The organism is Tenacibaculum sp. AWR4_210 (genome assembly GCF_056160945.1).
In genome coordinates, this window is record NZ_JBSWYF010000001.1 from 173,014 (window position 1) to 230,684 (window position 57,671).

49 protein-coding genes and 3 tRNA genes (1 of these 52 running past the window's edge) are annotated in these 57,671 nt (G+C 37.2%); 29 read left to right on the plus strand and 23 right to left on the minus strand.

Features of this window, described 5'->3' with window-relative positions; genetic code table 11:
• Window positions 1–900 carry the 5' portion of a sensor histidine kinase gene (locus ACXAG7_RS00705; protein ID WP_476665595.1) on the minus strand. The gene continues 423 nt to the left of window position 1, outside the view, so 900 of the gene's 1,323 nt are visible here — the first part of the coding sequence; the start codon lies at window positions 898–900; its stop codon lies off the left edge, out of view.
• Window positions 900–2,270, minus strand: a complete 1,371-nt coding sequence (locus ACXAG7_RS00710) for a sigma-54-dependent transcriptional regulator (RefSeq protein ID WP_408043600.1) — start codon at window positions 2,268–2,270, stop codon at window positions 900–902. Before ACXAG7_RS00710 ends, ACXAG7_RS00705 begins: the two co-directional genes overlap by 1 nt.
• A 164-nt stretch (window positions 2,271–2,434) precedes the next feature.
• On the opposite strand from ACXAG7_RS00710, the gene ACXAG7_RS00715 reads away from it, so the two are divergent.
• The 7 genes from ACXAG7_RS00715 (at window position 2,435) to ACXAG7_RS00745 (ending at window position 13,415) form a co-directional block, all read left to right on the plus strand.
• Window positions 2,435–3,685 carry an efflux RND transporter periplasmic adaptor subunit gene (locus ACXAG7_RS00715; protein ID WP_476665596.1) on the plus strand — a complete coding sequence of 417 codons (1,251 nt, stop codon included), beginning with the start codon at window positions 2,435–2,437 and terminating at the stop codon, window positions 3,683–3,685.
• 8 nt (window positions 3,686–3,693) lie between these two features.
• Complete coding sequence (locus ACXAG7_RS00720; RefSeq protein ID WP_476665597.1) at window positions 3,694–4,107, plus strand: hypothetical protein; 414 nt, start codon at window positions 3,694–3,696, stop codon at window positions 4,105–4,107.
• A gap of 73 nt (window positions 4,108–4,180) precedes the next feature.
• Window positions 4,181–4,882 carry an ABC transporter ATP-binding protein gene (locus ACXAG7_RS00725; RefSeq protein WP_476665598.1) on the plus strand — a complete coding sequence of 234 codons (702 nt, stop codon included), beginning with the start codon at window positions 4,181–4,183 and terminating at the stop codon, window positions 4,880–4,882.
• 15 nt (window positions 4,883–4,897) lie between these two features.
• Complete coding sequence (locus tag ACXAG7_RS00730; RefSeq protein ID WP_408043604.1) at window positions 4,898–7,294, plus strand: ABC transporter permease; 2,397 nt, start codon at window positions 4,898–4,900, stop codon at window positions 7,292–7,294.
• Window position 7,295: 1 nt separating this feature from the next.
• On the plus strand, window positions 7,296–9,713 hold the full coding sequence (locus ACXAG7_RS00735) for an ABC transporter permease (protein ID WP_476665599.1): 2,418 nt from the start codon (window positions 7,296–7,298) through the stop codon (window positions 9,711–9,713).
• Window positions 9,714–9,766: 53 nt separating this feature from the next.
• Window positions 9,767–12,133 (plus strand): ABC transporter permease, encoded by a 2,367-nt coding sequence (locus tag ACXAG7_RS00740; protein WP_476665600.1) that lies wholly within the window; start codon window positions 9,767–9,769, stop codon window positions 12,131–12,133.
• Window positions 12,134–12,227: 94 nt separating this feature from the next.
• Window positions 12,228–13,415, plus strand: coding sequence for a hypothetical protein (locus tag ACXAG7_RS00745; RefSeq protein WP_476665601.1), 1,188 nt, complete (start codon window positions 12,228–12,230; stop codon window positions 13,413–13,415).
• 197 nt (window positions 13,416–13,612) lie between these two features.
• On the opposite strand, the gene purL is transcribed toward ACXAG7_RS00745, so the two are convergent.
• Window positions 13,613–17,287, minus strand: a complete 3,675-nt coding sequence (gene purL, locus ACXAG7_RS00750; protein ID WP_476665602.1) for a phosphoribosylformylglycinamidine synthase — start codon at window positions 17,285–17,287, stop codon at window positions 13,613–13,615.
• A gap of 83 nt (window positions 17,288–17,370) precedes the next feature.
• Entirely contained in the window at window positions 17,371–18,189 is an 819-nt protein-coding gene (locus tag ACXAG7_RS00755) for a carboxypeptidase-like regulatory domain-containing protein (protein ID WP_476665603.1), read from the minus strand.
• Window positions 18,190–18,484: 295 nt separating this feature from the next.
• Here ACXAG7_RS00755 and ACXAG7_RS00760 point away from each other — a divergent pair, with 295 nt between their 5' ends.
• Entirely contained in the window at window positions 18,485–20,206 is a 1,722-nt protein-coding gene (locus ACXAG7_RS00760) for a thiol-activated cytolysin family protein (RefSeq protein ID WP_408043610.1), read from the plus strand.
• Window positions 20,207–20,304: 98 nt separating this feature from the next.
• On the opposite strand, the gene ACXAG7_RS00765 is transcribed toward ACXAG7_RS00760, so the two are convergent.
• Complete coding sequence (locus tag ACXAG7_RS00765; RefSeq protein WP_408043611.1) at window positions 20,305–20,556, minus strand: hypothetical protein; 252 nt, start codon at window positions 20,554–20,556, stop codon at window positions 20,305–20,307.
• 1,110 nt (window positions 20,557–21,666) lie between these two features.
• Between ACXAG7_RS00765 and ACXAG7_RS00770 the strand changes: the two genes are divergently transcribed.
• Both ACXAG7_RS00770 and ACXAG7_RS00775 read left to right on the plus strand, forming a co-directional pair.
• The gene (locus tag ACXAG7_RS00770; protein WP_476665604.1) at window positions 21,667–22,758 is read left to right on the plus strand and encodes an endonuclease; all 1,092 of its coding nucleotides are present in this window, start codon (window positions 21,667–21,669) and stop codon (window positions 22,756–22,758) included.
• 346 nt (window positions 22,759–23,104) lie between these two features.
• Window positions 23,105–23,830 (plus strand): SOS response-associated peptidase, encoded by a 726-nt coding sequence (locus ACXAG7_RS00775; RefSeq protein ID WP_476665605.1) that lies wholly within the window; start codon window positions 23,105–23,107, stop codon window positions 23,828–23,830.
• 201 nt (window positions 23,831–24,031) lie between these two features.
• Here the strand turns inward: ACXAG7_RS00775 and ACXAG7_RS00780 are convergent, their stop codons facing one another.
• The 8 genes from ACXAG7_RS00780 to ACXAG7_RS00815 form a co-directional block, all read right to left on the minus strand.
• Window positions 24,032–24,745, minus strand: coding sequence for a GNAT family N-acetyltransferase (locus tag ACXAG7_RS00780; protein WP_476665606.1), 714 nt, complete (start codon window positions 24,743–24,745; stop codon window positions 24,032–24,034).
• A complete protein-coding gene (locus ACXAG7_RS00785; protein ID WP_476665607.1) occupies window positions 24,742–25,182 on the minus strand; it encodes a DMT family transporter in 441 nt (146 codons plus the stop codon). The genes ACXAG7_RS00780 and ACXAG7_RS00785 overlap by 4 nt, the downstream gene beginning before the upstream one ends.
• Before the next feature lie 52 nt (window positions 25,183–25,234).
• On the minus strand, window positions 25,235–25,831 hold the full coding sequence (locus ACXAG7_RS00790; RefSeq protein WP_476665608.1) for a Crp/Fnr family transcriptional regulator: 597 nt from the start codon (window positions 25,829–25,831) through the stop codon (window positions 25,235–25,237).
• A 114-nt stretch (window positions 25,832–25,945) separates the two neighbouring features.
• On the minus strand, window positions 25,946–26,620 hold the full coding sequence (locus ACXAG7_RS00795; protein WP_408043617.1) for an NAD(P)H-dependent oxidoreductase: 675 nt from the start codon (window positions 26,618–26,620) through the stop codon (window positions 25,946–25,948).
• Window positions 26,621–26,946: 326 nt separating this feature from the next.
• Entirely contained in the window at window positions 26,947–27,402 is a 456-nt protein-coding gene (locus tag ACXAG7_RS00800) for a RidA family protein (RefSeq protein ID WP_476665609.1), read from the minus strand.
• Window positions 27,403–27,636: 234 nt separating this feature from the next.
• Window positions 27,637–27,719, minus strand: a tRNA-Leu gene (locus tag ACXAG7_RS00805).
• Window positions 27,720–27,758: 39 nt separating this feature from the next.
• A tRNA-Lys gene (locus ACXAG7_RS00810) sits at window positions 27,759–27,831 on the minus strand.
• Window positions 27,832–27,997: 166 nt separating this feature from the next.
• Window positions 27,998–28,070 (minus strand) — tRNA-Lys (locus tag ACXAG7_RS00815).
• A gap of 118 nt (window positions 28,071–28,188) precedes the next feature.
• Between ACXAG7_RS00815 and ACXAG7_RS00820 the strand changes: the two genes are divergently transcribed.
• The gene (locus ACXAG7_RS00820) at window positions 28,189–28,710 is read left to right on the plus strand and encodes a shikimate kinase (protein ID WP_408043619.1); all 522 of its coding nucleotides are present in this window, start codon (window positions 28,189–28,191) and stop codon (window positions 28,708–28,710) included.
• Between the two features lie 48 nt (window positions 28,711–28,758).
• On the opposite strand, the gene ACXAG7_RS00825 is transcribed toward ACXAG7_RS00820, so the two are convergent.
• Together ACXAG7_RS00825 and ACXAG7_RS00830 are read right to left on the minus strand one after the other, a co-directional pair.
• Window positions 28,759–29,262 (minus strand): phosphoribosyltransferase family protein, encoded by a 504-nt coding sequence (locus ACXAG7_RS00825; RefSeq protein ID WP_408043620.1) that lies wholly within the window; start codon window positions 29,260–29,262, stop codon window positions 28,759–28,761.
• Between the two features lie 18 nt (window positions 29,263–29,280).
• Entirely contained in the window at window positions 29,281–29,661 is a 381-nt protein-coding gene (locus tag ACXAG7_RS00830) for an RNA-binding S4 domain-containing protein (protein ID WP_408043621.1), read from the minus strand.
• An 80-nt stretch (window positions 29,662–29,741) separates the two neighbouring features.
• Here ACXAG7_RS00830 and ACXAG7_RS00835 point away from each other — a divergent pair, with 80 nt between their 5' ends.
• Entirely contained in the window at window positions 29,742–30,605 is an 864-nt protein-coding gene (locus tag ACXAG7_RS00835) for an FKBP-type peptidyl-prolyl cis-trans isomerase (protein ID WP_408043622.1), read from the plus strand.
• Window positions 30,606–31,059: 454 nt separating this feature from the next.
• On the opposite strand, the gene ACXAG7_RS00840 is transcribed toward ACXAG7_RS00835, so the two are convergent.
• Complete coding sequence (locus tag ACXAG7_RS00840; protein ID WP_476665610.1) at window positions 31,060–31,758, minus strand: LytR/AlgR family response regulator transcription factor; 699 nt, start codon at window positions 31,756–31,758, stop codon at window positions 31,060–31,062.
• A complete protein-coding gene (locus ACXAG7_RS00845; RefSeq protein WP_476665611.1) occupies window positions 31,755–32,774 on the minus strand; it encodes a sensor histidine kinase in 1,020 nt (339 codons plus the stop codon). The genes ACXAG7_RS00840 and ACXAG7_RS00845 overlap by 4 nt, the downstream gene beginning before the upstream one ends.
• Window positions 32,775–32,927: 153 nt before the next feature.
• Between ACXAG7_RS00845 and ACXAG7_RS00850 the strand changes: the two genes are divergently transcribed.
• On the plus strand, window positions 32,928–34,763 hold the full coding sequence (locus tag ACXAG7_RS00850; RefSeq protein ID WP_476665612.1) for a S41 family peptidase: 1,836 nt from the start codon (window positions 32,928–32,930) through the stop codon (window positions 34,761–34,763).
• Between the two features lie 23 nt (window positions 34,764–34,786).
• Here ACXAG7_RS00850 and ACXAG7_RS00855 read toward each other — a convergent pair whose 3' ends face one another.
• Together ACXAG7_RS00855 and ACXAG7_RS00860 are read right to left on the minus strand one after the other, a co-directional pair.
• Window positions 34,787–36,772, minus strand: coding sequence for a GTP-binding protein (locus ACXAG7_RS00855; RefSeq protein ID WP_476665613.1), 1,986 nt, complete (start codon window positions 36,770–36,772; stop codon window positions 34,787–34,789).
• A 5-nt stretch (window positions 36,773–36,777) separates the two neighbouring features.
• Entirely contained in the window at window positions 36,778–37,677 is a 900-nt protein-coding gene (locus ACXAG7_RS00860; RefSeq protein WP_476665614.1) for an EamA family transporter, read from the minus strand.
• A gap of 294 nt (window positions 37,678–37,971) precedes the next feature.
• Between ACXAG7_RS00860 and ACXAG7_RS00865 the strand changes: the two genes are divergently transcribed.
• The 7 genes from ACXAG7_RS00865 (at window position 37,972) to ACXAG7_RS00895 (ending at window position 45,053) form a co-directional block, all read left to right on the plus strand.
• On the plus strand, window positions 37,972–39,432 hold the full coding sequence (locus tag ACXAG7_RS00865; protein WP_476665615.1) for a M28 family peptidase: 1,461 nt from the start codon (window positions 37,972–37,974) through the stop codon (window positions 39,430–39,432).
• 1 nt (window position 39,433) lies between these two features.
• Window positions 39,434–40,402, plus strand: coding sequence for a pyridoxal-phosphate dependent enzyme (locus ACXAG7_RS00870; protein WP_476665616.1), 969 nt, complete (start codon window positions 39,434–39,436; stop codon window positions 40,400–40,402).
• Complete coding sequence (locus tag ACXAG7_RS00875; RefSeq protein ID WP_476665617.1) at window positions 40,380–41,333, plus strand: Rossmann-fold NAD(P)-binding domain-containing protein; 954 nt, start codon at window positions 40,380–40,382, stop codon at window positions 41,331–41,333. Before ACXAG7_RS00870 ends, ACXAG7_RS00875 begins: the two co-directional genes overlap by 23 nt.
• Window positions 41,327–42,775, plus strand: coding sequence for a threonine synthase (gene thrC / locus ACXAG7_RS00880; protein WP_476665618.1), 1,449 nt, complete (start codon window positions 41,327–41,329; stop codon window positions 42,773–42,775). Before ACXAG7_RS00875 ends, thrC begins: the two co-directional genes overlap by 7 nt.
• 2 nt (window positions 42,776–42,777) lie before the next feature.
• Window positions 42,778–43,710, plus strand: a complete 933-nt coding sequence (locus tag ACXAG7_RS00885; RefSeq protein WP_408043632.1) for a phosphotransferase — start codon at window positions 42,778–42,780, stop codon at window positions 43,708–43,710.
• Window positions 43,711–43,828: 118 nt separating this feature from the next.
• Window positions 43,829–44,530, plus strand: a complete 702-nt coding sequence (locus tag ACXAG7_RS00890; RefSeq protein WP_476665619.1) for a hypothetical protein — start codon at window positions 43,829–43,831, stop codon at window positions 44,528–44,530.
• Between the two features lie 193 nt (window positions 44,531–44,723).
• Window positions 44,724–45,053 carry a hypothetical protein gene (locus ACXAG7_RS00895; RefSeq protein WP_476665620.1) on the plus strand — a complete coding sequence of 110 codons (330 nt, stop codon included), beginning with the start codon at window positions 44,724–44,726 and terminating at the stop codon, window positions 45,051–45,053.
• A 13-nt stretch (window positions 45,054–45,066) separates the two neighbouring features.
• On the opposite strand, the gene ACXAG7_RS00900 is transcribed toward ACXAG7_RS00895, so the two are convergent.
• Complete coding sequence (locus ACXAG7_RS00900) at window positions 45,067–45,999, minus strand: WD40 repeat domain-containing protein (RefSeq protein WP_476665621.1); 933 nt, start codon at window positions 45,997–45,999, stop codon at window positions 45,067–45,069.
• A 387-nt stretch (window positions 46,000–46,386) separates the two neighbouring features.
• Here ACXAG7_RS00900 and ACXAG7_RS00905 point away from each other — a divergent pair, with 387 nt between their 5' ends.
• From ACXAG7_RS00905 to ACXAG7_RS00940, 8 genes are all read left to right on the plus strand, one after another.
• On the plus strand, window positions 46,387–46,539 hold the full coding sequence (locus ACXAG7_RS00905; RefSeq protein WP_476665622.1) for a hypothetical protein: 153 nt from the start codon (window positions 46,387–46,389) through the stop codon (window positions 46,537–46,539).
• 250 nt (window positions 46,540–46,789) lie between these two features.
• Window positions 46,790–47,716 (plus strand): hypothetical protein, encoded by a 927-nt coding sequence (locus tag ACXAG7_RS00910; protein ID WP_476665623.1) that lies wholly within the window; start codon window positions 46,790–46,792, stop codon window positions 47,714–47,716.
• Between the two features lie 8 nt (window positions 47,717–47,724).
• Window positions 47,725–47,952: a hypothetical protein gene (locus ACXAG7_RS00915; RefSeq protein ID WP_476665624.1), complete on the plus strand. Its 228-nt coding sequence runs from the start codon at window positions 47,725–47,727 to the stop codon at window positions 47,950–47,952.
• 17 nt (window positions 47,953–47,969) lie between these two features.
• The gene (locus ACXAG7_RS00920; protein ID WP_476665625.1) at window positions 47,970–48,188 is read left to right on the plus strand and encodes a hypothetical protein; all 219 of its coding nucleotides are present in this window, start codon (window positions 47,970–47,972) and stop codon (window positions 48,186–48,188) included.
• A gap of 8 nt (window positions 48,189–48,196) precedes the next feature.
• The gene (gene gwsG / locus ACXAG7_RS00925) at window positions 48,197–49,186 is read left to right on the plus strand and encodes a grasp-with-spasm system ATP-grasp peptide maturase (protein WP_476665626.1); all 990 of its coding nucleotides are present in this window, start codon (window positions 48,197–48,199) and stop codon (window positions 49,184–49,186) included.
• Window positions 49,187–49,327: 141 nt separating this feature from the next.
• Entirely contained in the window at window positions 49,328–50,416 is a 1,089-nt protein-coding gene (gene gwsS / locus ACXAG7_RS00930; RefSeq protein WP_476665627.1) for a grasp-with-spasm system SPASM domain peptide maturase, read from the plus strand.
• The gene (locus ACXAG7_RS00935; RefSeq protein WP_476665964.1) at window positions 50,412–52,601 is read left to right on the plus strand and encodes a peptidase domain-containing ABC transporter; all 2,190 of its coding nucleotides are present in this window, start codon (window positions 50,412–50,414) and stop codon (window positions 52,599–52,601) included. Before gwsS ends, ACXAG7_RS00935 begins: the two co-directional genes overlap by 5 nt.
• A gap of 146 nt (window positions 52,602–52,747) precedes the next feature.
• Window positions 52,748–53,536: a HesA/MoeB/ThiF family protein gene (locus ACXAG7_RS00940; protein WP_408043638.1), complete on the plus strand. Its 789-nt coding sequence runs from the start codon at window positions 52,748–52,750 to the stop codon at window positions 53,534–53,536.
• Window positions 53,537–53,948: 412 nt separating this feature from the next.
• Here ACXAG7_RS00940 and ACXAG7_RS00945 read toward each other — a convergent pair whose 3' ends face one another.
• Window positions 53,949–54,956: a helix-turn-helix transcriptional regulator gene (locus ACXAG7_RS00945; RefSeq protein ID WP_476665628.1), complete on the minus strand. Its 1,008-nt coding sequence runs from the start codon at window positions 54,954–54,956 to the stop codon at window positions 53,949–53,951.
• Window positions 54,957–54,959: 3 nt separating this feature from the next.
• A complete protein-coding gene (locus ACXAG7_RS00950) occupies window positions 54,960–55,574 on the minus strand; it encodes an HD domain-containing protein (RefSeq protein ID WP_476665629.1) in 615 nt (204 codons plus the stop codon).
• Between the two features lie 139 nt (window positions 55,575–55,713).
• Here ACXAG7_RS00950 and ACXAG7_RS00955 point away from each other — a divergent pair, with 139 nt between their 5' ends.
• Window positions 55,714–57,096, plus strand: coding sequence for an RtcB family protein (locus ACXAG7_RS00955; RefSeq protein WP_476665630.1), 1,383 nt, complete (start codon window positions 55,714–55,716; stop codon window positions 57,094–57,096).
• A gap of 50 nt (window positions 57,097–57,146) precedes the next feature.
• Here ACXAG7_RS00955 and ACXAG7_RS00960 read toward each other — a convergent pair whose 3' ends face one another.
• Window positions 57,147–57,611, minus strand: a complete 465-nt coding sequence (locus tag ACXAG7_RS00960) for a hypothetical protein (protein WP_476665631.1) — start codon at window positions 57,609–57,611, stop codon at window positions 57,147–57,149.
• Window positions 57,612–57,671 lie beyond the last annotated feature (60 nt).

The following is a 57,671-nucleotide window of genomic DNA, read 5'->3' on the forward strand; positions in this document are numbered from 1 at the left end:
ATCAATTTGTTCCTTCGCTGGTAGTGGTAGTTCGGCTAATTTCCTATAAGTATCTACAAAACTGGTCAAATGGCTCGATCGTCTTTTTATTACTTGTAGGCCGTGGGCGAGTTCTTCAACAGTATCTTCATCCTCAGGATCATCTTGTAAAATACTGTATAAGTTTTCAGCCAAGCTACTAATAGGAGTAATGGTATTGATAATTTCATGCGACATTACGTTCATGAGTTTGTACCAAGCTTCTTTCTCTTTTTTATCAATCAACTGCTGTATCGTTTCCAAACTGATAACACAGTACTCGTATGAATTGGTCGTTGTAATTGACGATTTTATAAAAAATGTTTCTTCTTTTTTGTTAATTTTTAAGGTAATGGTATGTTTAAATTCGCGCCACTCTTCCAGAAATTCATTGAGTTTACCCAATCTTGTTTTTAGTAAAGACCATTTGTACATTTTGGGAATCTGAAGAAAATTAATAAAAGCATTATTTAACTGAAATACTTCAATCGTATGGTTACGATCTCTCCTTAAAATGAGTAAACCTATCGATAAACTCTCAATAATATTGACAAATATTAATTCTTCAGAACTTTTTCTAAGACTTTGTTTTCTATACTTTTCTTGTAAGAGTGCTGTTTTGTTGTAGAGAGGAACGTTTCTTTTGGCTGAAGAAATGGTATTTGAGTAATCGTTGTGAAGTAAACAGTCAATAGACTTTTCTACTTCAAGGAGTACATTTTTAACATAATCAATAATGAGATACGCTTGAAATAAAAGGACCAATACAAATACAATGCTGTTAATTAGGTAATTGTATCGTATGCTCATGTAGATAGCAACGGAGTTCACTGAAAACAGTAGTAGTCGGATTGTGAGTTGTATATAATGTTTAGTTCCCATTATAATTGATGTTTTTCTAATCGTCTATACAGAGCCGCGCGGGTTAAACCGAGTTCTTTAGCTGCACGAGAAATGTTGCCTTGGTGTTTTTCTAGCGCTTTTTGAATTAATAATTTTTCAGTTTCCTCGAGGTTAAGCGATTGCAGTTTGGCATCGGGTAGTTGTTGTGATGAAAAATGGAGATCTTCTGTTTGAATGATTTCTGTATCACTGATAATAACAGCACGCTCAATTATATGTTCTACTTCGCGGATATTTCCAGGCCAATGATATTTCAAAAGCGTTTGCATGGCTTCTTTACTAACTTTAGCAATAGGTTTGCGGTATTTTTTTGTTAGTTTTTCCAAAAAATGAGTGACGAGCAACGGAATGTCTTCCTGTCGATTTCGCAATGCTGGGAGGTTTAGTTCAATAGTGTTAATACGAAAAAGTAAATCTTGTCGGAACGTTTGGTTGTTAACCATTTCGTGGATAGGAGCATTGGTAGCACAGATGATCCTAACATCGATGGCCCGTTCTTTTCCTTCTCCTAGTCGAGTAACCTTTCTGTTTTGAATCACAGTCAACAGTTTTGATTGAAGGTGAAGCGGAAGATTTCCTATTTCATCGAGAAAGATGGTACCTCCTTCGGCCAACTCAAATCGTCCTATGGTATCTTTATGTGCATCTGTAAAGGCTCCTTTGGCATAGCCAAATAATTCACTTTCAAAGATGTTTTCATTGAGCGCTCCTAAATCAACATGTATAAAAGGTTTTGAACTCCGCTTTGATTTTAAGTGAATCTCTTTCGCAAATACGTATTTTCCAGTTCCATTTTCACCCAGAATTAAAATAGTCGCATCGGTGGGGGCGACCTTATGAACCAACTTAATAGCCGATTCCATGGCAGGAGCTCGTCCTATGATATGTTCCGTTTTATGATGGAAGTCTTTGTCTTTAACTTCTTGTATATGTTGTAGTTGATGTGTTTTTCGTTTAGACCTTGCCAATTCAACACCGGCATTAACCACAGCATATAGTTTTTCGGTATTCCAAGGTTTTAAAATAAAGTCAGTGGCTCCTTGCTTAATCGCTTCCACAGCCAAATGTACACTTCCGAAAGCAGTCATGAGTACCACAGTTGTTGACGGACTTAACTCTTTTATTTGCTTAAGCCAATACAATCCTTCTTTACCATCTTCAAATCCTATTCGATAATTCATGTCTAACAATACTACATCTACTGGATTGCTCAATAAGAATTCCCTAATTTTTTTAGGATTGTTGAGGGTGTTGATGGCCGTAAAGTATTTTTTTAAACTGATACGTGCTGAAAACAGGATGTCATCATCATCGTCTACTATTAATATGGTAGCTTCTTTTTTTCTCATACTACATAATTACATAATTGTATGATAGTGAACAAATTATTGTTCGAATACGAACACTTTTCAAAACTCGAAACAATCTAAACTATTGATTGTTAATGAATTAAATCGTTGTTTTTTTGTTGGCACATTTGTCGCATATAGCTAAGCAACACAAAAAAACTATTATGGACAAACAGTTGAAACCTAAAAATAAATCCTCAAAAAAGATGCTTATTTATGGAATTCCCGCGGTGGTACTTGTTGGAATCTTATTGATGAATTTGACGCGAAAAAAACAAGTAAATCTAGATCGCAATGAAGTGAGTATTCGAGCGGTAAGTCAGGGAGAATTTGAAGATGTCATACTTTTTAACAGTACCGTGGAGCCCAAAACATCGGTATTAGTAAATGTAATTCAGGGTGGTTCTGTGGCTGAAGTATTTGTTGAAAGCGGTCAAATGGTTAAGAAGGGAGCACCTATGTTAAAGGTATACAACCCATCGGCAGAACTCAATTACCTCACTCAAGAAACAGCAATAGTTGAACAGATAAATAATTTGAGAAATATTCGTGTAAATATTACCAATCAACAATTGAATCTCGATCAACAATTATTACAAATAGATAACGATTTTAAAAATGCCGAACGTCAGTTTCAATTAGATAGTAAGTTGTATAAAAAAGGCGTGGTAGCTAAAAATGACTATGAAAAATCCAACCAAGAATTCATCTACCAAAAAGAACGTAACGGTGTTATAAAACAATCTGTTTCAGAAGGTAAAAAAAGTAGAAATGTTCAATTACAACGCATAAATAGCTCGATAACTAACATGCAAAAAAGTCTTGATTTGTTGCGAAAGAACAAAGAAAATTTTACGGTTAAAGCTCCTGTTAGTGGTTTGTTGTCTTCATTTAATCCAGTATTAGGTCAAAACTACAATCAAGGAGAGTCGGTAGGGAAAATTGCTGTGATGGATGGCTATAAATTGGTAGCCAAAGTAGATGAATATTATATTGCTAAGCTAGAAGAAGGAATTAAAGGGAAAGTTGCTGTGGAAAACACCCCGCATGATATTGAATTGCATAAAATTTATCCCGAAGTTGTGAATGGGCGCTTTACAGTGGAGCTGCGTTTTAAAAACGATAGTATGCCTGCAAACTTAAAAAGAGGAATGAGCTTAAAAAGTAAGGTATTCTTGTCGAGTAATAGCAAAGCTTTACTGATTACCAAGGGGCCGTTTTATCAGTCTACCAATGGCAAATGGGTATTTGTTGTAAACGCTGACAACAAGGCTGTAAAAAGAACTATTAAAATTGGAAGAGAAAACCCATTTTACTATGAGGTGTTGAGCGGGTTAGAAGAAGGTGATCGGGTAATTACTTCTAGTTATGATGATTTTAAGGATATGGAACAACTCAATATTAACGAAAAATAATAGCGACAATGAGATTAGTGTTTATTTTAACTACTTGGTTTTTAGGGTGTATTGCAAGTGGTACCTTGGGCTCTTTAACTACAGAAGGACCCCGAAATGACAAACAGGAAATAACTTCTAAGTTCAGTAACTTTTCCGGGAATAAATCGCATTCATTGGCAAGTATACATACCGAACGGGTTTGTGTGGTTATCGATGCGAAACTCACACGAGGGGAGTTGGTATTTGAGATCGTGGATTCGAAAGGAAAAGCTTTGTGGAAGTCGGGTGTTGTAGACCGTCGTTGTGCAGCAATTCTGGTGCTTCCAGTGATTAGTAATGAGCAATATCGCCTGCAAATAAAAGGGAGTAATGCACAAGGAACCTATCAATGTTATTGGATGGAGCAGCAACCTAAAGAAAAGAAAGAGACAGTAGAATAAGTTAAAGCAAGTGGGAGCCTCAAATCTCACCACTATTGAATTAAAGATAATAAGAAATAAAAAATAACATACGATGATTACAATTGAGAATTTAGTAAAAACTTACAGAACAGAAGAAGTAGAAACAACGGCCTTAAATTCCCTGAGTTTGACGGTAAAAGAAGGAGAATTTGTATCTATCATGGGAGCCTCCGGTTGTGGTAAATCTACGTTACTAAACATCATAGGATTATTAGATGGACCAGATGAAGGAAGTTATTCCTTTGATGGATTGGAAGTGGCTGGCTATACCGAAAAAGAACGCGCTGGTGTACGTAAAGCTAATATAGGGTTTGTGTTTCAAAATTTTAATCTTATCGATGAGCTAACGGTTTTTGAAAATGTCGAGTTGCCTTTGATCTATAACAAGGTAAAAGCTTCGGAAAGAAAAGAGCGTGTACAGGCAATCCTAGAGCGTATCGGAATTGCCCATCGCGCAAAACACTTTCCACTGCAATTGTCAGGAGGACAGCAACAACGCGTTGCCGTGGCTAGAGCACTGGTAACGAATCCAAAATTAATTTTAGCGGATGAGCCAACGGGGAATCTCGATAGTAAGAGCGGAAATGATGTAATGGAACTACTTACAGAATTGCACAGCAGTGGAGCGACCATTATTATGGTTACTCACTCGTCATACGATGCAAAATTCTCTTCGCGTATCGTGACTTTAAAAGATGGTGAAATTGTATCGGAGACATCGAATAAGCAGGAAGTTGATGTTCTTGTGCAGTAATTAATACGCGCTCAAATGATAGGAATTTGGTTTAAATTATTTTATCGCAATAGTATCAAAAACTGGATGAGTACCCTTGTTAATATAGGTGGATTGTCTTTGGGATTGCTCTGTTTGCTGATCGGGTTGTCATATTATGACAGCGAAGTGGCGTACGATGCTTGGAATCCCCATAAAGATCACATCTATAAAGTGGGACATCGTTTTTCTGATGGTCAGGTTTTTGATGATAGTACGCAGCCAGAAGCGGCCAAGTGTAAGGAGCTCATCCCTGAAATAACGGATGCGCTTAGTATGCCGTCTTGGTATATGGAAGATTTGCTACAGGTAGGAGAGCGTAGCTTTTTCTCAAAAAAAATACTGTATGCACAACCTAATTTTTTTGAATTTTTCCCACATCCAATACGTAAGGGAAATAAAGACGAGTTATTCGCAACCAAGAATTCCATTGTTATTGCTGAGGAAGTAAGTGAACACCTGTTCCAGAAAAGCAATCCTATAGGCAAAGCACTGCGCATAGGAAAAGATACGTATGTGGTGAGTGGAGTTTTTAAGCAGCAAAAGGCCTCTACAACCTTACCACAGGTGGTGATATGGGACAGTGTGAATAAAAATCAAGCCAATAATTGGGGAGCCTACTCGCAGTATACCTATTACAAAATAGCCGATGATGCAGTGATTGCCAATGTCGAAGAGAAAATACTACAAGTATTTATAGATGAGTACTATCAAAAAGAAGCAACGCAAGAAGGAATCTCTTTGGATGCTTATTTAGAACGAAGCGGATCCGTTCCCTTTTTAGAAAAATTGGCTGACTATCGCCTTCATGGGAAAGGTGACTTAGGTCCCTTAGAAGGGAAGGGGAACTATTTATTTCTAATGCTTAGTATTTCCTTAGCATTACTCATACTGCTGATATCTACCATTAATTTTATCAACCTTTCTTTTGCCAATGGCGTAAAACGCTCGAAAGAAGTAGGCGTTAAGAAAGTATTGGGCTTGGCAAAAAAATGGTTTTACTTGCAGTACTCAGGTGAAATAGCCCTACAAATAGGCATTGCTGTAGTAGTGGCTTTTGGAACAGCTGAGTTTGTTTTACCCCTGTTCAACGATTATTTTGGTTTGAACGTCTCTGTTATTACAGGAATGCTATTTGTTAAAATTGTCGGAATTGCCTTGCTGATAAGTTTACTGGTAGGAATCCTGTTCAGTGGATTTTTGGGAAGAATGGAAACACTTACTGCCTTAAAAGGAAAATTAGGAAGCCCAAAGAGTATTATGGTTTTTCGAAATACCATGCTTGCAGTTCAATTATTCTTCGCAGGATTTTTCTTAATCGGCGCACTGATTGTAAAATCACAGGTCAACTTTATGAATACTAAAGAACTCGGATTTTCTGGTGAAGGAGTAGTAGTGGTACCCATGGCAAAGGGTGAAAACAGATGGCAACGCTATCAACTGGCTAAAGCGGAATTCGAGAAGAAACCTTATGTCATTAGTGTTTCTTCTAGTTTAGAAACCCCAGGAAAAGATGAAGACAACTCCAACAATGTGGAATATCGAGATGCTTTGGTGGACTGCAAAATGAATACTGTTGATTACGGTCATTTTAAGATGTTGGATATTCAGTTTGTAAAGGGGAATTCCTTTAGTTCTAATACTCCGGCGCTTACAGCCGAAAGTATAATTATGAATGAAACCGCCATTTCTAAATTAGGTATCCAAGCACCAATCGGTAAAACGGTAACCGTTTTTGGAAAACAGTTCACCATAAAGGGAGTGGTAAAAGACTATCATTTCGAAGGTTTTGAACGTGAAATTCGTCCCGTTTTTTACCTACATTATTCTGGCATAGATTGGTTAAAATACAATCTTAACGCCGTGCACTTTAAGCTTGATTTGACTAAAGTACCCTTAGCACTGGATGAGATTACCAAGTTTTGGCAAGAAGAGCTAGAGCCTGGGTATCCATTTGAATATCGCTTTGTAGACCAGCAGTTTAAAAAGACATTTGAAACCTATAAAAGACAACAATTGTTTTTTAGTGTTTTGACAATCATAATTATCAGTGTCTCTTTGCTGGGCTTGCTTGCACTTTCGTCTCTGGTAATTCAACAGCGTTTAAAAGAAGTGGCCATTAAAAAAACACTGGGAGCTTCTGTACGTGAATTGATGGCTGACTTATTGCTAAATTTTGTCAAGGTAGTACTCATTTCCACTGCTGTGTTGATACCCGTTTCCTATTGGGGACTCAATCAATGGTTAGACAATTTTGCCTACAGAATATCCATGCCCATCTGGCCCTATATGCTCAGTCCTTTGGTACTGCTATGCCTAGTTATTATGGTGGTTGGGTTTAAGGCCTACAGGGCGACAAAAGTAGATTTAATTTCACATTTAAAATTTGAATAAAATGTTTAAAGTTTGGCTCACCCTTTTTATGCGTAACAGCAGAAAAAATGGAATACATACCTTTATTAATATTCTGGGCTTGACCCTGGGATTGGCAGGGCTGCTATTAGTACTGTTGTATATGGCAGATGAAAAGCGATACAATCAGTGGAATCCCTATAAAGACGATATTTATAGAGTAGCGAACATCAAACCAGATAATGGGATTTGGTATACCAGTACTTCTGGTCAAATGATATACTATGAAAAAGATATTCCTGAAGTACTCGAAACCATTATGATTTCTCCTTTTTATAGAGGACGGGTACTCAGCAATAATACACAGCATTATTTTACGGAAAAGCTCACGTTTACCGAGCCGAATTTTTTTAACTTTTTTCCGCTAGACATCCTAGAGGGGAGCATCGATAACTTTTCGAAGACTCGAAAACACATCGCAATCTCCGAAAAGGTAGCGACCGCCTTGTTTGCTAATGAATCGGCAGTGGGTAGAATGCTGACCATGGACGAGAAACAATATACCGTCGCATGTGTCTACAAAACACCGACAAAAAATCATTATGAGTCAGAGGTTTTAGTGCCTTTTGCTACCCCTTTTGAAGAGCACTGGGGAAATTATCAAAACGAATTGTTTTGTAAAATCCAGTCAGGAACGGCTATTGATGAGCTGGAGAAAAAAATGGACCGAGTACTCCTAGAACGCAATATCAAACCAGAATTGGATAAGATGGGGTTGAGTATCGAAGAAGGGCGATCGCGCTATGGTTTTATGACCACGGGTCTGGAACGTCTTGCTGATATTCGCTTGCACCACATTGCCGATTATGCCGGACCTTCTGGAAAAGGAAACTACGAGTTGTTAATTACCTTATTAGGCTTGTCTGTACTGCTCATAGTTATTTCATGTGTAAACTTTATCAATCTCTCTACAGCTGCATCGAGTCAAAGAGCTAAGGAAGTAGGAGTGAAGAAAACATTGGGACTTTCCAAACTTCAATTGCAGTTCCAATACGTATGGGAAATCTTGGTGCAAGGGATGCTCGCTTTTTTAATCGCCTTAGTTTTGGTGGAATTGAGCTTGCCTTATGTGAACGATTTCTTACAAAAAGAACTCAGCTTGTTTGATGAAGCTATTGCCTTGACCGTTTGGGTAATTACCCTAGTGTTAAGTGTATTTATTGGAAGCATTCCAGCTATATATCTGTCGAACTTCAAAGCGGTGGAAGTACTTAAGGGAAATTACGCTCGAAGTAGACGAGGTAGAACCCTTCGCCATGCAATGCTAGGGTTACAGTTTGTAATTTCTGGGTTCTTCTTAATTGGAGTACTCGTTATTTATAAGCAAATGAGTTTTATCATTACTAAAGATTTGGGCTATCAAAAAGAGCAAATAATAGATGTGAGTGTTTTTAATATCAATGATGAGTATGAAAAATACCAACGTATCAAAGCCGCCTTAGCTTCACATCCTGGAGTTGCTGATATCTCGACCTGTATGTTAGTTCCCGGTGAAGGAAATATGAATGGTACTGCATTGCGATACAAAGAGGAAGGCTTTAATGCCGGAGCTAATAGTATTGACTTTAATTACGTACAATTTGCAGGCTTAAACATGGTTAAAGGGCGTGAATTGTCTGAAAAATTTGCTTCGGATACCATTCAAAATTTATTGATAAATGAGACTGCAGCAAAGCGTTTAGGAATTGCAGAGGATCCGATAGGAAAGCGAGTTAGTTTAGGGTGGATTGACGAAGGCGATGATCGTAAACTGACGGTTGTCGGTGTGGTTAAAGACTATCACTTTGACGGGCTCGATAAAAAAATTGATCCGATGTTCTTTGTGCATCCCAATACCTTTCCGTTCACTAAAAATTGGATTCATTCCATACAATTTAAACTGAAAACAACGCCAAATATGGAGGAAACTATTGCGGATATAGAGCGTTTTTGGAAGGAGAACATCGACAATAAATATCCATTTAGTTACGAATTTTTGGACAAGAAATTTGAAAAAACCTATGAGAAATACAAAAGACAACAAGTGATGTTTTTCGTATTGTCTTCAATCGTAATTCTGATGGCATTACTTGGGTTGTTTGCATTGGCCACCTTGAATATACAACAGCGTTTGAGAGAAGTGGCCATTCGAAAAACACTCGGAGCTTCTGTTAGAGAAATAATGACCCAATTACTAAAATCCTTTATCAAAGTTACTGTAATTGCCTCTTTCATTATGCTCCCCATTGCCTATTACTTTATGCAAAACTGGCTCGATAATTTTGTTTATCGCATTGACATGCCTTGGTGGCCTTATTTGGCTACACCCGTAATCCTTGTGATATTGGTGATCCTAGTAGTAGGAGGAAAGGCTTATAAAGCCACTAAAATTAATTTGATTAACTATTTAAAGTTTGAATAAACATGTTAAAAACTTGGTTTAAACTATTTTTTCGAAACCAAAAAAAGAATTGGTTGAACACTGCAGTGAATATTTCTGGATTGACCATTAGTTTGGGAGTGCTGCTGCTGGTATTGTTGTATTTAAAAGATGAAAAGAGTTACAATAGTACAAACCCTTATAAGGACAAAGTATACCGAGTTGTACATCAAATGTCGGACATGCAAATATGGACAACAAGTACGGCAATAGAAGGGAAAACCTATTTGGAAGAAGTGCCGGAGGTAGCGGATTTTTATTTGAGTAGGGGATGGTACGATGCCGATTTGGTAACGTATCGAAATAAAAAACACTATACTCGAAATATATTAATGGGAAATGCTCGCTTTTTTGACTTCTTTCCATTTGAGATCGTTCAAGGTTCTAAGTCTAAATTTAAAGAAGCGAAAAACCACATAGCCTTGAGTAAAAAGCTTGCGACGACCTATTTTGGGAAAACCAATCCTATAGGACAAAGCATAGAAATCGAAAACATTAGTTATATCGTGACTACTGTTTACGAAATAACAGGCAAGCACTATTTTGAACCCGATATGGTACGCCAATTCCAAGAGGAGCCCGAAGGCCATTGGGGGAGCTTTTCGTACAATCTATTATTGAAATGCAATGACGTTATTGATATTCCCGCCTTAGAACAAAAATTTAACGCGGTGTGGGTAAAAAAACAAGCTGAACCCCAGGCTAAAAAAGATGGTTTGAGTGTAGCAGAATGGGAACGTAAGTACGGAACAAAAGTATTGTTGGAACCCTTGAATACCATACGACTTGATAGCTATACCGAAGAAGGTGGACCTGAGGGTAAAGGAAATTATAAACTCATAGTAATCATGTTGTCACTGGCAGTTTTATTACTTATTATTTCCTGTGTCAATTTTATCAACCTCTCTTTGGCATCGGCGAGTCAACGAGCAAAAGAAGTTGGAGTTAAGAAGACTTTAGGGCTTACGAAATTCAATTTGATGAGTCAATACATGTTGGAGGTACTGGTCAAAGCAAGTATCGCCTTTGTATTTGCACTGCTGATAGTTGAACTAATTCTACCTTCTTTCAATCAATTTATAGGGAAGGAGCTGGTGCTTTGGAACGAGCTGACAGCAGTATTTCAGGTATTTTTAGTAAACGTGTTCATTGCCCTAATTATAGGTTATTTTCCCGCCTTGCACATGGCTAAGTTCAAATCTATTGAAGTATTAAAAGGAAGTATTTCAAGAAGTAGAAAAGGAATTTTTGCTCAAAATATCATGCTGGGTGTTCAATTTTTGATTTCTGGATTTTTCCTGACGGCATCTATAATAATTTACCAACAAGTAGCGTATATGATGGCAAAAGACTTGGGATTTGCGGGAGAACAAGTTGTCATGATAACTATGAATGCTAGAGAAGACCGTTATGACAAATATCAACTGGCAAAAAAGGAACTCATCAAACACTCGCATATCGAGGAAGTTTCTAGTAGTTTCTTTGTTCCGAATGGAGGGAGTTCCAATTCCACGAATACCTCGTATGGAGATAATTTGGCACAATCGAATTCCAATGCAATCGATTTTAATTACCTCGATATGGTAGCTATTGAAATGCATAAAGGACGTCAGCTAGACCCTAATTTGGCTTCGGATACAATTAGCAATGTGCTCATTAATGAAACGATGGCGAAACAACTGGGAATTTATCAGGATCCCTTGGGTAAAAAGATCAAAATCGGTTTCTCTTCAGATGATGAGATTGATAAGTACACCGTAGTAGGAGTAGTAAAAGATTACCACGTTTTTGGACTGGATCGTAAAATTCCACCGACCTTCTTTTGCCATTGGAATACCTTTGATTGGATTAAGGAATATAATTTTTACAATATTCAGCTTAAAGTAAATCCCGAGAATATTCAGGAAACCATGCAATTTGTCGAAAAATTTTGGCGTCAAAACATAGAGCAAGATTATCCTTTTAGCTATCGTTTTCTGGATAAGAATTTCCAACGTACTTTTAGGAAGTACACACGTCAAAAAACACTATTTTCAATACTCACTTATATTGTAATTGTCATCTCGTTATTAGGGCTTTTCGCACTGGCTACCTTAACCATACAACAGCGCTTAAAAGAGGTGGCGATTAGAAAGACCTTGGGGGCGAGTGTGCAAGAGCTCATGTTGCAATTAATGAAAGGATTTTTAAAAATTACACTGATTGCATCAGTCGTTTTAATTCCCATTGCTTATTTCTTTATGCAGGAGTGGTTAGACAATTTTGTGTATCGCATTGATATGCCGGTAATTCCGTTCGTGATCACCCCAATTATCTTGGCTGTACTCGTCTTTATAGTGGTGGGCCTAAAGGCCTTTAAAGCGACGAAAGTAAACCTGATAAAATATTTAAAATTTGAATAATTGCTTCCTAAAATAGTATAGTTTTGTAGTGGCAAATACTTTGGCATCTTAATTGCAAAGGTAGCCGCATACAAAACTATACTAGTAAGCATTTATGAAAAAAAAAATATTCTTTTTCCTCAGTTTGGGAATGTTCCTTGTGAGCTGTAGCAGTATTAAAACTACCCAAAAAGCTATCAGTAAAGGAAACTACGACGAGGCCATTAACTTAGCAGTTAAAAAATTAGGAGGTAACAAGCACAAAGAAAAATACCAGCCCTACGTGACCATGTTACAGGAGGCTTTTTACAAAGCGACAGCGAGGGATCAAGAAAGTATCTCCTTTTTAGAAAAAGAACGAAATCCGGAAAATCTTGAACGCATCTATCAGCTGTATCAAGGACTTCGTCAGCGTCAAGAAAAAATTAAGCCGATTTTACCATTAAAGATCATGGCAACTGGACAATATGCTGATTTTGACATGCAAAATTATACGGATTTGATTATCGAGTCTAAAAATGAATTGTCTGCGTATCTCTACGATCAGGCCAAAGCTGTGTTCCAATCGCGTAACAAAGGGGACTACCGCCGGGTGTATGACGATTTAGCAAGGCTTGAGCGCCTTAACCCAAATTACCGCGACGTTCGTGCGCTGATGCAGGAGGCACATGCCATCGGTACTGATTTTGTCTTTGTTTCAATGAAAAATGAGACCGATAAGGTCATTCCAAGACGTTTAGAAGATGATTTGTTAAATTTTGACACCTATGGACTCAATGATTTTTGGACGGTGTATCACAGCAAAAAAAGTCGTGGACAACAGTACGATTTTACTTTAGAATTACTATTTAGAGATATCAATATTTCTCCAGAGCAAATACACGAAAAAGAATTCGTTAGGGAAAAGCAAATTAAAGACGGTAAAACCTTTTTGCTTGACAGTAAAGGGAACCAGGTAAAAGACAGTTTAGGAAATAGTATAAAAGTGGACAAGTACATCAAAGCTACCTGTCATTTTTATAGGTTTACCCAGTCGAAATGGGTGAAAGTAGCCGGACAAGTTCGTTTTATTGATAATTACAGCCGACAAGTGGTGCAGCATTTTCCTCTGCAAAGTGAATTTGTTTTTGAACATCGCTATGGAACCTATAAGGGAGATAGAAGAGCATTGGCTACCGAATTTATTGACCTGGCGAAATTGAGAGCGGTTCAATTTCCTAGCAATGATCAAATGATTTACGATGTTGGACGAGATGTCAAGGAAAAATTGAAGTACATCATAACGAGAAATAAGTTTAGATAATATATAACAATAGAAAAAGACACTGATCAGTGTCTTTTTTTTGCTTTAAAAAGTACTCTAAAACAAAAAAGAAGGCACCATTGGTGCCTTCTCGGTTTAATAATATTATTAATCTAAAACCCTTCTAACAGACTAATATTATTAGTGTGCAAAATTAACACTAATAATTCAATTGTTCTGTAACAAATGTTACACTGTTAGTTGTCAAGGTTTTCGATCCATTTTCTAGCATTTACAAAAGCTTCTAACCAAGGAGAAACTTCATCTTTTCTATCATTCTGATAATGAGCCCAGTTCCATTGGAAAATAGATCTTTCAATGTGAGGCATGGTCACTAAATGGCGTCCGCTAGCATCGGTAAGCATGGCTGTGTTAAAATCAGATCCATTTGGGTTACTCGGATATCCTTCATAGCTGTACTTCGCCACAATTTGATAGTCCGATTCTTGTTGAGGTAAATTGAACTTACCTTCTCCATGAGAAATCCAAACTCCAAGTTCTGTTCCGGCAAGACTTCCTAACATCACAGAATTGTTTTCCTGAACTTTAACCGAGGTAAACGAACTTTCGTGTTTTTGTGAATTGTTGTGAACTAACTTACCGTGCACTTCATGCTCTGGGTTAATGAGTTCAAGTTCCATCCAAAGTTGTGCTCCGTTACAGATTCCTACTGAGAGTGTATCCTCGCGATCAAAGAAATTTTTAAGGGCTGTTTGTGCTTTTTCGTTATACATAAAGGCACCTGCCCATCCCTTTGCTGAACCGAGGACGTCTGAATTAGAGAATCCACCTACTGCACCGATAAACTGAATATCTTCTAGCGTTTCTCTTCCAGAAATTAAATCGGTCATATGAACGTCTTTAACATCAAACCCAGCTAAATACATGGCATTAGCCATTTCGCGTTCAGAGTTAGAACCTTTTTCACGAATGATAGCCGCTTTTGGACGTTTATTAACAGTTCCGACTATAGCATCCACCTTTCCGGTAAACTGAGTAGGGAAGGTGAACTGTAAAGGTTGGTTTTTATAATTGTTATAGCGCTCTTCCGCTAAATTGTTAGCTGTTTGCTTACGATCAAAAAGGAATGAGGTCTTATACCAAACATCGCGAAGCTCGTGGATAGACAAAGCTTGTACATCCGATCCGTTTTTGATGTTGAGGCGATCAGACTCGATAACGCTACCTATTTTGGCAAAAGCTACGCCTTGTGCGTTTAAATACGCTTCCACCTGAGCGTCATTAGTAGCTTGGAACACGACACCTGCGTTTTCTGAAAACAATACTTTGATACTGTCTTCTTCACCTAAAACACTGAGGTCGATATTGGCACCTACATGGTTCGATGCGAAACACAATTCCAACAAACTCGTAATCAAACCACCAGACGCAACGTCATGACCTGCTGCAATGCTTCCTTCTTTGATAAGGGTTTGTAAAGCGTTAAAGGCCGTTTTAAATGCGGCTGCATCCTTAATATTCGGAGCATCTGTACCTACCTTATTCAAAACTTGAGCAAAAGAACTTCCTCCTAACTTAAAGGCATCATTCGAGAAGTTGATGTAGTAAACGCTTCCTTGGTTTAATTGAAACACAGGTTCAACCACAGCTGTGATATCATTACAATTTGCAGCAGCTGAGATTACAACGGTACCCGGAGAGATTACTTCTTCTGTTGGGTACTTTTGCTTCATCGATAATGAATCTTTACCAGTAGGAACATTAATACCTAATTCGATGGCAAATTCCGATACGGCTTTGACAGCTTTGTACAAACGGGCATCTTCACCTTCATTTTTACAAGGCCACATCCAGTTTGCTGAAAGCGAAACAGATTGTAATCCGTCTTTTAATGGAGCCCAAACGATGTTTGTCAATGCTTCAGCAATAGAGTTTTTACTACCAGCTTCCGGATTGAGGAGTCCTGAAATAGGAGAGTGTCCTATAGTCGTTGCAATACCTTCTTTTCCTTGATAATCTAAGGCCATTACCCCCACATTGTTCAACGGTAATTGCAAAGGACCGGCACATTGTTGTTTGGCTACTTTTCCACCAACACAACGGTCAACTTTATTGGTAAGCCAATCTTTACAAGCAACAGCTTCTAATTGTAATACCTGTTGTAAATAGTTGACAAATTCGCTACTAGTATAGTCTAGTGCTTGGTAGTTTCGGTTCACCGTAGTATCGGTCATAATGGTTTTAGGTGAACTTCCGAACATGTCATTCAAGTCAAAATCCATCGGTTTTTCTCCAGTCGACTTTGATTCAAAGGTAAAGCGATGATCCGAAGTAACGTCTCCAACCGTATACATTGGTGAGCGCTCACGATCGGCAATTGCTTTTAGTGTATCTATGTGTTTTTCGGCAATCACAAGTCCCATGCGTTCCTGTGATTCATTTCCGATAATTTCTTTTGCTGAAAGGGTAGGATCCCCTACGGGTAACTGATCCAAATCGATATGTCCTCCGGTATCTTCTACGAGCTCTGATAAACAATTAAGGTGTCCGCCGGCTCCGTGATCGTGAATAGATACGATTAAGTTTTCATCGCTTTCCACCATACCACGTACAGCATTGGCTGCTCTCTTTTGCATTTCAGGGTTCGAACGCTGTACAGCATTCAGTTCTATTCCCGAAGAAAATTCACCGGTATCCGCTGAAGATACTGCTGCACCTCCCATTCCAATACGGTAGTTTTCTCCACCTAAAATGACCACTTTATCACCTTCTGTAGGAGTTCCTTTAATAGCTTGCTCTTGTTTTCCATAACCAATACCACCGGCTTGCATGATTACCTTGTCAAACCCTAGTTTTCTTGCGTCTTCTTCGTGCTCAAAGGTCAATACAGAACCACAGATCAAGGGTTGTCCAAATTTGTTTCCAAAATCAGAGGCACCATTAGAGGCTTTGATCAAGATATCCATAGGAGTTTGATACAACCAGGCTCTTTCTTCCATGCCTTGTTCCCAAGGTCTGTTTTCTTCTAAACGTGAGTACGAAGTCATATAAACAGCAGTTCCGGCTAACGGAAGGGAACCTTTTCCTCCTGCCAATCGGTCTCTAATTTCTCCACCTGATCCAGTAGCGGCTCCATTAAACGGTTCCACGGTTGTAGGGAAGTTGTGAGTTTCTGCTTTCAATGAAATAACAGATTCGAAGTCCGATACCGCGTAGTAGTCTGGTTTATCAGCGCTTTTAGGCGCAAATTGCTGTACTACGGGTCCTTTTATAAACGCGACATTGTCTTTGTAAGCCGAGACGATATCGTTTGGGTGTTGCTTCGAAGTTTCTTTAATCAATTTAAATAGGGAAGTAGGTTGCTCTTCTCCGTCAATGACAAAAGTACCGTTGAATATTTTATGACGACAGTGTTCCGAATTCACCTGAGAAAATCCAAAAACTTCAGAATCGGTTAGTTTTCTTCCAATTTTTGCAGCGACGTCGTTCAAATATTGAATTTCTTCATCACTTAAAGCGAGACCTTCTTGCTCGTTGTACGCTGCGATATCATCAATCGCTATTACGGGTTCAGGAGTAATTGCAATGGTAAAACTCTCCTGATTCAGTCCGTGATACTTTTGAGAAATCATTGGATCAAAATCAGAAAAATCTTCCGAAACGGCTTGGAATTCTTCAATTCGCACTAATGAGTTAATCCCCATATTCTGCGTAATTTCCACGGCATTAGTACTCCATGGAGTAATCATTGCTGCTCTTGGCCCAACAAAAAAGGCGTCGAGAGACGCCGCATTTATTTTAGGTTGGTTACCAAATAACCAAGTAAGTTTCGAAATAGTTTCGTTGCTTAATTCTTCTGTTGTTTGAACAGCAAAAACTTTGCCGTTTGTGTTTCCAAAGAAATGAATCATTTTAGTTGTGTTTGTGTGTGTTTTTAAAAGCTGTAAATTTAGTTTTTTTATCGAAAAAGGCGCATAAAAAAAGCAGTAAAATTTTACTGCTTTAAATCTGTTTTTTCTGGTATTCTGTTTCTTTCGATCTTTCCTTTTTTAATCGCCTTGTAATTCTCGTAACAGTTCAATACTGCTTCAATAATTTGTAGATCGCTGGCTTTCTTGATAAAATATTCAGAGTAGTCGCAGTCGGAGAGGAGTTTGTTCAATTCCGTTCGGTCCATTTCCAAATACTCCATCATTACTTCTCTGTCAAATTTTCCGGCTAACATTTTCCTCAAATCGTCCTCTTTCTTTAACTTTTGAAGTTTTTTGAGTTGTGTAGGTTTCTTTCCAAACAAATTGTATACCAGGTCAACTGGATTTAACAGCTTTGACAAGGTACTGTTTAACTTTTGTGGACGTCCTACTTCATAGGTCTGAGGCAATCCATTGATGTGGATTCGCGTAAATTTATCTTTAGGGACTTGTTTGACATCTACTTCTAAAACTCCGATTAATTTGGTAGATTTTATTACGATTTCTTTGATTTCTTCTGGTTTTTCACTCAGTGATATTTCAACTTCATTTCCTTTTAAAAGATCGTTGGTTACCTTTAACTTAATTGAAGAATATCCTAAAAATGACACCAATACAGTATCGTTTGCTTGCGCTGTTAAATTAAACAATCCCTTTTCATTTGTAATGGTACCCACTACGGTATTCAAGTTTAAAATATGAGCTGCACTGAGCGGTTGTTTCGATTTACTATCCACAATTTGCCCTTTAAGCTGGTTGGTTGACGGGGTTTGTGTTTCTTGTGCATAACTGAACACACAAGCAAATAAAGCGATAAGCAGACTGTAATATGATTTTTGCATACTGCGAAAATACTAATATTTCGTTGTCGAATCGTTAATTATCTGTGAATATTAAATTGAAAAAAAAGATTTTTTTAGAGTATAAAGTCAAATACTTGTTCTTTATGCAAACAAGTATCTCCATTCGAATGAACGCGTTATTGCAATAAATCAAGAGAAACTATCGGTTATATTAAAGGTAGCGGTTCCCTAGCCGCAGGTATTTGCTAAGTACAATGTGTTGATCAACATTGTCCTTAACAAATGCAGTCAAAACGCTCGTATTGAGCACTACAATCAATTTTTATTTATTACCATGAAATACCCTTCAATTATTCTAGGAAGTATGGTTGCACTTTGTTTTGCATCATGTCAAAATGACGATGTAACACAAGCGTCTCCGCAACCCAAAGCTAGCCATAAGCAAATGGCGCAATTTTTAAATGAGGACCTTCCTGACGGAATCTCTGGATTAACTGTGGAAGAGCTTTCGAATCCAGCTGGACGTGGCGTTCCTGTTGAGGAAAATTGTGTGACTAAAAAGGTTTCGTTTAATCAAACGGATTCCGATTTCTTTATTCTCGATCCTAACAGTTCCCTGTTATGGCCAGGGAACTTGGTAGCATCTCGTTCTATTCAAGAAGGAGCTCCTACCTCAGTGCCGATTACCGGAAAAGCGAGAAACCCAATTGAAGTACGCGTAAATGTATTATCGGGTACCTCTGCTTCAACAACGAGAACCATAGAGGCTCCAACTCCCGGAAAAGTTCAGGATAACCTCAATGCAATTTTGAACGCATACTACAATAGCAAGGCTAATTTTCCTGCGAGCTTTGATATCAGTATTCAACGTGTTCACGATGAAAAACAATTTCAATTATCGTTAAACGCAGGATACTCAGGGCCAAGTGTGAACGTGGCTGGAAGTTTTGGACTGGATTTTTCAAAAAAGAAAACGCGCTATGCCGTAACGCTAAAGCAACGCTTTTTTACGGCTTCTGTAGCTCCTAAGGAAGGAATTATTGGACCAAACGGTTGGTTAGATCGCGATGTGAACCCCGAGCGTTTAGCACCGTATGTTACAGATTACTTACAAGTGGCTCCAGAAAAGCAAAACCCATCTGCATATGTTGAATCGGTTACTTATGGAAAATTGTATACCCTTATCTACGAATCGTCTAGTAGTGCACTAGAAGTAGAGGCGGCTTTAAACTTTGCCTATAAGTCGATAGGAACTCAAGTAAATGCCGATGTAAAAGCACGTTATAAATCTATTTTTAATGAGTCGTCAGTAAAAGTAAAACAATTGGGAGGAAGTGCTTCATCAGGAATTGCCTCTTCTTTAGCTGCCATGGCGAACAATTTAGAAAAAGTAGTAGAATTCTTAAAAGAAGGAGCGGAGGTATCTGTAAACAACCCTGGATACCCTATTTCTTATAAGGTAAATTACACCTATGATAACAGGCCATTTAAAGTGATTTCAAACTTAGAATATACCCAACGTGATTGTGATTTAGTATACTACGATAACGTTCGTGTCGATCCTGTAACCATTAAAATTTACGGAAGTGATCACGGTACCAGTGGAGCAGAGCTCTTTGGACGTTTCTATGTTGAAAAGTACGACAAACAATTGAAGCGCTGGTACGGTGTTGGAAGCAAACTATACTGGGGATACGGTATTGATAGCCATGTAGGTCGTGATTATTACCCATTAAATGGAGGGAAACGAAGTGTGGCTGATGGAAAAGTTATTGACTTTAAAATCAAGGCTGAAACAGGAGCTCGTTTTAGAGTAGTTTCTGTAGTTGGTGAATGTGATTCTGGTTGCTATGTGTACCGCGACGGAGTGATGAGTGCTAACGAATACGAGTACAACCCGACATTGAAAAAATGGGTTGATTATACGCGACATAACCAATGGGTGAGTGATTATACTGTTGGAGCGGGCATTCATACCAAAACTTGGAATGGGGTGAAAACCATAGTACAAGGTGATACCTGTTACTTAGATTATGAAACTTACCTATTACAATAGGTATAAATCAAAAACACCAATAGTGAGCTATTGGTGTTTTTTCAAGTTAGGTTAGTTATAATAGTAGCTAATAATTCTACGGAATTAATACCTCAAAATTATTCAGATTTGAATTCGTCTTTAATAAATCCTCTTACAATCGATTTTACGTCATCCGGACAGTGTTCATTCGGAAATATCATGCGCACTACCTGTTGGTTTTTAATAGTATGGCTCCACTGAACGAGTTCTCTCAACTTGCGATTGTCTAACTCGTAGTTCTTTTCACTCAAATAGCTTTTTATGTTTTTTTCCAGTTCTGCAATTTTTAAATCTAGCTCCTTAATTTTTAAAATACTATTGTAAGTCATTGGTTAGAAAAGATTTTTGATGGTTATCGAAAAATAAAGGGGAAGTGTACTGTTGTTCTAAAGATACACTTTTTTATTTCAAACTTGATTTACTTAAAGAAAAAATACTGTTAACTAACTAGTAGTTAGTTGTTTTGAACGTGTTTCTGATACAAATGTAAGCGCAAAGAAACAGTTGTACAATACCCAATTTTACTATTTAGGACCTAGGGAAAACCCTTATTTTGAGGTCGGTGATTGTTTGAAATCTACTGAGAGTCAAAAACAGCGAAACGCAACAGCCTACAGGGAAAGAACTAAAAAAGAGCCTCAATTGAAAATTGAGACTCCATGTAATTATATCAAGGGAAATATGTCAAGGGAAAAATCTAATGTATTGTGTATTTGATAGACTAAAACTACGAATAACCTGTGTTTACTGGGATTATTATCGATAAGAAGGGGGTTACTGTCGTTGAATTACCTAAATTTTAAGATAAAAAAACCCGCTCAAAATTGAGCGGGAAAATTGCTATGAAAAAGAAAAGATTCTAAGACGTCTCTTAGAACTGTTGCAAAGATACATGAGTACTTTTGATAAAAATGTTAAAATCCTCGGAAAATGAATGCGTAAAACTACTGAAAGCAAGCTAAGGGTTAACCCTGATAGTCTTAGGGTTTTTGTCTATTGAGTTTGTTGTAAGTTGTTGGTATATTAGAGGTTAGGGCAGTAGAGAGCGTTGAAAAAGTGAGACCTCTTTAGCTGTTTAAAGAGATCTCCTTTCAGACTAGCACGATGTTCATGATAATCTCCCTCCCAAATGTATATATAACAGCTAACTAGGTACATACCCTACTTTAAAATCAAAAAAAAAGCTTCTACTCTTTACAAAATCTAGAGTAGAAACTTTTATCCCCTTGAACAAACATAAATTATGTTATGCTCAAATATACAGAAATTTATTCATTTAGGCAACAGTTTTCTGATTTTTATGTCAGTTTATAGTATTGATTGTCAGTATTTTTTTGCTTAATTAAATAAATTTTAAATAAGAAATAGAAAATAATCTCTTGTAACTTTGATGGATTTTTTTCCGATTTTTGCATTTATTAAGAAATTTACCATCATAAATGAGATATTTATTTAGTTTATCTATTCTTTTTAGTCTTGGAATATTAAATATCCAGGCTCAAGAATCAGAAAAGATTCAAAAGAACATTCCAGCCTACTACAGTCAAATCGATTTCGGAGCGAGCAGTGCAGACTTATTTACCAAATTAGGAGACTTGGTGAAAACCACACATACAGACCTGCTTAGTTATACTCCGGAAGTTTGGAATGCTTTAAAAGTTAGTGATTTAGATCCTTCTGATTCATCTAAGAGGAATATTTTATTAATCTATGGCTATAACGACACGGATGCAGATTTGCAAAACGATCGAACGCGAAGCAAGGATAGCAATTGTACCAGTTCAACAGGCTGTCAAGGAAAGTGGAATCGTGAGCACGTTTACCCCAAGTCATTGGCCACACCGCGATTGACGACCAGTTATCCCAGTGCCGGAACAGATGCCCATTCTTTACGACCCGCAGATACGGAAATGAATTCTTCTAGGTCTAACAGAAAATTTACCAATGGTTCTGGAAACTCTGGAATTGTATCAGGAGGACACTGGTATCCGGGAGATGAATGGAAAGGGGATGTTGCACGTATGATGATGTACATGTACCTGCGCTATCCGACACAAACTCCAGCCAAAGGAGTTGCAATTAGCACGTATACCAATCATCAAAGCATGCCTGATATATTTTTACAGTGGAATGTGGAAGATCCTGTGAGCGATTTTGAAAAACAACGCAATGACCACATTGCAAGTTTACAGGGAAATAGAAACCCTTTTATCGACAATCCTTATATAGCAACCTTGTTATGGGGAGGGGCCAAGGCTGAGGACACCTTTGATTTGAGCTCTGTATTAGGAGTAGAAGAGCAAAGCACAGCTTTGTTTTTTGTGCCAAATCCAGTTAAAGAGGCCATCAACTACGATGTGACCCAGTTTGAATTTGAGCGCATTTATATTACGGATTTAAAAGGAGCCCTTGTCACGGAAGATGAAGATGTTCATGATGGCCGCGTGTCAGTCCCTGAAAAATCGGGTGTTTATATAGCAGTGTTCATTGCAAAGAACAGTGTTCATACCAAAAAAATTATTGTAAATTAATAGTAAAAGGGCTCTAAGAGCCCTTTTTTTTTGTTCATAACTAAACCTACTAAAATTGAGCTATGACATATTTTTTGACAAAAGTACGTAATTGTTTGCAGTGAGTTTCGAGGAAAAATCCCGTTTTTAAAAGTAAAGAGAAGCATGAATTCCATGCTTCTCTTTGTTAAACCAACTAAAAATCTAATAATGAAAAATAACTATTTCACTTCGAAGATACATGACTAAGGAGTTCTTTTCGTCGGTGTTTCGTCAAGTGGCATATAACTGTAGTTCAACGGCGTTTTCTAGTTGGTTTTGTGAAGTTTACTACAGATTTGTTATCTTTAGTACTAAAGTATACGGTATGTGCTATCATATTTCAGTGACCAAAAAACACAGAAAATCTTTAGAGGAGCGTTTTGATGCAATGTTTGAAACTCCAGAGTCCTATGAACCCTATTTTCATTTTAATGGATGGGAATCAAAAAACTTATACATTGTAAAACAAGAAGATCCAGAAACCATTGTCACTGCCAAGTGGGGGGTATTGCCCGCTGCACATGACATAAGCAAAAGAAGTGATTTTTTAAAAAAACGAAATACCCTGAATGCAACCCGTGAACGCCTATTTGAAAGTCCATTATTCAGTCAGTTAATTGGGTGGCAACGCTGTTTGGTGATTGCCGATGGTTTGTTTGAACCGCATAAAAACCAAGACATAAAGGGATCGATACCTTATTACTTTTCGTTGCAAGAAAGAGCGTTGTTCGCCTTTGCAGGCCTGTTTAGTGAGCATAGGAGTGAGGCAGGACTCCAAACGGCTGCAAGTATTATTACTACTGAAGCGAACGACCTTTTTAAGCGCATACACAATACTCCAAATACACTGGGAAGTTATCGAATGCCCTTGGTGTTGAATAAAGAAGATGAATACGAATGGTTGGCCTGCAGAAATAATGGCAGTACCATAGCTAAAATTTTAGATACAGCCCCTCAGCAACAGTTTCACGCTTATCCTGTTTCGCAGGATATATTTAAAAGAAAGGACAGTAATCACGACGGGATTTTGGCTCCTGTAAGCTATCCGTAAAAAATTACAACCGACCATGGGGGCACGATCGATTGTAATTGTTGATGAAAAATAGATTAGTGGGGTATTCCAAAGGTACGGTCAATTGTAGTATTGAGAAATACCTACTTATCCCCAATTTGAACTAGGGATATTGTGGTGTTTGACAGGGTAAACCCTAATTACATATGTTAATATATTAACATTTAATGTACGTATGATTTATTTAATTCGGTAATTATACATCATAAAATCTTCCTGAAACCCTAAGTCTTGATATAGCGGTTTGGCCATTTTAGAGGCTTGTAAACAAATGAGTTGCTGCTGGTTTTGAACAGCCTGTCGAATAAGTGATTTCATAATTTTTCGAGCATATCCCTTGCGTCTGTGCTGAGGGGGGATGCCCAAAGAGTGTATCCCTAGCACCGTACCGGTGGTAAAAGTGAAGACCGTTCCTACTAAAGTGTTTTGCTTGTAAATATTATAAAAGGCAATGGTTTCCGAAGTTTTAAAAACGGTACTTGCTGGAATCTGATAGCCAAAGGCACTGGCAAAGGTGGCTGACCAAAGTTGAGCATGTTGTTCGGTAGTTACCTTTCTAAAGGTGAGTTCATCATGGCCTTCTGTATCCAGAGCTGTAGGTTGTAAGTGCATACCAAATTGTTGAGAAACAAGATCGAGTTCCTTCGCTAAGGCTGAGGCAGGACTGATAGGAGCACCAAACATTGATAATCTAGTATTTCTGTAATCAGTGTTCTTAGCGGTTAAGATGGACAACGGAATGTTATCGGTAGATGACCAGATTCTATTGGGCCATTCCGAATCGTTTATAAAGGCGGTTTTAACTCCCTCAATGCATTGATAGTCTCCCGAGGCTTGGGCAACAAGTGTCCATAGGGCTGCCAGGTTTTCTATATTTAACGTAGTATAATTCATTTTTGATAATTTAATAAGATTACTGCTAAAAGCAAACTCAATATTCCAACTATTTTTCGGGTGTTGATTGGTGTTTCTGGTAAGTTAAACCAACCGAAATGACTAGCAATTACAGAAAAGAGCAATTGTCCCATCAATCCAAAGGCTATCATTTTTGAAATGCCAATTTTCGGAATCGTGTAAAAATATGCCGAGAGTCCTAACAAACTAAAAATTCCGCCAAGTGGCCACAAATACCAAGGAAAAGATACCTTTATATTGCAATGACTTCCCTGGATCCGAAGCAGTATTATTCCTAGTACACCACTAGTAATGGCTGTTGCTACGACCGCAATCAAAGGTTGTTTGGTACTTCGCGTGATTTGAGCGTTAAATCCAGCCTGTACGGCTAGAAACACGCCTCCCATAAAGGCTAAAATGTAAAATATGAGTTTCATATTTCAAAAGTACCTTTATGGATAAACAAACTACTTTACCTATGTTGAGTACCTATGAAATAGTTAATTTTTTTCGAATTCTACTGAGCTGGGTAGGGGTGATACCTAAATGTGAGGCAATTAATTGTAGGGGAATACGTGATTCGATATTAGGGTGCGCTTCTAAAAAACTTTTGTATCGATGTGTCGCTTCTTGAATGACTATCGCAACTTCTCGTTCCTCCTTGTCTCGTATCCAGTTTTTTTCCAAATATTGAATATAAAAATCCTTAAAATACCCATCCGTATTGATAAGCGTTCTGAAAGTTGTGTAATCGATTTCAAACATACTTGAAGCTTCGATACAGGTCAACGAGAATTGTGAGGGCGTACGATCCATGGCAGAAACTGTTGAACCGACAAATGCGCCTTCCAAAAAGATGTTTTTATGGTATTGTTTTCCCGATTCATCCATAAAACAAGAAACCACAGAGCCGCGGTAGAGCAGATAGAGTTTTTTAGCAATAGTACCATAGGGAAGTACACAGCTGTCAGCAGGGAGCTCAATGAGCTTTAAATGTTTTGCTATTTGTTCAAGCGAATCTCGGTCAATGGCTAAATAACGATCAAAAATTTGTTGAATATATCTTAGGTGTTCTTCGTTTTGCATGCCTCGTTTTTCGGCAAAATTACTACAAATACTTTATATTTTACTACTTCGTATAATGGCTTAGCGCACCGCGTTTATAAAAAGGAAAAAAGAGCTCTTAGAGCTCTTTTCACATTACTTCCAAGTAATAATGTCTTCCAAAGGTCGCCTTGTTTTAGAATGAGCAGGTTCACTTTTTCTATGACCAAAGGCCACCATATAAGAGAGGCCGTATTTAGTTGTATCGATACCGAACTCTTCTTCTAGTAATGCCGTTACTTTTTCTTCGTGAAACCCCTCAATAGGACAGCTGTCAACCCCTATAAGAGCTGCTGAAGTCATCATGTTCCCTAAGGCGATATAGGTTTGTTTCGAAGCCCAATCAAAAAGTTTCTTATCGCTGTCTAAATTAAAATCACGCTCTTGAAATTCTCGGTAAAACTTTAGGTATACCTCTTGTACATCTTCTGGGAGTTGCTTAATTTCCTTCATCATGTACTGTATATAATCAGAGTCCCACTTGGTCATTGGAGCTTTCATACTCAATCCTAGCACGAAATGACTGGCAGTATCTAACTTCAAAGGGGCTCCCCAAGCAACAGGTTTTAATAATTCGCGTAATTGACTGTTTTGAACAATGACAAAATGCCAAGGTTCAAAACCAAAAGAGCTGGGTGATAAGTTTGCTGTTTTTAAAATAAACTCCATCGTTTCTTTAGAGAGTTTTTTTTCCGGATCGAACTCTTTGGTAGCATGTCTTGATTGAAAGGCCGCTAAAATATCTTCTTGTGTAATTGTTATGGTACTCATATTGTATTTAATTTTATACTATACTTATTATAGTAGCAAAAATAACTATAGCTTTTATATCCTGCAATAACGGTCAAAAAGGATAGTATCAATTTAGTAAACGCTCTCATTACGGATTCTAAAAATTATCGGATTATAGGTTTCACCGTTACGGTCGGAAAAAATATTGGACATACTAGTAGAAATATAGTCTAGGCCTATTATTCATTATACTGGTATTTTTTCGCAACATTTCCCATGAATTACTACTGGTTAATTTCATTAACTTCGAAAGGAGGGGGCTCTTAGTGCAGTGATACAGCTGCAGGTAGCTATAGTTTGTGCAGTTATTTCTTTTTAAAGGCGATGGCATCTATTTCTATTTGCATGCCTGGCAGTGCTAATGTAGGTACGGGGATTAAGGTACTGGCGGGATATCGTTGCTGATTCCAGAGCACTTTCATTTCTTCGGTCCAAATACGCAATTTTTCTTCGTTGTGATCTACTATTAAAATGGTAATTTTCACGATGTTTTCGGGCTTTAGCTTATGGCTATCAAGGATGTGTTGGATATTTTTCAAAGCTTGTTGTACTTGTTTTCTAAAATCACCGGAAAGCGTATGCTTAAGGTCTTGACTACCACTTTGTCCTGATATAAAAATATACGTACCCTGGTTGAGTACTTTCGCTGAATGGCTGAATCCAAAAGGACTAGGGTCAAACAAGAGCGAAGGGTTGTGGTATTCCTGAGCTAGGAGGGAAGTGCTTAGTAATAGGAGTTTCAGTAAGATTACTTTCATCATATATAGTTTTTAAATTCACTTACAAAATTAGCTGTACAGCACTCCACAGTACTTTACATAAGTTGATTTGCCAAGAATAAGTGTTCTTTTGGCGTAGTGACTACTACTGGTGGTCTCCTTTAAAAACTATAGAGAAAACTGCGTAACGGAGAAGAAAATAATTAGTGAGTAGGTACGGATGAAACAGTATTAAATAAAAAAACCTTGTAAACATCTTGTTTACAAGGTTTTCTGTGCACGTAACAGGAGTCGAACCTGCACTCACTTGGTGAACAAGCCCCTCAAGCCTGCGCGTCTACCAATTCCGCCATACGTGCGTAAATAAAAAAAGTTAAGCGCTAACACTTAACTTGTAGTGACCGGGCTGGGGCTCGAACCCAGGACCCTCTCCTTAAAAGGGAGATGCTCTACCAACTGAGCTACCCGGTCATTAATTTGCTTAAGCATCTTTGTGATTGAGGATGCAAATATACATTCTTTTTTTTAATCTCAAAATAGTTTTTTGTAAAAATTATTTAGAAAAAATTTAGTTCAAAATTTAAAAGAACGCTCACAGTTTTGCTGTGCTATTTTTAAGTTTTTCAACTTAAAAAAGTGACCGGGCTGGGGCTCGAACCCAGGACCCTCTCCTTAAAAGGGAGATGCTCTACCAACTGAGCTACCCGGTCTTGTTTGCTATTGCATATCTGCGATTGCGGGTGCAAATATACAACGGTTTTTTGATTCTCAAAAGCTTTTTTTAGGTTTTTTTTAATGATATTTGTAACATCTTAAAAGTCAATAAGAATGAAATTAATTTTTTTAGGGTACATGGCAAGCGGAAAGTCTACAATAGGAAAAATTGTAGCAGAAAAGCTTTCATTACCGAGTTTAGATTTGGATCATTATATAGAAGAAAAAGAACAAATGTCTATTTCTGACATTTTTCAGAATAAAGGAGAAATTTATTTTAGGCAAGCTGAGCATCGATATTTGAAAGCATTGCTTGCGTCAGAGGAAGATTTTGTACTTTCTTTAGGTGGAGGAACTCCCTGCTATGCCGGAAATATGAATTTGATGGGGAATTCAGATGCGAAAACCGTTTATTTGAGAGCTGGAGTAGGTACTTTAGTAGGGCGTCTTGAACAGGAAAGAGAAAACCGCCCTTTGGTGGCGAGTCTGAAGCCAGACGATTTAGCAGAGTATGTGGCGAAACATCTATTTGAAAGAAATCCTTACTATATGGAGGCCGATTATCAAATAGGGATCGACGGTAAGCCTATAGATACTATTATAACGGAAGTGATGCAGCTATTTTCACAAGAGTAAAACAAGCACAAAAAAAAGCACTGTAAAGGATACAGTGCTTTTTTTTTGTTATGATAAATAAGCGATGGTTTCGTGCTCTTTAAATTCAACCACCACGTGTTCTTTAATAGATGTAGAAAGGGACAAGCCTTTAAAATCTGCTTTCACTGGGTACTTTTTGTGATTCCTATTTACAAGTACAGCTGTTTTAAAGCGCTTTAATGGTACCTCTAAAAAGTGTTTGACTCCGTATACTAAGGTCGTTCCTGAGTGCAGCACATCATCAATCAAAACTAGTGATTTGTCGGTGTACTCTTCAGGTGTTAGTGAGGTTTGTACCGAATTGATTGGGCTTTTCTTATTCATAGTCACCTTACATAAGATGAGTTGTAAGGGTGATATCTCTTCCAAGACAGCAGCTAGTTTTTGAGTTAACAAATAGCCGTTTTCTGCAATACCTGCTAAGACAACTTCTGTTTCTTCGCTGTTGGCCTCATAAATCTGGTAAGCAATACGTCGAATTTTCTGATTGACTTCTGTATCGTTTAATATAATAGAGTTGGTTGTATTCATATATAGGTGTTTTAAGGCTTAGACTTCTCCTTCTTGATCGTCGTAATAATCTTCTATATCTCTTCGATCTTTCTTGGTTGGACGTCCTGTTCCTTTTTTGCGATAATGGTCTTTGGCAAATTTAAGTAATTCCGTCTTTTCGAACTCTTCCTTAGGAGTCAAATCTTTTCGGTACAAGTCCACGAGTTTTGCTCCCACGCGATTTTGGGGGATATCGAGTACTCGTATCTTGTAGTTAATTTGGTTTTTACGAATGGTAATCTCTTCGGTACCAAAAACTTCACGAGAGGGCTTTAAATTAGTTCCTCCCATTTTAACGTGGCCTTTTTTACAAGCATCTGTGGCTATACTACGCGTTTTAAACAGCCGAATACACCACAAATATTTGTCAATTCTCATATAAAAAGTTAAAAATTAGTTATTCATTTTTTACAAAAATATAAAAATGCTAACTTGCGCGTCAAAATTCTTTATATTAAATGATAAAAACTAAGCATTTTTTATTCGCCCTTTTAGGAGCTGTTTTGCTTACTTCATGTGGAAGCAATGAAACAACACCTTTTGATCATGCTGCACAAGCATTAATTGATAACGATACTTTGGTAAAGTTTTTCAAGAACAATTACTACAATCCGACAACTAAATTAGTAGAACCTTTAAAGGCTGGTGAAACTGCTTTGGCTGATGATGCTAAGTTGATTACAAAGGAAGTTACTGAGAATGATATCAAGTATAAATTGTATTATTATCAGGTTGAAGTGGGGACAGATCCGAAAGCGAAAGGCTTCCCAACGGTGATGGATTCTGTATTGACCAAATACGACGGTCGTATTATTAGTAATTCAAAAACGGTTGCGAATTCTTTTGAGAAGAATACGGCTTGGTTAACGCTTGCGAATGTAATTCCAGGATGGACACATGCCTTTGTTCATTTTAAAGGAGGACAAAACACGACCGTAACAAACGGACCTTTAAGTTATACTGGTGAAGGTGATGGAATTATCTTTATTCCTTCCGGATTGGCCTACAGAAATGTCGGGTCAGGATCAGTACCTGCAAATGGAATTTTATTGTTTTATATAAAGCTGTGGGACATCGTTCCGAACACAGACCACGATAGAGACAATGTACCGAGTATCTTCGAAGATCCTGATGGTGATGGAAATCCAAAGAATGACAACACCGATGGAGATTCGTTCCCAAATTATTTGGATACCGATGACGACGGTGACCGCGTATTGACCAAAGACGAGGATAAAAATAAGGACGGTGATCCAAGAAACGATTTTAACGATCCAAACAATCCAACCTTACCGGATTATTTAAATAGAAACGCGCGCTAATCGAGTTCGCAGTTTATCTAAAAGAAAAGTCTACCATTACCGGTAGACTTTTTTTTTGAACCATTCATCGACACAAACCCTACCACTTAACGATAGATAACGGACATCTGTCTTTATAAATTCATTGCTAATTAACTCTGTTGTATCTTTAATATAGTAGTAGTAAGTTAATTTTTTGATTAGCGATTTAAGGTTTTCTCTAGGAGCTCTTTTTCTAGTGAAAACCTTTCTTTTTGTACCTTAGTTTACAGGGGAACTAGGTAGGCTAATTAGGGAAAACCCTGAAGTAGGTTTAGGGCTGTTGGGCATTGTCAATCCTGGCATTTTGTCGTAGTATTGTATAGTAAACGCAACCGTAATAGGTTGTTCTATTTTGGGAGAAATTCTAACTAGAAAGAAGAAGAATTACTTAATTTTAAAAATCCTTGTGTCAATAGATCCAAGGATTTTTTAGTTAAAATCGCAAGCTGTCTAAATAGTGTTTAAGTCGCTGACGATAACTAGCGCCCACAGGAATCACTTGATCGTTTACAATGACATCTTTTCCGTTGTAGTGATTAATTTTTCGCAATGGTATAATGTACGATTTATGAATGCGAACAAATCCCTTAGGCTCGAGTTCTTCCTCAATAGCTTTAAGCGTTTTTAAGGCCAGTTGATGTTGCTTTCCAACGACGATTTTTACATAGTCTTTCATCCCTTGGAAATAATCAATATCACCTAGGTATATCTTTATAAAATCTTCTCCGTCTTTTACGAATACGGCTTCGGATACATCTGGTTTTCCAGTTGGTTGCTGCTGGGCTTCAAATCGTTGTAGGGTTTTACTAAACCGTTCAAAAGGAATGGGTTTTAGCAGGTAGTCTACAACGTTGAGTTCAAAACATTCTATAGCGTACTGTGAATAGGAGGTCACCATGACGAAAGAAAGCTCTTTTCCAAGAGCCTTAATAAGCTCTGTTCCGGAAAGTTCTGGCATGGCGATGTCGCAAAACACCAAATCGACACGGTTGGTTTGCAGGTATTTAAAGGCGGCTAAAGCATCGGTAAAGCTCTGGGCGATTTCAAAGCGGTCAAAACTGCTGAGATAATGCTTTAAAACGTCTAAAGCTAAAGGTTCATCGTCGATGAGTACTACTTGATAGGGATTCATAATTTACTTGGAGTTAGCGTGAGTTGAACCAAATATTCTTCTTCTGTTTCTTTTATGTGCAAGGCATTTTTTGGAAAGCCTGATAATTGAAGTCGTTCTCGGAGTATATCTAGGCCTTTTCCTTGCCTCGATTCTTGAAAATGCTGTTTGCTTTGTTTCTTATTTACGATGCTAAAAATAACATTGTTTTGAAGTTGGCTGATGTTTATACGGATATAGCTATCTGCTTGGTTTGTATATAGCCCGTGTTTAAAGGCATTTTCAACAAGAGGAATTAAGAGTAGTGGAGGTACAAGAAAATCCATTGCTACCTCGTGGTGATGAAACTGAATTCTATCATCTGTACCAAACCGAATTTGTTCGATGGTAATGTAGTCCTGAATAAAAGCAACTTCTCTGGCTAACGGAACCACTGATAATGCACTTTCATCTGTTAAATAGCGCATCATGTTGGAGAGTTTTAGGATGTAAGTGCTCGTTTGTTGCTTGTTTTGTAAAGACAGGCTGTATAGGGAGTTAAAGGCGTTGAATAAGAAGTGCGGATGAAGCTTGTTTTTTAGTAACTGTTCTTTGGTTTTGTTTAACTCTAACTGCATTTGTCGATAGCGGTTGAGATAGGGGAGATTATGGATAAAGTTGAAGGTGAAATAGAGGAGAAGTATGATGCCGAGATAACTCGTAAAAATATCGAACGAAGTTCCAATTTTTAATTGCCCATGTCGGTCGTAATCTTTTAATCCAGCCATCGCAGTAATGCAGCTTAAACTCGTTACAATGAAAATGATTTTGTAGAAACTAGTCCAAGATCGAAATTTAAAAAAGGCTGCGTATGCGATGATGGCAAAGACAAAATGTTCAAAGGCATCACAGGTCAGAAAAAAATGGAGTGAGTGCGGAGTAGCTATAAAAATCCGATCGAAAAGGGGGATCAGTATTCCTAGTGCTACTGCAGTATACAGTGCAGGCTGCAGCCATGGTGCTTGTTGCAACTGTGAAATTTTTTTGGATAGGTTCATGTAGGCATGTTTACAAATATAAAGATACGCAATAGTTAATTCAATAAGTCGATCGGGCGCCTTGGTTTATCGATACACAGCCTAGGCTTGTCTATTTCATTTGTACTCATAGTAGTGAACGTATAGTTTTGAGTTGCTTAAAATACTAGAGAAATGAATATACTAAGAAGTTTTTTATTGTGGGTGATAGGAAGTTTATCCCTGTGGTCTCAGTCTGACGATTTAAATAAAACTGCCCCCTTCCAAGCTGTGAAGTGGCAGGCGAGACAACCGGTAGTTTTAGTTCAAAACCAATGGTTGCCATTGGTCGCAATAGACGGAACAAAGACGGAAGAAATTGTTCAATTTTGTCGAACGCAGTTTCCGTTTAAATGGAAAAAGCGATTCTCAGAAGATCTGGTTCCCGTTTTGGGGGCCATGGGAAAAGCTGTTACAGAGGAAGTAACCTTGTCGGTTCTAAAAGAGAAACGACTAAAGGAGATTCGATCGACATATACGAGGAACAACCGTCAGCAGGTATTGTCATTTAATAGGAAGCACAAACCCGATACGAAGGTGGTTTCCGAAATAACGTTGGATCAGGCGCTTTCAGATATCGCTGAATTTGAGCAGATCATCAAAGAACGTTCGTCGTATTACCGTTATCGTACTACAGCCTTTTCGTCTGCTATCAAAACCCTGAAATCATCAGTTGCAAAATGGAAACAACCGATACAAGTTGCGGAGCTTTCATTCGAACTGGCAAAGATTATGGCATTGCTGGGTGATCGTCATTCAAGCGTTCGTTGGAAAGGGTTTCGCTCCAGTGAATATCCAGCGTATACCAAGCGCTTACCCTTTGCTATTGTACCGTATGATACCAAGGTGCTGGCTTTGAAGAAAAGCGAAAATGGTTGGGAATATTACAAGGCCGATTTTCCATTTCTGGAAGCAATTAATGGGGTTCAGATTAGTGATTTTATAGACGCTATGGCGTATCGATCTCGATTGGCTCCAAAAGAGGCTAAGCTGAAAAGAGGCAGTACTTCCCTTCAGCGAATAGGTCAATTATATGTCAAGAATAACCTTCCTTTACCAGAGCACTTTAAATTTACATTTTCTAATGGTAATGAAATACAAACGGAAACCTTAGCCCTTACTGAAGAACGCATCGGATATTATTCTCAGGTAGAAATGGAGAACTACCAATTGGTAAATGCTATGCGTCAGGGAAATCACCAAGGAATCTATAAGCAACTAGGCACAGGAATCGATTATCTTCGTTTTCCGTCCATGATACATTTGGATGAGCAACCTGACTTGGCGCGTTTAATCCAATCAAAATTGGACGCTAGCAATGCGAGTTCTTTAATCATCGATCTTCGGTTTAATCCCGGTGGAGTACGTGATCTCATTCAGTTACTGAGTCCGTATATCGTACCACCTTCTGAATCGCCGTGGGTGGCCAATGTTGCCTACTTGCGAACTGATGAGCCAAGTAAGCGCTTTGGATCGATGTCTAGTAGATATCTCTATCCAAAAAATGCTGAAGAATTTAATGAAGAGGACAGAGAAGCAATAGAAAAGTTTTCGAAACATTTTACTACTGCTAAAGGATTTGAGAAAACACTTTTTAGTATACCTCATTATATGCTTTTACGCAATGATACTGGTAAACGAGTACCTAAGGTGTATATCTTGGTCAATGAAGAGAGTTTTAGCGCAGCAACAGTGTTTACCAGTGCTTTTAAAGGATTACCAAACGTACAAATTGTAGGTGTTCGAACCGATGGTTCTAGTGGAAACTCTAAAAAAATATACCTAAGTGCTTCAAAAATTCGCGTAAAAGTATCAACCATGTTGTCCTTTCAGCGCAACGGTCAAACACTTGACGGTGTTGGAACCCAACCTGATATTGAAATCTCGGCATCAAAAAATCAACTGCTGACAGGTGAGGATGACCAATTGAAGCAGTTATTAGAGATCATTAAGGCTCCGACGAAGAGGTAATCAAGTGATCAAAAAAGGGATCGCTACCAATTTTTTCGTTCATCAGCCTTAAAGGCACCGCGTTTATGCAATATCCATTGTGCTTCATCAAGGGGGCAAACCCCTTGATAAGGGCGCGTTTTATCTTCTGAAAATTCTGTTTTATCATAGCCGTCAAGGGTAAACTTTAAGCGTCCTTTACCTGAGGTTGTACCTGCAAAACGAATAGGGTATTCTAAGGCTTGGGCAACGGCAACACGCCCAGATAGCCGAAAGGAATCTTCAATAAATTCAGGAGTCTCGAGTTGAGCTCCCATCTGTGATAAATCACCAGTAATAGCACCGATACTTTCGGATGGAGCTTTGATTTGGAATCGATACATAGGTTCCAATAAATCAGTTCCGGCTTGTTCTAGGCCTCTTAATATTCCCATGGGAGTAGCTAATAAAAAGTCGCCTGGATTTGAGTGCACATTATGATCAGATCCTTCTTGTAGGGTGATGGAAAGGTCGGTAACTTCCCACCCCTTAATTCCTTGACGCAATGACCACGGTATGGCGCGTTCAACTTCGTTCTGATACTTCGTAGCAATGTCAGAAGTCCTCACTGCTGAACGGTATTGAACTCCTGAACCCGGTGCTCCTGGTTCGATTAAAAAGGTCATAATGGCCCAGCTTGGTTTTGGCATCCAATAACGAACATACCCTTCCGCAGTAGTTTTAGGAGTTTCCTTATAAATTACCTTTGGAGGGAAAAACTCAGTAGCAATGCCATAGCGTTCTAACAGGCTATCTTTTAATATTTCTGTTTGCATCGGTCCGAGTATTTTTAAAGAAAAAGTTCGTTCCTCTTTGTTCCACGAAAAGTCCAATAAAGGATCTTCTATATTGAGATATTCCAGTGCTTGTCCTAAATTTTGATATTCTTTCTCGTCTACTGCCTTTACTTCAGTACTCAATACTGGTGTGTTCATAGGTGTAAAGGTGTTCAAGGTCGTTTGCGTGCCTAAAACGTCTCCTGCCGGAATAGCTTCTGAAGTCGCAATAACGCCGATATCCCCAGCGTGCAATTCAGCAACGGGTTCATAGCTGTTGAGCTTGCGTTTTAAAAGCTGATTTATCTTACAGTCTTTAGCTGCTGTTTGGGACCAAATACTCGCTTTGGCTCTCAAGGTTCCACCGAGTACTTTAACATGAGCCAATCGACCATAGCGTTCATCGAAGTATACTTTAAACACTTTAGCACTCAGGGTTTGATCACTGTAGTTAGGGTAAGGAAATAGTGCCTGTATAAATACGAGTAATTCGGAAATTCCCAGACTCATTTTTGCACTTCCAACCACAACTGGGACGACTTTGGCGTCTTTGATAAGTATTTTCGCTGTATCGTAAACATCATGATAATTGAGAAGATCTTCGGCGAGTAGTGATTCTAAAATGGCATCGTCGTAATCGGCAATATTTTCGAGGGTTTTTTCTATAGGATATTCGCCAGCAAGTTTGCCATAGTCATGAAACTCCGTTAGCGTAAATGCATCTTCATTATGAGTATTGAGATAATTAAGCATACATGCTCGCAGTTGTAAATCACGCTCAATATCTTTAAAAACACGTTCTAGGTCTGCTCCTAAACGATCTATTTTATTGACAAAGACAATAACTGGAATCCCACGTTCTTTAAGGGCTTCCCATAAATTAAGGGTATTAGCTTGAACTCCCTCAACAGCAGAAACCACCAAAATAACAACGTCTAGGATGTCTAAGGCCCGATCTACTTCCGCAGAGAAATCTATATGGCCAGGAGTATCTACTAGTTGTATGCAGTGACCGTTCCATTCCAATTCAACGCTAGCGGTTTTAATAGAAATACCTCTAGCTTTCTCCATAGCAAGCCCATCCGTTACAGCCGAACCTTTATCGACACTACCTTTGGTTCGGGTTGTACCCGCTAAGTGCAATAACTCTTCAGTTAAAGAGGTTTTACCTGCATCTACATGCGCTACTATTCCCAGTGTTTTTGTCTGTCTCATAATTGCTATGAATATAAAATTAAAAATACCCCTAAGGTAATTCCTGCTAATGGCAGTAGTTTTTTACGCTTGTTTTGCTCTTTAAATAGCAAACCACCAATGACCACGGCAATGAGTATTTGACTTCTTTTAATGGCTGAGAGTAACATAATTAAGGCTTCAGGGTCTTGTAGTGCTTTAAAGTAAAAATAATCTGCAGTTTGCAATAATATTCCCACGGCAGGAATGGTCCATCGAAACGTAAAAGCTGCTCGCTTCTCTTGATAAGGAAACCAGGTAAAGGCCAATACAATTAAAAGAAATAGGGTAGTATACGTGCAAAACCAAAATTGTAGGGTAGGAGGATTTAACTGTAATTGTTGTATCAAAAACTTGTCGTACAATCCACTACTAGCACCTAAAAACGTGGCCCCGATGATGGCAAAAATCCATTTATTTCTGGTAAAATTGATGCCTTCTTTTTTTCCTATTTGTGAATAGCCAATAACCGAACCAATAATCATAAAAAATCCTAGCCACTGCAGTGCAGTAGGCTGTTCGTTATAGATGAGTATCGCTCCTATAAAGGTAAAAAATGGCCCCGCTGATCGTATGGGGGTAACAATCGTAATTGGCAGGTGTTTTAAGGCTTGATAGGCTAAAATCCATGATGACATCATGATAAGTGATTTAATGGCTATCAAACCATGCGTTTTCAAAGGTAATTCGCTTATCTGTAATCCGTATGGCTCTAAAATTTCTGGAGCAATTTTGCTAGTTACAAAAAGCGGACTTACCCAAAGTAGTCCAGCTAGGGTAGTACCAAATAGCACTGGAAACACCTCATTTCCTTTAACCGCGTGTTTTTTACATAAATTGTGTAGGCCTAAAAATAGAGCGGCCAAAAGTCCTAAATACATCCACATGGCCGCGAAGATACACTTTCAGGTGAACATGTGCTCAAAAAAACACGGATTATAACACTACTTAAAATTTAGTTAAAAGGGTTTGCTAGGCAGCAAAAAAGTGTATATTTGTGACGGACGCAATTTTTAGCAGTTTCGACTGCTCAGTGTATTTTAACATTAAGGAAGAAATTGGAAATACATTGAATTGCCTACGGAAAACTCCGTATACCTTAATTACCTCGTGGTAATTGGTGTACGGAGTTTTTTTATGCCTTTACCCGAGATTTTTAGTGTTTAATTAAAATGTATAAAATGAAAAAAATTTTGGTAAGATTAGGTATTGCGTTGGTCGTTTTAGTAGGAATTTTGGTATATGTATTTCCTCAAGTGCTCTTTTTGTTTCCGTTTACACAAAAATGGGCTTTACAACGCGAAGGCTCACAGGTAGCGACGTTCTATTTCAAAAATGAAGCAAAAGATAGCCTGTGGATGAAGGGTGTTATTTACAGCAATACTCTGGAAGATTTAAAAGCAGTACTCAACAAACATCCGGAAGTTACGACCTTAGTGATGGAAGAAGTGCCCGGTTCAATTGACGATGAAATCAATTTACTGGCCTCAAGAGTATTGAGGAATAGAGATGTAAACACCTATATCCCAAAAGATGGCTGGGTGGCTTCAGGTGGGACCGACATGTTTTTAGCTGGTACTGAGAGAGCAATACATCCTACAGCGCGCTTGGGAGTCCATTCGTGGGCAGGAATGGAAAAGGTTGCTACCGATTATCCTAAAGACGCTGAAGAGCACAAAAAGTACTTAGCTTATTACAAAGAAATGCAAATTCCCAGTCGCTTTTATTGGTATACTTTAGAAGCAGCTCCCGCCGACAGTATTCATTGGATGACTCCTGTTGAAATTCACGAATACAAGGTCGTGACTCCTGAGTTATCATGGAATAGCCTATTGGACTTGCAAAAAGTATTGGCCTCAGATGCCTATGCGGGTAGAGGTACAGGAGCGAATAAATTAGCACAAGATCTCATTGAAAATCACTTTAGAGGTTTAGGTTTACAGGTAGCGACCCAGGAGTTTTCTTTTGAAGACGAACGAACAGGGAAAAAACAGTCGGGAAAGAATATATTAGGGACTATACAAGGCACCAAGTATCCCTCATCGTACATCGTTGTTGGAGCGCATTACGATCATATGGGAATTGTAGGTGACACCATCTACAACGGGGCGGATGACAATGCTTCAGGAACCGCTGCAGTATTGGAATTGGCAAGCTTTTTTAGTAAAAATCCACCAGAACACAGCATCATATTCGCTGCTTTTGACGCCGAAGAACTGGGTTTGTGGGGCTCTAAACACTTTGTTAAACACCCTCCAGTAGCTGAAAATCAACTGAATTTGATGCTTAATTTTGACATGATAAGTAGAAATGATCAGAATGAAATTTATGTAGTAGGAACTCATCAGTATCCAAAATATCGACCTATTCTAGAAGAAATCTCTAAGAATTTTACCGAATTAAAGGTTTCATTTGGGCACGATGATCCAAACGACCAAACGAAAGATTATTGGATGCAATCATCAGACAATGGACCTTTTTTCGCTGTGGGAATCCCCAGTTTAACTTTTAGTGAAGAAGATCATGCAGACTATCATCAACCAACAGATGATATTCAAAATACACATCCAGTGTATTACAAAAATGTAGTAGCTTTAATAGCCCGTACCTTAGTTGCTATTGATCAGTTAAATCCTTTGTAAAATGAATGTGAGAGAAGAAATACAACAAAAGCACCTTGATTTACAAGGAAGTATTTATACCACACCATTGCTATATTCACAGGTGTTAAGTGATATTTCTGGGGCTGAAGTGTATTTAAAATTAGAATTGCAACAGCGAACAGGGTCGTTTAAAATTAGAGGCATGTTTTCAAAACTCCGAAGTTTGACTCCGAGTGAGTTGGCGAAAACCTTGGTGGCATCTTCTACAGGGAATCATGCAGCTGCCTTTATCTATGCCGCTGAGATACTTCAATTTAGAGGAGTGTTATTTTTACCAGAGACCATTACAAAGGCGAAACTCAAGGCATTAAAGAGTAGTCGCGTTCGCATAGAACTCTTTGGTAAGAATAGTGTAGAAGCGGAAGAACAAGCCTTTCAATATGCAAAAGAGCACCAAGGAATACTGATACATCCTTACAACGATATTAATATTATTAAGGGACAAGCAACCTTAGGTTGTGAAATCGAAGCTCAGCTGGGAGCTGTAGATACGGTTTACACACCTATAGGAGGTGGTGGATTAGCAGCGGGGTTATGCTTGTACTTTAAAGACACGACCACTGCGGTTGTCGGTTGTCAACCTCAAAATGCATCTGAGATGTACGATTCTATTAACGCCAATAAAATTGTAGCTCCTTCTGCAGCTTTAACCATCGCGGATGCTGCTGCGGGAGGAATAATTAAAGATGCCATTACCTATGATATCTGCAGTGCTCATTTAGCGAGGATCCAGTTATTAAGTGAACGAGAAATTAGTTGTGCCGTTCGCTTGCTCATTGAGGAACATCAACTTATTACGGAGCCAACAGCGGCACTTACCGTAGCAGCATTGCTTAAAGACACTGAAGTGTCGGGAAAAAAAGTAGTGTTAGTACTCACAGGGAAGAAAATAGATTCAAATTTATTACTTAAAATATTACAGACTAATGACAAGTGTTATCAATCTTGAAAAGATAAAGGAAATCACAGAGAACCTCGATTTGGTTCAGGCCATGGAAGAAGGTTTTATTGCCTATAGTAATGAACAAACAGTTGTTCCACCGGTAGGGGAGTTACTATTCGACGAGCCCAAAGGGGATGCGCATATCAAATATGGATATATCAAAAATGACGATTACTACGTGGTGAAAATTGCCTCAGGATTTTACGATAATCCCTCACTAGGTTTGGCTTCAAGCCAGGGATTAATGTTGTTATTTGATCAAAAAACAGGAGTACCGAAAGCAGTTTTATTAGATGAAGGCTACTTAACAGACCTGAGAACAGCAGCAGCAGGAGCACTTGCTGCGAAATATTTTGCGCCTGAGCAGGTACAAGCCATAGGGATTGTAGGAACTGGAATTCAGGCAAAATGGCAACTGGAAATGTTAAAATCTGTTAGCTCCTGTCGCAATGTATATCTGTGGGGCCGAAATCAGGAAAAAACAGCTGCATTCGCTGCCTCTTTAGGTACGGAATGGACTCCTATTATCGCGAAATCACCTGATGAATTGGCGAAAAAATCAAATTTGATTGTAACCTGTACACCAGCTGAAGTTCCTTTAATACCGGCAGCTGCCATTCAGCCAGGGACACATATTACAGCTGTAGGTTCTGATACTCCTCACAAACAGGAATTAGAAGCAGGAGTATTTATCAAAGCTTCTCTTGTCATTGCTGACAGCCTGAACCAAAGCAAAAGCCGTGGTGAAATTTTTAAAGCAACACAAGCGGGCACCCTAGAGGTTTCTAGGGTTGTAGAGTTAGGAAAGGCAATTCAGACAGGAATAACAAGAAAAGAGTCTGATATCACGGTGGTCGATTTAACCGGAGTCGCTGTTCAGGATATTATGATAGCAAAAGCAGTATATCATCACTATAAAACCTCAACAAAATGCTAAATTATGTAAGTACCACAGGAGGTGGAGAAGCTGTAGATTTTGAAACCGCTATATTAAATGGGTATGCCAGTGATGGAGGCCTGTATGTTCCAGAACAATTACCAAAAATTGACAGCGCTCAATTAGCATCGTGGAAGGGACTTTCTTATAAGGAGCTGGCCTTCGAAATATTATCATTGTTTATTCCAAGAACTGCCGTTCCCGCTGAAGATTTAAAAGGTTTACTGGCTCAAGCCTATGCCGATTTTTACGTCGAAGAGATAATCCCCATTACAAAATTAGCATCACGAAAAGATACTTATATCATGGAGTTGTTTCACGGACCCACCATTTCCTTTAAAGATATAGGGATGGCATTTTTGGTGAATCTTGTCGATTATTTTCTGGCTAAGCGCAATGAACATTTATCGCTTGTCGTTGCTACCACCGGTGATACTGGACCTGCGGCAGCTTTCTATACGGCAGGTAAAAAGCATTTAGATGTTTGGGTGTTGTATCCAGAAGGGAAAATCACTCCCGAGCAGGAACGACAAATTACCACCTTAGTGGCGTCTAATGTTTATCCGGTAAGCGTAGCCAATTGTACCCAAGGAGGGGATGATTTAGATGCGATTATTGCGAAAATGTACGCAGACCCAGCATTTAAAGCTAAGCTCAACATTTCAAGTGTCAATTCCATTAACTGGGGACGTGTTATGATGCAGACCGTTCATTATTTTTACGGCTATTTACAGCTCGTTGAAGAAATAGGCACTCCTATCAATATTGCTACACCATCAGGAGGATTTGGTAATTTGGGGGCAGGAAGTTTGGCAAGGGAAATGGGCTTACCGATTAAGACCTTTGTAGCGGCGAACAATCAAAATGCCTGTTTACACCGCATTTTTGAGGAGGGTATTTTTTCTTTAGAACCCATTGTCTCAACACCGGCATCAGCTATCGACATCCTTATCCCGATGAATTTCTGGAGATATCTTTACTTTAAACTCAAAGGGGACACCAACGCAATCAAAGAATACAAACAGGTTTTTGACACCGTAGGTTCTGTGCGTTTTAAACGAGAACACCATCGTATATTGCGAGAGGGATTCAGTTCATACAGCGTTTCTGATAATGAAACATTGGCAGAAATGAAGCAGGTTTTTGAAAATGAGGCCTACTTGTTAGATCCACACGCTGCCGTAGCGCTACACGCAGCAAAAAATGCCGATCGAGTGGATGCTTCTCTAACAACGCTTTGCTTGGCTACGGCTCATCCTGCTAAGTTTCCTGAAATCGTAAAAGAAGCGCTTACAACTGAGGTATTGCCTGAAGGGGCGACACATTTTTCTATTGAAAAGGCTGCTGAAGCCTGTGAAAAAAAACTTCATTGTGACCTAGCATACGCACAAAAAGCCTTAATGGCTTTTATGGAAGAAAACTATACTCAAAAACAATCCTAAGCATGGCGATATACACTCATATGTCTAAAGAGACTATCCGAGAAATCTTAACAACTCAGTACGGTATTGACGGACCGTGCGAATTTGTAGCGCTAAGTGGAGGGTTTGAAAATAGCAATTACAAGATTACCGTTAATTCAAGACAGTACGTTTTAACTATTTGTGAACAAAAATCTTGTGAAGACAGTGTAAAACTGGCATTGTTACTTGAATACCTCAAAGCAAACTCCTTTGATACTTCTGTACTAGTACGAAATAAAGACCATAAACTATTGGCTTTTTACCAAAATAAACCAGTACTCTTAAAGGAGTATGTGCAGGGAACCATCGTACAAGATTTTAGCGACACAGAATTACGTGCCATCGGTAGTGAATTGGCTAAACTTCACAGCATTATTGCACCTTCGTACTTACCGGACAGCCCTGCTTATGGTTTGCGTTTTTTTGATCAAATTGCAACATACGAACCAGAAAGTCCGTTTTACGCATGGTTATTGGCCCTAAAATCAAAACTAAGCACTTATGAAGGATTGAGTAAATCATTGATTCATTCTGATTTATTTTTCAATAATGTGGTGGTAGTTCCCAATGGAAATGTCGTATTGATGGATTTTGAAGAAGCCTGTTATTACCATCGAGTTTTTGATATAGGAATGGCCTTGATAGGGTGTTGTGTTTTGGATAACGTATTGGATTTGGCCAAGGTTGCAATAATACTTGAAGGTTATCAAAGTAGTGCACCATTGGACGACAATGACAAACGAGCATTAAAGGATTACACAGTTTATGCTGCGGGTGCCATGGGTTTTTGGCGTCATCAAAATTATAGGTTTACCCGACCAGATGAAAATTTTAAAGAGAGTTATCAAATTCTCTTTAATCTCGCAAAAAGTATACAAACCATGAACGATGAAGATTTTTTGAAACTTTTTTAGGAGTAACAACTCGTTAATTAACAGAGAGTAGCAATTTGCTACTCTTTTTTTTTTGAAAAAAATAAAACTTTTTCAAACTATAAAGGTCTAAGAAAACAGAACACAAAACCAGAAGATTATGAAAGGATTTGTAAAAATAACAACTGGAATTATCACTGTCGTAGGTTTATTTGTTACGATGAATGTTCAAGGGCAAAACCGAAGAGAAATGGCCCAAAACAAGCGAGAGATCAAGATAGGGGTGAAGGAGTTGAAACGCGATAAAAACGAAATTAAAGCCTTTAGAAGTAAAATAAAAAAACTTAAAAGAACTTGGGAAGCTTCAAAATACTTTAATGCCTTACAACTAAAAGGGGGCGTTGAGGCCAGTATGGAACTCGAGATTGCACAACTCAAAACCAAGTTGGCAAGAGCAGTGAGAGAAGTGAGCTCAAGCAAACGCGAAGTCCGTAGTAATACAAGAGAGCAGGCTCGAAACTTACGACAGTTTAGAGGCACGGCTGATGATTATCGCGATATCGCCAGAGACAGACGAGATAGCAGAGATGATCGAAGAGATGTACGCGACGATAAGGCTGACGTTCGAAACCTAAGAAAACGATTGTTGAAGCAAGAACGATTGTTTGCAAAGTTTCAGTCTTTATCCGTGCGCATTAAACGAGATCGACTTGAGGGCATGGAGATTGTAAAAGATTTTCTTAGAACCATGGAGGCCGATTTGAAAGCCACCAAACGCGAATTGATAGAAGACAGAAGAGAGCAACGCGAAGATATTAGTGAATTACGCGACGATAGAAGAGAAAGAAGGGAAAGGTTTTAAGTTAAAATCACTAGTAGTAGAGCGCGGAGCTTGTATTAAGAAGCGAGAGGAGATTCCTGAGTAGGGACCCTCTCGCTTATTTTTTGTTTGTATATGTTATGAGTTGCTACCGTTGTTATTATCAGGAAAACCACCTGATTTACCCTTACAATTGGCTAATAACTGTTCTTTTTTGTATCTTAAAAAGAAAAAAATGATTTTATTCTTACGCAGGTGTATAGGGTATTCTTTCTTGCTGATTGTAGGAGGAATTATCGCAGCCAAAATTTTGCATTGGATTTTCAATTTTTCTTGGGAAATATCCATGTTCATTAACTCATTGATGTATGTCGTTATCGGGTTAGTGTACCTGCGGAAAGCATTTGTGGTAAAGCAGTATAGTTCCTTGTTTTTATTAAGTGGACTCTTTATTCTCGTCATGAGCTTTATTCCTTATTTTCCGGGTAAACAAGTGGTTGCTGTTGTTGCTCTGTTAGGACCTATTTTACTACCTGCTTTGCTGTCATCAAAAGAAATTATCTAAGCTAAGCAATTTGTTAGCTTGCCGTCAGATTTAGTTGGCTAATAACACCTTCGTATCCTGCAATGTAGAGTTGGTTATCTAGAATACTGATAGCTTGAATAAAGTGCTCCTGACGAATCAAAATGGAGCTCTTATTGTTTTTTAAATCCAAGTAGCTAACAGCTCCGTCTTCACTGGCACTCAACACTCCGTCCTTATACGGAAGTATTGCTGTTATTCTTCTTGTATGCAGCTTATAAACGCGTTTGACTTGATAGTTTTTTCTGAGCAGCAGTAAGCTACCTTTGTCCGTACCTAAAACGAGGGAATTCCGATGCAGGTTTATACAACACAAAGCCTCTTTCCAGTGAACGAGCACCGACGTTCGCTTTTTATCGGGCTGAACTTTTTTGAGCATTCCATCTCCACCGCAGGTAAGCAGATGGTTTTTGACTGAGAATAATGCCCAAATCCAAGAACGATGAAGTTGAATGGAATCTTTTAAGATCAACTCAGTATTTGTAAAATAAAGTGTCCCTCGAGTACCTCCTAAGACGTATTGATTATTGAAGCGTCTGGCAGAAATAATCATTTCATCTAATGCTAGACTCGCTAGTAATTTTCCTGAACTATGCCATTTTTTGATGGTAAAATCTCTCGAACAGGACAGGTATTCCTCGGGGCCAACAGCACGTAATACTACTACGGAAAGTGTATGTGCTTTAAATGCTGAAATACGTGTAAGTTGTCTGTTCCACATTTTAATCATCCCATCTCTGCCAGCACTTATAATATTCCCGTTCATTTGCAGTAAGGTCCAGATATACCCTCGGTGAAATGGATACTCCGAGTTGTCATCTACCAGTAAATCCGTTCTTAGGACAAATTTCATCCCTTGGATTACTGAATCTCCACTATGCCATAGATGATGATCGAAGACGATAAGTGTTCCCTGTGTCGGCTGCATAATTTTACACGGGATAGCTGAATCTTGCTGTTTGTAAAAAGAATGAAAAATATGCTTAACTAAATAATTTAAATTATGAAATCATTGAAAGATTATTAGTTGGTGATTAATGCTTTGAGTATGGTTAATGGAATTGTTTATCTTCTTTTGTGCTAAAAACTATTAAATTGAAAAGTGTTTTTGATTTTTAAAAACAAATCATTACATTAGTCATTGAAAAAGAGTTTACTACAGGATTATTGCTAGCCCCTATCTATTTTTATAAACACCTTCATTTTAAATAATAAACATTAAAGCTTTTTTAGTGTTAAAATGATATTTGTTGTTGCAACAATAGGTGGAAACTGAAAAACCTTAATAGAGTAGGTATAAAATAAATATTTAATTATGGATAGTTTAAAAAAATTTGAAATAAAAAAAACAGTTAGCGAAAAATTATTTGGAGGACGTCCTAAGTTTTCTCATGAAGAATGGGTGAATGATGAAGGTTGTAAGGTAAAATATACTGATGTTATGGATTCCCTAGTAAGGATAGGTTAAAAGCTATAAGAGCCTCTGCTTATTTTATTTTTGTGCATTCTCCAAAAAAATATAGACAAGAGATTAGAGAATTAATCACTTCGGAATATAAAAATAGGCGAATATCAGAATATGAAAAAGCTTATATTTTTTGGCATATAAATGGTCGAAAAGAGTTTCCACCAAGAATGAGACAAGATGGAAGTATTATTTATGGAAAAAAGATACGTTCAGGCAAAATATATAAAGTAAACAAAAAAAATAAATGTTAATGAAATTGCTATTCTTCATATTATTTGTGAATGTTTTGGTGTCTCAAAATACTAGGATTGATTACTTGTCTTCAAATTATTATCGAAGAATTTTTAGAGCGGATAGCCTATTTTTGGAGAAGAATTATACAAAATCATACAAATTACTAAAAAACACTTTTTCTGAGTGTAAACCTCTCCAAACTAATGGTTATAATGAGTTTGAAACATATACTAAACTCTGTTTTTTGTTGGGTAAGGAGAAGAAGTTTGTGGAAAATGTAAAAGTCTTGATTGAAGTTTTTGGGTATTCAAAAACTCAATTAAGTTCTGATAAAATATTGTCAAAAGTTTTTTCAATAGATAAAAATATAGATGTAGATTGGTACTATAAAACTTTTTTAAAGAGCTCAAGTCCAGTTATAAAGAAGGAAATTCTAGAGCTAAAAAGGTTGGATCAATTATATAGAACTTCATATGCCATTTATCAAGATAACTTTAAGAAACAGGATTCTATTGATTCTAGAAATTTTAAAAGTGTAGTTTCAATGTTTGAATTCTTCGGTTATCCTAGTTATAGAAAGATTGGATTAAATTCAAGTTATGCCCCATCGGGTTATAAAATAACCACTGTTTTGTTGCATGTAAAAGACTCTTTAAAAACTCAGTACATTTTACCTATGCTGTTTAAATTTGTGAAAAAAGGAACATGTGACCCCATTGATTATGCTACTGTTTACGATAAATATTTGATAGATAACAAACGGGAGCAGTTGTTTTACACTTACAAGGTAGAAAGAGAGTTAACGAAGCAGGAAATTTTGGAAGTAGATAAGAGAAGGATTAAAATTGGTCTTCCTAGGTTAAAAATGGGGATATGGAGATTGTCAAAAAAATATGGAGAAAATAGTCCAATAGTAAAAAGATTGAAAAGTATGTTTAACTAAATTAAATTATGAAATCAATTGAAAGTTTTAAAGATTGTAAGTTGGAGATTAATGCCTTGAGTAAGGTTAATGGAGCCTCTCTTGATACAAATTGTACTGTATTTGAAGAAGAAGTTGTTGATGGAGATCATTTTATTTACGGTGATGATTATGATGATGATGGTAACTTAATAGGTTGTTGGGTTGAGTTAATTGATGGGTCAGGAACAGGTAGAATTTATTTGGATAAATGTTAACTTAAAATAAAGTAAATATGAAAAGTTTAAATGAATTTTTACAAGAAGGAGTAAATTCTATTGAAGTTATTTCTATGAACAGAATAGTAGGAGGGATTGTTCCAAGTGATACTTGGAAGGAGTGTTATGAAGACACTTATACTCGAACGGGATGCGATCAATATATAGAAGTTTCTGATGATAACGGTAAGTATATTTCTAGTAATGAAGTTACTATCAAATGCGACCCTGTTTAGTTTAAAAAATGAGAAAAAAAATAGTTATATTCAGTCAAGAATCTGATCACACAACTTCTGATATAATTGGCTGGTTGAATTATTTTCAACATGAATCAGTTATTAGAATTAATGTTGATGATGCTAATTTTAAAATTGTCAGCATTAACTCTAAAACTTTAATATTACGAACAAGTTTTGGTGTTAATGAAATTAGAAAATCTGATTTAGTGTGGTTTCGTAGAACTCCTGGGAAAAAGGTTCATTTGGTGGATGTAAATAAACATGTAGATGATTTTGACTTACAGCTCGGGATATTTAAAAATTTAGAAAAAGAAAGTATTTTAGAATCTTCATATTTTTGGATATTAAGTAATTGTAAAACTATAGCAAATCCTTTTAAATCCTCTATATCCAAAATTTATACTCTTTTATTAGCAGAAGAATTAGATATTGAGGTTCCCAAATGGATAGTTTGTAACTCAAAAAAAGACCTGATACGGTTCGCGTTAAAGAATGAAAAAATAGTACAGAAAACCTTTAATCATTTTAATTATCGAAATAAAAACACCCAAGAATCCTATTTTTTTTATACCAAACTTATAGAGGATATTGATTCCGAGTATAGTTCTAAGTTTGATAATTCATTTTTTCAAGAATATATCGAAAAGAAATATGAAATTAGGTCTTTTTTATGGAATAATAGGTTTTATTCAATGGGTATATTTTCTCAAAATGATGATAAGACAAGAGTTGACTTTAGAAATTATAATGTACAAAAACCTAATAGAAGGGTTCCTATAAAATTACCCAGTAGTTATGCGGATAAGCTCAAAAAGTTATTATTTAAACTTGAGCTAGATACTTGTTCAATAGATATTTTGGTTACAAAAGATAATAAATTTGTTTTTTTAGAAATTAATCCAATTGGTCAGTTTGGAATGGTTTCGTATCCATGTAATTATAATTTAGAGAAAACTATAGCAAAAGACTTAATTAAATTGTCTGATAATGAATGATTTTAAGACTAAAATTGTAAAAAAACTGATGCTACTCCTAGTTATAAAATAATAATTAATGAAAAGTATGGTACAAAAAGATTTAGAATAGTTTTTTTTCACAAGCCAATATCAAAATTTTTTTAAATTTTACAAATTCTAATGAATAAATACCTAATATCTTTCCCTAATTGTATTCTGGTGAAAGGAAAGAACAGGTCTTTAATTCAAGACTTACAACGGAGAGAAATACAGTTTATTCCCAATGATTTATATGATTTTTTGATTTTTAGTAATAAAAAATCAATGACAAGTATTCTATCGCAATATGCCAAGCATAAAAGTATAGTTGAAGAATACATTCAATTTTTGTTAGAAAAAGAATATGCCTTTATCGGTTCATATAATGATACGCTATTAATGGATAGTTTAGATGATGCTTACCATTTTCCAGGTGAAATATCTAATTCAATCATCGAATTGTCGGCTAAAAATATGAAGTGTCTCGATAGTATTTTTGCTAAATTAAATGAATTGAAGTGTAATTCTGTTCAATTCATTTCATACATTGATTCTTTCAATAAATACAAATTACATGAAATATTAAATCGATTAGAAGATCTTAGTTATTTGATTAACATACAGTTTTTGATAAAGTATATGGAAGGAATTGATTTTGAACAAATAGTCCTTTTTTGTCAAAGAAATCTTAGAATAGGTGAATTTATTGTTCATTCTTCTCCTTTTGAAAAGGAGAAAGTTTTTAGAAATGGAGGAGTAGTAAAATTTGCAAAGCAGAAAATTTCTAATAGAAGGTTTTGCGGGGTTGTAAAAACAGATAATTTTTCTTTGAATGAGAATCAATTATTTGAATCTAAATCTTATAATTCATGTCTAAATGGGAAAATTTCTATAGATGTTAACGGCAACATAAAAAACTGCCCATCTATGCCGCAGAGTTTTGGTAACATTGAAAACACTTCATTACGAGAAGCATTAGAGCATGAAGACTTTAAAAAATATTGGAGTATAACAAAAGATGAAATTGATGTTTGTAAAAATTGTGAATTTAGGTTTGTATGTACTGATTGTAGAGCATATCTGGAAGAACCAAATAATAAGTACTCTAAACCACTGAAGTGTGGGTATAGTCCACAAACTAATAAGTGGGAAGAATGGAGTATGAACCCATTAAAAAAGAAAGCTATTGAATACTACGGAATGCAAGAATTAGTAGCTAAAAATGATTAGAAAATTTCCATTTTATAAACAAGCAGACACAAAAGATTGTGGCCCCACATGTTTAAAAATTGTAGCCAAATATTACAATAATAACCTCTCAATAGAAAAACTTAGAAGTTTAAGCGAAACTACAAGGTCTGGAAGTAGCCTTTTAGCATTGAGTGAGGCGTCGGAAAAGCTTGGATTACGTAGTTTAGGTGTTAAAATACCCTTAGAGAGGTTACTAGAAGCACCTTTACCTTGTATTTTGTATTGGAACCAAAATCATTATGTTGTTTTATATCAAATAAAAAAGAATGAATTTTATGTTTCAGATCCGGGGCATGGTTTACTAAAATACAATCGTAAGGAATTTTTAAAACATTGGATAGGAAATAATACAGATGAAAATACCAACAAAGGAATAGCTTTACTTTTAGAGCCTACCCCTCAATTTTTTAATACAAATTTAGACATTGATTCATCAAGTTTTGGGTTCAAATTTTTATCACAATATGTTTTAAAGTATCAGAATTTTCTTTGGCAATTAATCATAGGTTTACTTGTAGCTAGTTTATTACAACTTATTTTTCCATTTTTTACACAGAGTATTGTTGATGTCGGGATTAAAAATCAGGATATTCATTTCATTTATCTTGTTTTATTCGCACAGCTTGTCTTATTTATATGTAGAACTGCTATTGAAGTCATTCGAAGTTGGATATTATTGCATTTAGGTACACGTATCAATATTTCTCTCATTTCAGATTTCTTTATCAAACTAATGAACCTCCCCATTGCTTTTTTTGATACCCGAATTACAGAAGACATTTTACAACGCATAAATGACCATAAGCGAATAAAACGCATACTTACAAGTTCATCGTTAAATGTTTTATTCTCGTTAGTGAATTTAGTAGTATTTAGTTTGGTGTTAATATACTATAATCTCACTATTTTCAGCATTTTTTCAATAGGAAGTTTTTGTTATTTCTTGTGGAATGTTATTTTTTTAAAGAAAAGAAGAGATTTAGATTATAAGCGTTTTTCAGAAGTAAGTCAGGAACAAAGTAAAGTTATTGAGTTAATTAATGGAATGCAAGAAATCAAGCTACATAATGCAGAAAAGAAAAAACGATGGTCATGGGAATTTGTACAAGCACGAATATTTAAAGTTTCTATTGAAGCATTGACTTTAGAACAATATCAAAGTGTTGGCTCTGGTTTTATTAATGAGTTAAAAAATATTTTAATTACAGTTTTGTCGGCAAAATATGTAATTAATGGAGAAATTACCCTAGGTATGATGTTGGCTATTATTTATATAGTAGGTCAGTTAAATTCTCCTATAGCTCAACTTATTAATTTTATTCGAGAGGTTCAAGATGCTAAAATTTCCTTAGAAAGACTCTCTGAAATTCACAATAAGGAAGATGAAGAGCCTTTAGAAAACGAAAGAATAAAAGATATTGACATCAATGCTGACTTTACGATTACTAATTTATCATTTAGATATATTGGCTCTAAACAAATGGTACTTAAGAACCTAAGTTTGGATATTCCCGCTAATAAAGTTACTGCAATTGTTGGAGTAAGTGGAAGTGGTAAAACTACTTTAATAAAACTACTTTTAAAATTTTACATCCCAAATGAAGGGATCATAAAATTAGGAAATTACAATTTAGATAATATTTCTCAAAAAAAATGGAGAGAAGAGTGCGGAGTTGTTATGCAAGAGGGGTATGTTTTTAATGACACCATTGCTAACAACATTGCTGTTTGTGATGATTATATTGATAAAGAAAAATTGGCTCATGCTGTTGATGTCGCGAATATTAAAGAGTTTATAGAAAGCCTACCACTTTCATATAACACCAAAATAGGAATGGAAGGAGTTGGTTTAAGTACTGGTCAAAAACAACGTATACTTATTGCTAGAGCAGTATATAAAAACCCTAATTTTTTGTTTTTCGATGAAGCTACTTCTTCATTAGATGCCAATAATGAAAAAACTATAATGGAAAAATTGAGTATTTTTTTTAAGAATAAGACTGTGATAGTAATTGCGCATAGATTAAGTACTGTAAAAAGCGCACATCAAATTGTAGTCTTGGACAAAGGAAAAATAGTTGAAGTTGGAAATCATGAGAGACTTATTAAAAACAAAAAGAATTATTATCATTTAGTAAAAAACCAACTTGAATTAGGGAAATAGTATCCCAGAAAATAATCATTTAGATAATTTAGAGCTAGGTACAACAATTTTCTATTTGAGTAGTCAATGTTAATTGCACGAGGGAATAATCGCCTATTTTTCTCAAAAAATAGTATCTTACCACAAACACCAAACGTATAAAATAAATGATAGAAGAAAAAAAGAAACTCGAGCTCATGCACGAGGAGCCAAGGTATCACAAAAACGTACTATACATACGACCAGAAGAACAGGATGTATTAAAGAAGGTAAAGATTGTTTTTGGAGGGGTTGGTCTTGGTAGTGTACTTGCAGAGTCCTTGCTTCGCCTTGGTTTTGAAAATTTTGTCTTTATCGATGGAGATACAGTAGACGCCTCTAATCTAAACCGACAAAATTATACCGAAGCACAGGTAGGGAGTTCCAAAGTGGCTGCCATTAGTGAGCGACTGAAATCAATTAATACCAATGTAAATATTGAATTCCATAATGTTTTTCTAGAACCGGATACGGTAAAGCAATATCTAAAGGGTAGTGATATCGCTATTAATGCTATTGACTTTGATGTGATGGATACCCCTTTTGTCTTTGATCAAGTTTGTAAGGAACTAGGAATTCCAGTAATACATCCGTTAAATTTTGGTTGGGCGGCAGGAGCTTTTCTGGTGACACCCGATAGTGATCAAATTTTTCAAGTGGAAGAGCAGGAAGACCGTTTTGAGTTCGTTTTAATTGAAAAAATGCTTGCGTATTTAGAAAAACGCAACGACATAGAATTGTCTTGGTTTTATCAAATAATAGAAGATTACAAAGCTGTATCCAATCAAATAAGCCCACCACAACTGGTAGTTGGCTCAAATTTGGCCGCGGCCTTAACTGCTAATATCGTTTTTAGTTGGGTCACAAAATTACCCGTAAAAACTTATCCAGAACCTTATTTCATTTCAACCAGATAACTAAAAAAGCACTTCAATGAAGTGCTTTTTTTGCTTCCGCTCAAAGACAATTGTTGGTATTTTAACGAATTTACAGCTCGGATAAACTAATTTTTTATCAAAACCTTGAAATATCGCTTATACTCTTATATGGTAAAAAGAGTTATAGGAGGCGTATGTACGATATTCGGTATCATTTTATTGTGTTGTCCTGGAAAGGTCAACGCAGTACTCTTATTCTTAAACATAGATGAAAAAACAGTGATTATGGAGCTGGAGACCTTGTTATTTATTGGTTTAAACTTTTTTATCTATTTGTTTATTATATATCTAATATACGTCGGGATATTAATGTTAAAAAATAAGGCAGTGCTGTAACGGGTTGCACTCACAAGAGGCCTTGTTGTATCGATGTACATTTGTACCATCGCAGCTAGGGTAATGCTTCGTAAGCAGCTGTACTTCGCTTTATATGATCGAACAATCGATCTCTTAATTTTTGGGGTTTTGTTACTAGTAATGAGTGACCAAAGCCAAGGAGCAGGCGTTCTAATTCTCTATTTGGAATAACTGCCATGCTAAAATAACTCCCGTCAGCAGTTGTTCGAAGTAGTTGCTGTGATTTATGTAAGGGTTTTGTAAGAACGTAAGGGGTGTTTTTTTTATCTACCCAAAACTCGATATCTTGGACTTCTGAATTAGCCACGGTGACACCAACGACGTGCTCGTAATAAGTATCTCCGTCAATTTCACAATCGATATAATCCGTTTGAACCGAATTGGAAATACATTGAATTCTGTCGAGTGCAAAAGTAGCCATATTGTTTTTCCGATAAGCTAATACAAACCAACGATTATTAAATTCTTTTAACAATTGCGGATGGATGGTCAAGACATTGGCAGCAGTTGCCTTAAAAGATTGATAGGTAATATCGACTGCCTTTTTATCTTTGATCGCTCTATACAGCGGATCAATAAACTCCAGACCTCTCAATAATTCGTTTTTATCGAGATGTATTATCCTGCGCTGATTATTCGTGTTTGAAAATACAGAATCTTCCAAGCGTTGTATAACACCATTCATTTCCTCAAACAACGAAAAATCTTTAAATTCTTTTAAAACGGTAATCGCTTCTTGAATTACTGCAATATCTCCTTCGCGAATGGGAATATTTTTGATACTGTAATTAGGATCAGTATATCTATAATACTTACGGTCGTATACTTCTATAGGAGCTTCGTACCCCAATTTATCACTGCGCATGTGCTGAATGTCAAGCTGGACCGTTCTTTTACTGACAAAAACATCTTTCCCTTCGTACTCGAACAAAGCTTCTGAACAGGCGTCAATCAAATCATTAAGTGTCCAACGGCGGAATGAATTGCGCAAGCACTGATCGATAACCTTGTATCGAATCAGTGCATTTTTATTAGATGCCAAGCACTATAAATTTTTTAATTCATGTGCGATGTTAGCACGTGCCTGTACTTCAAATTCGTTTCTAAATTCAGCTGTTTGATACAAAAAAGATCTGTCTAAAAAACGCTGTAATACCGCCTTTCTATTTCTATTAAAGAGTACTTGTGGTACCCATTCGTATTCTTCGCGAAGTTTTTCAACATAGCTATCATAGATGGCTTCCGATTGTCCTAGTATGGCCAAATCAAAATCGATAAAATACGGTATATCATGGCCTGATCCTTCGTGTTTCTTGGTCGCTAGGATCATTTCGGTTACCAAGCTAATTAAGTGCTTCGGAACGTTTATTTTGGTAAGTGCTTTTTTTGCCAACTTAGCACTGAGTTCTTCATTTTTTTTAGAGGTTAACTTATAGACACTATCGTGATAAAAAACAGCAAAAGAAACAGCCTCTACGCTTGCTAGTTGATGCTTGTATTGATCTACATATCGAAATAATTCTTGTAGATGACGCATATTGTGGTAAGTTCTGTGTGACTCGTGATGAGCGTTGTATAGTTCATCCCACAAAACTTTAACCTGCCTAGAATCTTGTGTATATTCTTTGGCCAATTGATTAAATCGATGTTCTAAATCCATGCTAATAGGTTTTCGGTAAAAATGGAAAAAATTTTCGAATACGCAAAAAGAATGCGCAGAACTACTTCAAATTTGTAATCTCAAAAATAAAATATAACCAATTTTGTTAATTTATTAGAAAATTAAAATTTTTAAAAAAATGGAAAAGATAACCGCTAAACAACTTATAGCAATGGGATTTAAGTCAGGAAAATGGATACCTGAGGCCGTTGAGTACATCAACACGAATCATTTGAATGAAAGGGAACGCCTTCAGTATTTAGAACAATTTAGACCTAAAGAAACTATAAAATTGCATGAAAGCCCTCCTGATTTTAAGGTAAATATTCGTGCAGAAACCGTGTTGGAAGAAGAAAATGTGGCAAGCGTCCTGGAAAGCATGAAAGAATTGATGAAAACGCCTACGCTCGTGAATGGAGGAGTGATGCCAGATTCTTGTCCAACAGGACCGAAAGGAATTATTCCTGTGGGAGGGGTGGCCGTTGCGAAAAATGCGATTCACCCTGGAATGCACAGTGCCGATATTTGTTGCTCTGTAATGCTTACAGATTTTGGTAAGGTAGCTCCCAAAGAAGTATTGGATGCCGCCCATAGCATTACTCATTTTGGATATGGAGGAAGGTCGCGAGAAGATCAATTTAGGCTTCCGGCAAACTTACTTCAAGAAATCGAAGGAAATTTCTATCTAAACTCCAAAAAAAGTATTGCTGCAGCGCGTGCTCAATTAGGTACCCAAGGCGATGGGAATCATTTTTTATTTGTAGGTACCTCTAAGAAAACTGGAAATACGATGATGGTCACACATCACGGAAGTAGAGGATTTGGTGCAGGACTGTACAAACAAGGAATGCGTCTTGCCGAACGATTTAGAAAAGAATTGTCTCCTGATACGCTGAAACAAAATGCATGGATTCCTTTTGATACAGAAGAGGGTACTCGATATTGGGAGGCCTTACAAATAATTAGGAAGTGGACTAAATTGAATCACGAAGTATTGCACGATGCCACCTTGGAAAAACTTGGAATTCAACAATGCGATAGGTATTGGAATGAACATAATTTTGTTTTTAAACAGGAAGATTTATTTTACCACGCAAAAGGGGCTACTCCTTTGGCTGCTCAATTTATGCCGGATGTTTCTGGACCGCGATTGATTCCACTAAATATGAGTGAACCAGTTCTTATAGTCCAAGGAGAAACTACGGCATCCAATCTTGGTTTTGCCCCTCATGGAGCTGGACGCAACATCAGTAGAACGGCACACCGTAAGAGCAAAGAAGGTCGATCTATGGAGGCAATCTTTCAAGAAGAAACCGCCGGTTTGGACGTTCGTTTCTATTCGGGTGAAATTGATATAACAGAACTTCCTTCGGCCTACAAAAATGCCGACACCGTACGTAGACAAATGGAAGAATTTGGATTAGGAGAAGTTATTGACGAGGTACTGCCTTACGGATGTATTATGGCCGGAGCCATACAAAATAACGCTCCTGGGAATCGTAAACGAAGAAAGAAGAGCTAGACAACTAAAGAAGTTTTACACAGGTAAAACTTCTTTATAATTTGGGGGACTTACATAAGGTAAAACGAACGGTTTTGAGGTGCGTACACCAATGTTCCACGGAAGCGTAGATTTGAATTGTTTTTAAGAAAATCATTGATTACATCCGCACAAGACCACTTTCCATTGCAGGTTTTCCCTATGGATCCACGTATAGTACCCGAAATGTTTAGGTAAATTTCATAAGAATCATCACGGTGCCTAGCAGCGACCTCTTCCTGACTTTCCAACAGAAAAAAATCAGGAGCTTTTTCTTCAAACTCTAATAATCGTATTTTTTGGGTAACGGAATCGAAGTGATACGAAATATAATACACGTGTTCTGTGTTTATTTGAACCTCCTTTTCTGTAATTTTTTGAAAAAAATCACGTGTGGTCAATTCTCTATTTTGCAGCAGCTCAAAATCATTATTTGTAGTACATGAATACAAGCACAAACTTATCATTATGAGACAAAGGTAGTATATCGGTTTCATAAGAGCGGTATTAATTGGATACTACCAAAATACGTGAAATACCGCTATTAAAAAATACGG

Coding starts and splice junctions, on each gene's coding strand:
- ACXAG7_RS00825 (WP_408043620.1), bottom strand. CDS start 29,262: ATGAATACAACCAACTCTATTATATTAAACGATACAGAAGTCAATCAG.
- ACXAG7_RS00850 (WP_476665612.1), top strand. CDS start 32,928: ATGAATATACTAAGAAGTTTTTTATTGTGGGTGATAGGAAGTTTATCC.
- ACXAG7_RS00720 (WP_476665597.1), top strand. CDS start 3,694: ATGAGATTAGTGTTTATTTTAACTACTTGGTTTTTAGGGTGTATTGCA.
- ACXAG7_RS00760 (WP_408043610.1), top strand. CDS start 18,485: ATGAAATACCCTTCAATTATTCTAGGAAGTATGGTTGCACTTTGTTTT.
- ACXAG7_RS00890 (WP_476665619.1), top strand. CDS start 43,829: ATGAAAGGATTTGTAAAAATAACAACTGGAATTATCACTGTCGTAGGT.
- ACXAG7_RS00905 (WP_476665622.1), top strand. CDS start 46,387: ATGGATAGTTTAAAAAAATTTGAAATAAAAAAAACAGTTAGCGAAAAA.
- ACXAG7_RS00755 (WP_476665603.1), bottom strand. CDS start 18,189: ATGCAAAAATCATATTACAGTCTGCTTATCGCTTTATTTGCTTGTGTG.
- ACXAG7_RS00820 (WP_408043619.1), top strand. CDS start 28,189: ATGAAATTAATTTTTTTAGGGTACATGGCAAGCGGAAAGTCTACAATA.
- ACXAG7_RS00875 (WP_476665617.1), top strand. CDS start 40,380: ATGACAAGTGTTATCAATCTTGAAAAGATAAAGGAAATCACAGAGAAC.
- ACXAG7_RS00895 (WP_476665620.1), top strand. CDS start 44,724: ATGATTTTATTCTTACGCAGGTGTATAGGGTATTCTTTCTTGCTGATT.
- ACXAG7_RS00870 (WP_476665616.1), top strand. CDS start 39,434: ATGAATGTGAGAGAAGAAATACAACAAAAGCACCTTGATTTACAAGGA.
- thrC (WP_476665618.1), top strand. CDS start 41,327: ATGCTAAATTATGTAAGTACCACAGGAGGTGGAGAAGCTGTAGATTTT.
- ACXAG7_RS00860 (WP_476665614.1), bottom strand. CDS start 37,677: ATGTGGATGTATTTAGGACTTTTGGCCGCTCTATTTTTAGGCCTACAC.
- ACXAG7_RS00795 (WP_408043617.1), bottom strand. CDS start 26,620: ATGAGTACCATAACAATTACACAAGAAGATATTTTAGCGGCCTTTCAA.
- gwsG (WP_476665626.1), top strand. CDS start 48,197: ATGAGAAAAAAAATAGTTATATTCAGTCAAGAATCTGATCACACAACT.
- ACXAG7_RS00920 (WP_476665625.1), top strand. CDS start 47,970: ATGAAAAGTTTAAATGAATTTTTACAAGAAGGAGTAAATTCTATTGAA.
- ACXAG7_RS00710 (WP_408043600.1), bottom strand. CDS start 2,270: ATGAGAAAAAAAGAAGCTACCATATTAATAGTAGACGATGATGATGAC.
- ACXAG7_RS00915 (WP_476665624.1), top strand. CDS start 47,725: ATGAAATCAATTGAAAGTTTTAAAGATTGTAAGTTGGAGATTAATGCC.
- ACXAG7_RS00780 (WP_476665606.1), bottom strand. CDS start 24,745: ATGAATTATACTACGTTAAATATAGAAAACCTGGCAGCCCTATGGACA.
- ACXAG7_RS00845 (WP_476665611.1), bottom strand. CDS start 32,774: ATGAACCTATCCAAAAAAATTTCACAGTTGCAACAAGCACCATGGCTG.
- ACXAG7_RS00800 (WP_476665609.1), bottom strand. CDS start 27,402: ATGATGAAAGTAATCTTACTGAAACTCCTATTACTAAGCACTTCCCTC.
- ACXAG7_RS00900 (WP_476665621.1), bottom strand. CDS start 45,999: ATGCAGCCGACACAGGGAACACTTATCGTCTTCGATCATCATCTATGG.
- ACXAG7_RS00885 (WP_408043632.1), top strand. CDS start 42,778: ATGGCGATATACACTCATATGTCTAAAGAGACTATCCGAGAAATCTTA.
- ACXAG7_RS00745 (WP_476665601.1), top strand. CDS start 12,228: ATGAAAAAAAAAATATTCTTTTTCCTCAGTTTGGGAATGTTCCTTGTG.
- ACXAG7_RS00725 (WP_476665598.1), top strand. CDS start 4,181: ATGATTACAATTGAGAATTTAGTAAAAACTTACAGAACAGAAGAAGTA.
- ACXAG7_RS00840 (WP_476665610.1), bottom strand. CDS start 31,758: ATGAATCCCTATCAAGTAGTACTCATCGACGATGAACCTTTAGCTTTA.
- ACXAG7_RS00730 (WP_408043604.1), top strand. CDS start 4,898: ATGATAGGAATTTGGTTTAAATTATTTTATCGCAATAGTATCAAAAAC.
- ACXAG7_RS00940 (WP_408043638.1), top strand. CDS start 52,748: ATGATAGAAGAAAAAAAGAAACTCGAGCTCATGCACGAGGAGCCAAGG.
- ACXAG7_RS00950 (WP_476665629.1), bottom strand. CDS start 55,574: ATGGATTTAGAACATCGATTTAATCAATTGGCCAAAGAATATACACAA.
- ACXAG7_RS00855 (WP_476665613.1), bottom strand. CDS start 36,772: ATGAGACAGACAAAAACACTGGGAATAGTAGCGCATGTAGATGCAGGT.
- ACXAG7_RS00960 (WP_476665631.1), bottom strand. CDS start 57,611: ATGAAACCGATATACTACCTTTGTCTCATAATGATAAGTTTGTGCTTG.
- ACXAG7_RS00790 (WP_476665608.1), bottom strand. CDS start 25,831: ATGCAAAACGAAGAACACCTAAGATATATTCAACAAATTTTTGATCGT.
- gwsS (WP_476665627.1), top strand. CDS start 49,328: ATGAATAAATACCTAATATCTTTCCCTAATTGTATTCTGGTGAAAGGA.
- ACXAG7_RS00910 (WP_476665623.1), top strand. CDS start 46,790: ATGAAATTGCTATTCTTCATATTATTTGTGAATGTTTTGGTGTCTCAA.
- ACXAG7_RS00835 (WP_408043622.1), top strand. CDS start 29,742: ATGATAAAAACTAAGCATTTTTTATTCGCCCTTTTAGGAGCTGTTTTG.
- ACXAG7_RS00715 (WP_476665596.1), top strand. CDS start 2,435: ATGGACAAACAGTTGAAACCTAAAAATAAATCCTCAAAAAAGATGCTT.
- ACXAG7_RS00785 (WP_476665607.1), bottom strand. CDS start 25,182: ATGAAACTCATATTTTACATTTTAGCCTTTATGGGAGGCGTGTTTCTA.
- ACXAG7_RS00955 (WP_476665630.1), top strand. CDS start 55,714: ATGGAAAAGATAACCGCTAAACAACTTATAGCAATGGGATTTAAGTCA.
- purL (WP_476665602.1), bottom strand. CDS start 17,287: ATGATTCATTTCTTTGGAAACACAAACGGCAAAGTTTTTGCTGTTCAA.
- ACXAG7_RS00770 (WP_476665604.1), top strand. CDS start 21,667: ATGAGATATTTATTTAGTTTATCTATTCTTTTTAGTCTTGGAATATTA.
- ACXAG7_RS00865 (WP_476665615.1), top strand. CDS start 37,972: ATGAAAAAAATTTTGGTAAGATTAGGTATTGCGTTGGTCGTTTTAGTA.
- ACXAG7_RS00830 (WP_408043621.1), bottom strand. CDS start 29,661: ATGAGAATTGACAAATATTTGTGGTGTATTCGGCTGTTTAAAACGCGT.
- ACXAG7_RS00775 (WP_476665605.1), top strand. CDS start 23,105: ATGTGCTATCATATTTCAGTGACCAAAAAACACAGAAAATCTTTAGAG.
- ACXAG7_RS00735 (WP_476665599.1), top strand. CDS start 7,296: ATGTTTAAAGTTTGGCTCACCCTTTTTATGCGTAACAGCAGAAAAAAT.
- ACXAG7_RS00765 (WP_408043611.1), bottom strand. CDS start 20,556: ATGACTTACAATAGTATTTTAAAAATTAAGGAGCTAGATTTAAAAATT.